Here is a 57,187-nt window from a genome sequence, read left to right as displayed (position 1 = left end):
GCCGGGGACGGTCACCGGTGACCTCGCGATCGCGGCCGGCGAGCGGGCGATGCAGTCCGCCGGCGGCGGCCAGGTCGACCTGGTGGTCCTCGCGACCAGCACCCCCAACCAGCCGATGCCCGCCACCGCGCCCGAGATCGCCCACCGGCTGGGCCTCGGCACCCCGTGGGCCTACGACCTCTCGGCGGCCTGCACCGGCTGGGTCTACGGAATGGCCAACGCCGTCGGCGCGATCTCCTCCGGGCTGATCGACCGGGCGCTGGTGATCGGGGCCGACATCTGGTCCACCCGGCTGAACCACGACGACCGGGCCTCCGCGATCATCTTCGGCGACGGCGCCGGCGCGGCGGTACTGCGGGCCGGCGACCCGGACGAGCCGGGCGCCTTCCAGGGCTTCGACCTCGGCAGCGACGGCGGGCACCACGACCTGGCGCTGCTCGCGGTCGGCGGATCCCGGCAGCGCTCCTACCGGCAGCCGCCGAGCGAGCAGGACAACCTGCTCGCCATGCGCGGCAAGGAGCTGTTCTCGCACGCGGTGGAGCGGATGAGCTCCTCCTCGGCGAAGTTGCTCGACCGGATCGGCTGGACCGTCGACGACGTCGACTGGTTCGCCGGCCACCAGGCCAACTCCCGCATCCTGTACGCCATCTCCGACCTGCTGAAGGTGGAGCGCGAGCGGGTCCTGCTGCACATCGACAGGGTCGGCAACACCTCGGCGGCCTCCATCCCGCTGGCGCTCACCCACGCCGCCGCGGCCGGGACCTTCGGGGTCGGCGACCGCATCCTGTCCACCGCCTTCGGCGTCGGGCTCAACTGGGGCTCCACCGCGCTGACCTGGCCGGACATCAAGGTCGACGGCGTCCTCGGGGGCTGAGGGGTGCCGGCGCTTCCCCGGCGCCCGTCCTCCCGCAACCGAACGACGTACGACGTACCAGGCCGGCCCCGGCAGGGCCGGCCGGCATCGAAAGGCGAGAACGACCCATGAGTAACGCTGTGGCCGACCGGATCGTCGGACTCCTGGTGGAGAAGTTCGCGGTGCAGGGCGAGATCACGCCCACCACCGGCTTCTCCGACATCGACATCGACTCCCTGGTCATGCTCGAACTCTCCGTCATCCTGGAGCGCGAGTACGGCAAGCGCATACCGGAGGACGAGCTGATGGAGGCGGGCAACGCCGACGCCATCGCCGCGCTGCTGGAGCCCGAACACTGAACCGCTGAACCTGCTCGACCCCGCTGTACCTGCCCGGCCCCGCGGGACTTGCTGAGAAACGCGGGACGGCGAACCACCACCGGGCCCCGAACCCCCGGAACCCCCAGACCCCGAAAGGTACTTGCTGCTATGCGCCCGATCAGGCGTCTCGTCCGTGCCGCCGCCGCCCTGGCCCTGGCCTCCGCGATCGTCCCGATCGCGACCGCCCCCGCCCAGGCCGCGGACCTCACCACCAGCACCGTCTTCACCGACAACTTCCAGAACGGCTTCGACACCTCCAGCACCGGAAAGTGGCAGCTCTGGCCCGCGCCCGGCATGCCGAGCGGCGACGGCATCCCCAGCACGGACGCGAACGGCCTGCACGTGATACCCGGCGGCACCGACCCCGCCACCGGGAACCCGGCGTTCGCCTTCACCACCGCCCAGCAGACGGCCGGCGGCGCGGGCGACCGCGACCACACCAAGTGGCTGTCCTTCGCCAACCACAACTCCACGGCGGGCTTCGCCGGTTACGACACCCCGGCCAACGGCCGCTGGACCTGCGACGCCAACCTCTCGGTGACCACCCGCAAGACCGAGGCCAACCCCTTCGGCGCGAACGTCACCGATCCCCAGTCCGACCTCCGCCTCGCCAACGGCGCGATGGTGGTGGCCGACCTGGAGACGGGCGTCCTGATGGACTTCCACGTCACCAACAACACCGTGTACGCCTGGTACGAGCGGCTGCGCTACCCGAACACCACCTACTCGGCCTTCGCCTACGCGGTGCCGGTGGCGACCATCTCCAAGGGTGCGCCTCTCAACTACCAGATCCAGCTGGACAACAGCCGCACCCGCGCGACCTGGAAGATCAACGGCATCCCGGTCTACAGCGTCACCAACCTCGGCGCCCGCCCGACCGACCGCTCCAACCTGGTCACCGACCACGGCGGCACCGACCAGACCGTCGCCCCGCGCCAACTCCTCTGCGGCCTCGGCACCTTCACCATCATGGACGGCGCCGGCCAGGACGGCCGCGGCCTGGTCCAGCTGGACACCACCCCGGGCTACTACTACGCCCCGCTGGCCGGCCAGCCCACGCCGCAGACCTTCGTCGACACCGCCAGCCCGGCGAGCAGCCGGCTCTGGGGCCAGGGTGCGGAGATCTCCTCGTCCCACCTGACCATCACCACCGCGCAGTACCCCCCTGTCCGGGAACACGGCCCGAAACCCTTCCACCGGGCCAGGTGTGTTCCCGGCGTGTCGGCGATCAGCCCTTGCCGAACACCGCCCGCGCGACCTCATCGGGTGCGGCGCGCGTCTCCGCGAGCAGCCGCCCCTCGGTGGACGACCCGGCGGCCACGGCACGACGCGGTGAGCCGGTGTGACGTCGATCGACTCCGACGACTAACGGGCCGCTCGGGGGTGACCGCCGGCCAAGCTCATCGGCCGCCACCTCTCCCGCGGGCGGTGATGACCGACGGCCCCCGATGGCTGACGGCCTCCGCCGTCGGTCATCGGGGGCCGTCGTGGTGGGCCCGCGGGGGAGGGGGTCAGCCGATGCCGAACCAGCCGAGGACGGTCTGGACGAGCAGGATCGTCGACATGACGGCCACCCCGACCACCACGACGGTGGCGGCGATGCGGTACCGGGGGGTGTTGGCCGCGTCGCCGAGGACGGAGCGGCGGTTGGTGAGGACCAGGAGGTAGACCAGGACGATCGGGCTGATCAGGCCCTGCAGGACCTGGGTGCCGATCAGCAGCTGGATGACGTCCACCGGGGTCATCGCGACGACCGCGCCGAGGACGATCTGCGCGGTGAACACCCCGAGGAACAGCGGGGCGTCACGGAAGCTGCGGGAGACGGAGCGCTCGACGCCGGCGGCCTCGCCGATGGCGTAGCTCGCCGAGAGCGGCACCACCGCGCCGGCCAGGGCGGAGGCGCCCAGCAACCCGAAGGCGAACAGCAGCTCGGCGCTTTGCCCGGCGACGGGCTTGAGCGCCTCGGCGGCCTGCGAGGCGGACTCCAGGGGGCCGGTGCCGCCGATCGCGGCGGCGGTGGCGATGATGATGGTCAGGCTGATCACACAGGCGAACACCGCGCCGAGGACGGCGTCGGCCCGGATCAGCTTGTAGTCGGCGGGCTTGGCGCCGCGGTCGACTACGCCGGCGGCGGCGTAGAACTGCATGTACGGGCTGACGGTGGTGCCGATCAGGGCCACGGCCAGCAGGATGAAGTCCTTGCTGGGCTCCAGGTGCGGGATGACCAGGTGCTGGCCGACCTGCCCCCAGTCCGGGTGGCCGAGGATCATGGCGACCGGGTAGGCGAAGAACGCCAGCGACATCACCAGGAAGATCCGCTCGGCCCACTTGTACGAGCCGAACAGCACCAGCGACCAGAGCAGCACGGCGGACGGCGGGACGACCGCCCACTTGGGCACGCCGAGCAGCTCGAACGCGGCGCCGATCCCGGCGAACTCGCTGACCACCAGGCCGGTGTTGGCCAGCAGCAGGCAGAACACCGCGAGGGCGGTGAGGCGCAGGCTGAACTGCTCGCGGATCAGCGCGCCCAGGCCCTTGCCGGTGTGGGCGCCGAGCCGGACGGCCATCTCCTGCACCATGACCAGGGCGACGGTCACCAGCACCATGAAGAACAGCGTCCCGTAGGTGAACTGAGAGCCGGCGCTGGCGTAGGTGGCGATGCCCGCGGCGTCGTTGCCGGCGTTGGCGGCGACCAGTCCGGGGCCGGCCACCATCGCGATCGCGGCCAGCCGGCGCAGGCCCTTGCGGCGGCCGGGGCGCCCGGGGGCGGACGGCGCGGACGCCGCGGCGGCGTCCGGACCGGTGTCGAGGGTGTCGAGGTCGCGGGTCACTTGAGGAGCCTCCGGAAGTGCAGGCGCCCGCGCTCGGGCAGCAGCGAGTCGAGGATGTCGTCGGCCAGGACCCGGCCGAGGGGGCGCTCGGAGTCGTCGACCACGAGCAGGGAGGTGGCCCGGGCCGCGACCAGTTGGTCGGCGGCCTCGGCGAGGCGGGTGTCGGGCCGGACGGTCACCGGCGGGCCGAACTGGTCCAGCCAGGTGACCAGGTCGCCGATCACCGAGGTGTCCTCGGCCACCGCCAGGTCGAACAGCGGGATGTCGGCGATCAGCCGGCCCTGGTCGTCCAGCACGGTGACCGCGTCGATGTCGGTGCGGTGCTCGGCCTGCGCGGCGAGCTCCGCCCGTACCTCGGCGACGGTGTGCGAGGGGCCGGCGGTGACCAGCAGGGTGGTCATCGCGCCGCCGGCGGTTCCCTCCCGGTGGGTGAGCAGGGAGCGCAGCTCGGCTGCCTCGGGCTCGGGCATCCGGGCCAGCAGGGTCTCGCGCTCGCCGGGCGCGAGGTCGCGCAGGGCGTCGGCGGCCTCGTCCGGCTCCATCTCGTCGACGAGCCGGGCGGCGTGCTCGGGCGGCACCTCGCGCAGCAGGTTCTCCAGCTCGGCGGGCTCCATCTCCTCCAGCGCGTCCGCGGCGTGCTCCGGCTCCAACCAGCCGAGCAGCTGCTGGCGTTCATGCCGGCCGAGGTCCTCCAGGATGTCGGCGAGGTCGGCCGGGCGCAGCCGGTGCAGTGCGGAGCGGGAGGCGCGCAGCCGCACCTCGGCCGGCCCGGCGGTGGCCTGCTCGCCGAACGGGGCGACGGACTGCCAGTCCAGGACGCGCTCCGGGGTGGGGCGGATCTGCCAGCGGCGCGGGCCGAGCCGGCGCAGCAGGGTGGGCAGCGAGACGTCGACCCCGACCAGGACGGTACGGGCGGCCAGCGGGGCCAGGTAGAGGTCGGCGGCGCGGGTGACCTGGACGCCGTCGACGTCGACGAGCTGGTGGTCCAGCACGTCCCGGGCGAGCAGCACCTCGCCGGGGCGGCGGTTGAACTCGCGCAGGTCCAGCCGGGCGGTGCGCAGCCGGACCTGCCCCGTCATGACCCGGTCGACGGCGTCGGCGGCGATGAAGGTGCGGCGGCGGCCTATGCGGATGATCAGCCCGGTGACCGGCGGGTACGGCTCCGTGCCGTAGAGGCGCGCGACCACGTCGACGACCCGGCCCACCTCCTCCCCGGCCTGGTTGGCGACCGGCCCGCCGACCAGCCCGGCGACGGAGACCAGCGAGGACCGGACGGTCCGGGTGACGGCGGTACGGCGCTCGGCGGCGACGGTGCGGTCGCGCAGCCGGGCGGTGGCGGAGTTGAGCAGGGTGGTGGCAGCCATGGTGGGGACCCCCTCGCCCCGGCAGGACGGGGCATCGGGCCGCCCGGTGGCGCGCCGCCGCCGACGCTGACCGCTCGAACCGGTTCCAGGCATGCGCCAGGGCCGCCCGCGCCGGGGCGGGCCGGAGGGCGGAGCGAACCGGATCGGTCAGGGAAGGAGGGGGCGCCTCGGACGACGGAAAGACGGCGAGGACGACATCGGAATGGGCCGACTATGGCCAGGACTTCCGTCCATCACGCCTCCTCCCGGTCTCGGCCGCGCATCGAGGTCGCGGCGGCACGGCAGGGGGAGACCGACGTCACCGCCCGTGCACCCCCACTCGTCAGAGCTTTGGCACTCCACGGCGTATCCCTGTCGATCCCGACGGGAAGCCACTTGGGGTCACCCCTTGAGCCGGGGAGACCTGTCCTGATCCGGAGCGTCTCTCGACGGGTGGGATCAGTGGCCTGTGTCCGTGAAGACGCCTCACCGAACGAGGTGTCTGTTCAAATCCGCCCCAGGATAGGACGCCGTAGCCCTTCCAGCGTAATCCTTGACCGGAGCTTGACCCTGACCTGACCAGCGGGGGAGCCGCCCGGCGCACGGTCGGGTGCGCACTGTCGCCCGCCGGTCGGCGGCCTCGGGGGGGGAAGACGGGTTGCCGGCGGGCCCTGGGGGAGGGGGGGTCGGGCAAACGTGCGGGCCCAACTTCCTTCGGCCCGCTCACACCCGGGTGCGAGCGGGCCCGTCCGCGTGTTCCGCCTAGCCGGCCCGTAGCAGGGCGGGCAGCTCGGAGGTGTCGATGATGTGGGCCCGGGAGGGGAGGACCTGCCGGAGCAGGACGTCGTGCGCTTCGGTGTCCGGGTCCGCGACGCCGTCGGACAGGACGTAGAGCCGGTAGTCGCGGTCGGCCGCGTCGATGACCGTGGACAGGACGGCGCCGCTGGTGGTGATGCCGGAGACGACCAGAGTGGTGATGCCGCGTCCGCGCAGCTGCTGGTCGAGGTCGGTGGTGGACATGCCGCCGTGGCGGATCTTGCGCACGACGATGTCGCCGTCCTGGGGAGCCAGGCGCTCGTGGACGAAGGCGGCAGGGTCCTCGTGGTGCATGACGCGGTATTGGGCCAGCGGGGCGAAGGACTTGTTGGCGGCCGGGATCGCGTCCCAGTCGGCCTCGGTGAAGCCGACGCGTACGTAGGCGATGGTGCCGCCGCCGGCGCGGACGTCGGCGATGGCCCCTTCCACGCGGCCGAGCAGGGCCTCGCGCTCTCCTCCTTCGGGTAGCGCGGCCAGGATGATCGCAGGCTGGTAGTCCATGACGAGAAGAGCGGTGTGCGCGGGGTCGAGCGCGGGGGCGGTGCTCACGCGAGTGTTCTCCTTCATGCGGGGTGCGACTTCATGCGGGGGTGCGACTTGTGAGGGGCTACGCGACGGTTCCGGCTCGTGCCGCGAGGTCTGGTTGCGAGGTGTGCTCGCGTCGGGGGAGGAGGAACGGGGTGGCCAGGATGAGCAGCCCCGCGACCGCGAGCGCGGTGCGTGGGCCGGTGACGTCGGCGAGCAGCCCGCCGAAGGCGGTGAGGACGGCGATGGACGCCTGCTGGCCGATCGACCAGGCCGACAGGGTGCGGGCGACGAGGTGCTTGGGCGTGCGTTCGAGCCGGTAGGTGGCGAGCACCGGGGTGTACAGGCTCATGTTGATGATGATCGCCAGCTCGACGGCCATCACGGTGACGAGTCCGACGACGCCGGGACGGACGAAGACCAGGCCGATCAGCCAGACGGCGCGCAGGGTGCCCACGGTCCGGAACACCCGGTCGCGTCCGTAGCGGGCCACCACACGGCGGGCCAGCCGGGAGCCGATGAGTCCGCCGAGACAGGGGGCGGCGAAGGCGAGGCCGTACTGCCAGGGTGAGAACCCGAGCTGGCGGAGCAGGAGCACGGCCAGCAGCGGCTCGGTGGCCATGATCAGACCGCTGACGAGCATGTTGTTGAGGTAGAGCGCCCGCAGACCGGGATCGCCCATGATGTGCCGCCAGCCGTCGAGCACCGCGCCCGCCCGGACCGGGCTCGCGCCGGCGGGTCGCGGTGCTTCCTCCCGGCCGCGGATCGCGGTGATGCCGAGCGCGGAGAGCAGGTAGCTGAGCGCGTCGGCCACCACGGTGGTGACCGGCCCGAACAGCCCGATCGCCGCCCCGCCCAGCGGCGGCCCGACCGCGATGGAACTCCAGTTGGTGGACTCGAAGCGCGCGTTGGCCACCAGTAGGTCGTCCGGCCGGACGAGTGCCTTGAGGTAGGCGCCGCTGGCCGCGTTGAACGCGATCTTGGCGGCGGCGACCACGGCCGAGACCACGAGCAGCTGGACGAAACCGAGCCAGCCGAGGGCGTAGGCGAGCGGGATCGTCGCCATGGCCGCGAACCGGGCCAGATCCATGGTGATCATGACCGGGCGCTTGCGCCGGAACTCCACCCACGGCGCGAGCGGCACCGCGATCAGCGCACCCATTGCGGGCCCCACCGCGGACAGTGCGGACACCTCCGCGGGGCCGGCGTGCAACGTCAGCACGGCGATCAGCGGCAACGCCCCGAACCCCAGCCCGGACCCGTACGCGCTCACCGCGTACGCCGCCCACAGCCAGCCGAACTCCCGGCCCAACGGCCTCCTGCCCACCATGCTCAGCGCGCCCCTCTGTCTCACCCGAACAAACCGACGTTGACCGGTGAGAGCTAACCGAGCGGCACAACCACAGGTCAAACAACCGCACTACCGCCGAGCCACAACCAGACGTTGTGCCCTAAGGTGGATCGGCGTGGACCTCGAAGCCGTACGCACCTTCGCCGCCGTCGCGGAAGCGGGCCAGTTCCAGAAGGCCGCCGCCGACCTCTCGATCACCCAGCAGGCCGTCTCCAAGCGCATCGCCGCGCTGGAGCGCGAGCTCGGTGTGCGACTGTTCGCCCGCACGCCGCGCGGCGCCGAGCTCACCATCGACGGGCAGGCGTTCCTGCCCCACGCGCGCGAGCTGCTGCGCGCCGTCGAGCGCGCGGTCGCGTCCGTGCGCACCGGCCGCCGGCCACTGCGGGTCGACATCCTCGCCTCGCGCGGGGCGGCGTCGGGCCTGATGCGCGGCTTCCACCACGCGCACCCGGAGATCGACCTCGACGTGGTGATGCTGCTCGACATCGAGACGGCCGTCGCGTCCATCCGGTCCGGTGCGATCGACGCGTCCTTCCGCGCCGTCGCCGCGCCCGGCCGGCCCCTTCCCGAGGACATCGAGTCCGTCCGGGTGCTCGACGAGCCGCTCCAGCTCCTCACCGGCCCCGCCCACGCGCTGGCGGGTGCCCGGTCGGTGACCGTCGCCCAGCTCGTCGGCCATCGGATCTGGATGCCCGGCATCGCCCCCGGTACCGAATGGGGCGCCTACTACGACGACCTCGTCGCCGAGTTCGGCCTCACCATCGAGGCGACCGGCCCCAACTTCGGCTCCGACGCGCTCCTGGAGACCGTCGCCGACACTCCGGCCCTGGCCACCTTCATGGGCGAGCACATCCGCCTGGTCTGGCCCGCCCGCTACGGCCTGCGCCGCATCCCGGTGACCGACCCGGCGCCCGTCTACCCGCACTCGCTCCTGTGGCACCGCGACAACCCCCACCCGGCGCTGGCCGCCCTCCGCGCCCACCTCGCCGCCACGGCGACGGGCCTTGACGCCGCCGGGACCTGGCGGCCGGACTGGGTGCTCCCGCGTTGAACGCCGCCGTCCCGTACCCCGAGGGCCCCTGCCGGTCGATCCGGCAGGGGCCCTCGCCGTCGTTCGGCCCCTCGCCGCCCCTCGGTTCGTCCCCAGGCGTCAGCGGCGACCGAACAGCCGGCCGAGCCAGCTCCCGGTGGTCCGCTCCTTCGGCGAGCAGGCGCAGCGCTGGGACTTGGGCACCCCGGCCAGCACCTGGTCGACGTGCATCCCGCACCCGGCGTAGGTCGGCTTCCCGCAGGTGCGGCAGGCGATTCGGCGGCACATACCGCGCTCCCTTCTCGTTGCCCCCCGGCGAATGGACTGACAGGCTCAAATATACCCCCACCGGTATCTGCTCCTGCCCGTCCCGAGGCTGACACCCAGATCCACACCCACATGTGCTACGCCGAGTTCGGCGCGATCATGAAGGCGATCGACGAGTTCGGTGGTGGGACAGCACGAGGCCCCGCCGGTGTCCGGCCCTCCGCGACAGAGGCCAGGACACCGGCGGGGGCACACTCGGTCACACCGCCCGGTGTGTGTGGAACCCCTGTCCGGTCTTGCGGCCGAGCAGGCCCGCCTCGACCATGCGGGAGAGCAGGGGCGGGGGCGCGTAGAGCGGCTCCTTGTACTCGTCGTACATCGACTGCGCGATCGCCTCGACGGTGTCCAGGCCGATGAGGTCGGCGAGTTGGAGCGGACCCATGGGGTGGGCGCAGCCGTGGACCATGCCGGCGTCGATGTCCTCCGGGGTGGCGTGGCCGGCTTCGGCCATCCGGATCGCGGACAGCAGGTAGGGCACGAGGAGGGCGTTGACGACGAAGCCGGCCCGGTCGCGGGAGTGGATGACGCGCTTGCCGAGGAGGTCGCGCGCGAAGGTTTCGGCGCGGGCCAGGACGGGTGGGGAGGTGTGCAGCGAGGAGACCAGCTCCACGAGGGGCATCACCGGGGCCGGGTTGAAGAAGTGCAGCCCGAGGACGTGGGAGGCGCGGCCGGTGGTGATGCCGAGGCGGGTGATCGGGATGGAGGAGGTGTTGGTGGCGAGGACGGCGTCGTCATCGGCGAGGACCTTGTCGAGGGTGGTGAGCACGTTGGTCTTGGCATGTTCGTCCTCGACGACGGCCTCGACGACGAGCTGGCGGTCGGCGAGCGCTTCGAGGTCGTCGGCGAACAGCAGGTGGGCCCAGGTGTCCTCGCGGTCGGTCGGGCTGATGCGGCCGCGGTCGACGGCGCGGTGCAGGGAGCGGTCGATGCGTCCGCGCGCGGCCCGGAGCGCGGCCGGGTCCTTCTCGCAGACGACGGTGTCCAGGCCGGCGCGGGCGAAGACCTCGGCGATGCCGGAGCCCATCTGTCCGGCGCCGACGACGGCGACACGGCGGATCTCGTTCAAGGCTGCCTCCGTACAGGGCGGGCGGGTCAGGCCGCGGCGCGGACGCGGACGAGGTGGCGGGCGTACGCCTCGGTGGTGAGGAAGGCGGGGAGGTCGTCGCCGAGGGCGGTCTCCTCGAGGATCTGTACCGCGTTGTCGAGCAGCTCGGGGTCGATGCCTTCGGCGAGGAGGCCGGCCCGCTCGCGGTCGATCAGCCGGCGCACCAGGTCCGGGGTGGCGAGCGAGCCGCCGGTCAGCCGGGTGCAGTGGTGCTGCCACTGCCAGATCTGGCAGCGGGCGATCTCGGCGGTGGCGACGTCCTCCATCAGGCCGAAGACGGCGACCGCCCCGGCGCCGCCGAGCCAGGCGGTGAGGTACCGCAGGGCGACGGCGACGTCGGAGCGCAGCCCCTGGTCGGTCGGCAGGCCGACGGACAGCCGGTGCACGGCCAGCAGGTCGGCGGCGGTGACCTCGACGTCCTCGCGGGTGCGGTCGAGTTGGTCGGGGCGGTCGCCGAGGACGGCGTCGAAGGCGGTGCGGCAGGTTTCCACCAGACCCGGGTGGGCGACCCAGGAGCCGTCGAAGCCGCCCCCGGCCTCCCGCTCCTTGTCGGCCCGGACCTTGGTCAGGGCGACGGCGTTGGCCTCCGGGTCGCGCCGCGGGACGGCGGCGGCCATGCCGCCGATGGCGTGGGCGCCGCGCCGGTGGCAGGTGCGCACCAGCAGTTCGGTGTAGGCGCGCATGAAGGGCTGGGTCATGGTGAGGGCGGCGCGGTCCGGCAGGACGTACCGCGGGCCGTGGTGGGCGAAGTTCTTGATCAGGCTGAACAGGTAGTCCCAGCGGCCCGCGTTCAGCCCGGCGGCGTGCTCGCGCAGTTCGTAGAGGATCTCGTCCATCTCGAACGCGGCGGTGATGGTCTCGATGAGGACGGTGGCGCGGACGGTGCCGTGCGGGATGTCCAACTCGGCCTGGGCGAAGGTGAAGACGTCGTTCCACAGCCGGGCTTCGAGGTGGTTCTCCAGGTTGGGCAGGTAGAAGTACGGGCCGCTGCCGCGCTCGATCTGCCGCTGGCCGCAGTGGAAGAGGTAGAGGCCGAAGTCGACCAGGGCGCCGACGGCCGGGCGGCCGTCGATCAGCAGGTGCGCCTCGTCGAGGTGCCAGCCGCGTGGGCGGACCACGATGGTGGCGGGGGAGTCCCCGACCCGGTACCGCTTGCCCTCCGGCGCGGTGTCGTCGATCCGGCGCTCGATCGCGTCGAGTAGGTTCAGCTGGCCGCTGATGAGGTTGTGCCAGGTGGGAGAGGTGGCGTCCTCGAAGTCCGCGAGCCACACCTTCGCACCGGAGTTGAGGGCGTTGACGGCCATCCGCCGCTCGGGCGGGCCGGTGATCTCCACCCGGCGGTCGGCGAGGCCGGGGCCGGCGCCGGCCACCCGCCAGCCGGGGTCCTCACGGACGGCGCGGGTCTCCGGGAGGAAGTCCAGGGTCCCGCCGGCTGCCAGCGCGGCGGCGCGGCGCCGACGTTCGGTGAGCAGTTCGGTGCGCCGGGCGGTGAACTCGCCGTGCAGACGGGCGAGGAAGACGAGCGCCTCGGGGGTGAGGACCTCCTCGAAGCGGTCCTCGTGTTCTCCGAGGACCTCGACACGACTGGACTGGCTCATCCGGTTCTCCAGGAAGCAGGTGGGGACGGGTGGGGCCCGGGGCCTCGTCCCTCAACGAGACCCCGGGCGGGTGGGCGGCTCGGAGCTCCCTCACTCCGCCGTGCGAGCCGCCGGGGGTGGCACGGTCCGGCGGGCTCAGGTCGAGCCCGCCGGACGGCCTGGCATCAGTGGAACTGTTCGGCCTCGGTAGAGCCGGTCAGTGCGAGGGTCTCGGCATCGGGGTTGAGCGCCGTGGAGACCTGGTCGAAGTAGCCGGTGCCGACCTCGCGCTGGTGCTTCACGGCGGTGTAACCGTCCGGCACGGTGGCGAACTCGGCCTCCTGCAGGTCGACGTACGCCGTCATCCCGTGTTCGGCGTAGCCGCGGGCGAGCTGGAACATCGAGTGGTTGAGCGCGTGGAACCCGGCCAGGGTGATGAACTGGAAGCGGTAGCCCATCGCGCCCAACTCCCGCTGGAACTTGGCGATCTGGTCGTCATCCAGGGCCGCCTTCCAGTTGAAGGACGGCGAGCAGTTGTAGGCGAGCACCTTGTCCGGGTACTCGGCCTTGACCGCTTCGGCGAACTCGCGGGCCTGCGCGAGGTCCGGGGTGCCGGTCTCCACCCACAGCAGATCGGCGTACGGGGCGAAGGCCAGGCCGCGGGAGATGACCGGGGCCATGCCGGGCTCGACCCGGTAGAAGCCCTCGGCGGTGCGCTCGCCGGTGCAGAACCGGGCGTCGCGCTCGTCCACGTCGGTGGTCAGCAGGTTGGCGGCGAGCGCGTCGGTACGGGCGACGATCAGGGTCGGCACGTCGGCGATGTCGGCCGCGAGGCGGGCCGCGTTGAGGGTGCGGACGTGCTGGGCGGTGGGGACGAGCACCTTGCCGCCGAGGTGGCCGCACTTCTTCTCGGAGGCGAGCTGGTCCTCGTAGTGGATGCCCGCGGCGCCGGCCGCGATCATGCCCTTGGTGAGCTCGAAGGCGTTCAGCGGGCCGCCGAAGCCGGCCTCGGCGTCGGCGACGATCGGCACCAGCCAGTCCGGGCCGTCATTGCCCTCGGCGGCGTCGATCTCGTCGGCCCGCAGCAGCGCGTTGTTGATTCGACGCACGACCTGGGGCACGGAGTTGGCGGGGTAGAGGCTCTGGTCGGGGTAGGTCTGCCCGGCTTGGTTGGCGTCGGCCGCGACCTGCCAGCCGGACAGGTAGATCGCCTGCAGCCCGGCCTTGACCATCTGGACGGCCTGGCCGCCGGTGATCGCGCCGAGCGCGTGGACGTAGTCCTGCTCGTGCAGCTGGCGCCAGAGCCGCTCGGCGCCGCGCCGGGCCAGGGTGTGCTCCTCGCGCACCGTGCCGGACAGGCGCACCACATCGGCCGCCGAGTAGGTGCGCTCGACGCCCGCCCACCGGGGGTCGGAGGCCCACCGGGCGGCGAGCTCCGCCGCGCGCCGCTCCTGCTGCTGCCGTACGGACTGGGTCATGGTGATCCGCTCCCGAGGATGCTTTGCGAAGGATGTGAGGCACCTCTCACCACACTGGTGCGAAGGCGGCCGGGCGGTGCCGGGCAGCGGTGGATCACCGCGGGACGTGGTCGCCCGGACAGCCGCCCACGGCAGTTGACCTGCCGTTTCACTGCCGTCCTGTGCGCCTCCCGGCCGCAGCACCGACTCTGGCACCCGGTGCCGCCGCCGTCACCGGTGGAGCCGTGCCAATTTCTGCGAAGCCGCTGCGGCGAATTTGCGAAGCCTGCGAAGGCTCGTTCGGGGGCATCCCGGCTAGGCTGCGCCCCACCGGGCCGAGCCGTCGGCCGATCACCGGGGTGGGGAGACCAGGACGATGGGAAAGGCCTTCGCCGGTGCGAGGCTCCGCCGGCTCAGGGAGGAACGCGGACTGAGTCAGGCCGCCATGGCACGACTCGTCGACCTCTCGCCCAGCTACCTCAACCAACTGGAGCACGACGCCCGCCCGTTGACCGTCGCCGTCCTGCTGCGCCTCACCGAGACGTTCGGCGTCGAGGCCGGATACTTCGCCCCGCCGGACAGCGCCAGGCTCACCGCCGAACTGCGAGACTCCCTCGGGGACGAGATCGCGGCCGGCCGCATCACCCCGGGCGACCTCGACGAGGTCGCCGCCCGCCTGCCCGCCGTGGCCCGGCTGCTGACGGACCTGGGCCGCGGGCGCCGCGCCATGGCGGAACAGCTCGCCGTACTCGCGGGCGACCGGGGCCCCGGCGCCGACGCCGCCCGTACGCCGCACGAACAGGTCCGCGACTTCTTCTACCGCCGCCAGAACTACGTCCATGAACTCGACACCGCGGCCGAGGAGTTGGCGGGCAAGATCCGACTGAGGCGCGGCGAGGTCAGGGCGGTGCTGGCCGAACGGCTGACCTCCGCGCACGGCGTCCGGATCGCGGCCGGCGGGGACCAACTGCACCAGTACGACCCCGGGCAACGGATCCTGCGCCTGTCGGACCGGCTGCGCCCCGGGCAGCAGGCCTTCCGCCTGGCCACCCAACTGGCGTACCTGGAACACGACGCGCTGCTCACCGAACTCGCCGCCCAGGACGACCCCGAGGGCTCGGCGACCCACTCGCTCACCCGGATCGGCCTGGCCAACTACTTCGCCGCCGCCCTCGTCCTGCCCTACTCCGCCTTCCACGCCGAGGCGGAGTCCGCCCGCTACGACATCGAGCACCTCGCCGACCACTTCGGCGTCGGTTACGAGACGGTCTGCCACCGCCTCAGCACCCTGCAGCGCTCCGGCCTGCGCGGGGTGCCGTTCTCCTTCGTGCGCGTCGACCGCGCCGGGAACGTCTCCAAGCGGCAGTCGGCCACGGCCTTCCACTTCTCGCGCACCGGCGGCACCTGCCCGCTGTGGAACGTCTACGACGCCTTCGCCGCCCCGGGCCGGGTCCACGTCCAGGTCGCCGCCATGCCGGACGGCCGCCGCTACCTGTGGACCGCCCGTGCCGTGACCCGCTCACCCGGCGGCTGGGGCCGCCCCGGCAAGACCTTCGCCATCGGACTGGGCTGCGAGATCCGGCACGCCGGCCGGCTCGTGTACTCCACCGGCCTGGACCTCGGCGACGAAGCGGCCGCCACCCCGATCGGCCTCGGCTGCAAGGTCTGCGAACGTCCCGCCTGTCCACAGCGCTCAGCCCCGGCCATCGGCCGGCCACTGGCCGTCGACGAGCGGGCCAGCACGTTCATCCCCTACTCCGTACGCACCGACCTGGAACGCTAGGACACAGCGGCGCTGATGTTCGGCCCCGGCCGCCCACCGAGCCCTCGGAACCCGAGGCCGCCCGGCCGGTGGGCCCAGGGCCGTTGGGCCCTCGCCGGACACCGCCCACGCGGCGCATGCTCGAATTACCGGCGCTCCCCGCCGGGAGCAGGGAGTGAACCCATCATGATCACCGAGACCGCCCTCACCACCGCCGACCTGCACCTGCTGGCCGAGGCCGGAGGCCTCGCGCCCTCGCTGCACAACAGCCAGCCCTGGCGCTTCCGCCCGACCCCGGACCTGCTGGGCCTGGAGGTCCACGCCGACCTGACCCGGGCCGTCCCGGCCGCCGACCCCGACGGGCGGGCGCTGCACGTCTCGATCGGCGCCGCCCTGTTCAACCTGCGGGCGGCGGCCGCGCACCTCGGCCGCGAGGCCGCCGTCCGGCTCCTCCCCGCCGGGGAAGGCACACAGCCGTGCGCCGTGCTCGACCTCTCCGCACCCGCCCGGACGCCGCGGCCCTTCGGCGCCGACCTCTACCCGGCCCTCGCCCGACGCCACTCCAGCCGGCAGCCGTTCACCAACCGGGACATCCCCGAGGCGCTCGTCGCCGACCTCATCACGGCCGCCCGGGACGAAGGCGTCACCCTGACCATGCTGGAGGAGCACGGCGTACGCCGGGTGCTGGCGCTGACCTCCGAGGCCGAGGCCAGCATCGCCGCCGACGTCACCCGCGAGGCCGAGGCCCGCCGCTGGCTGCGCCTCGAACCCTCCTGCGACGGCATTCCGCTCGCCGCCCTCGGCTCGCACGACCGCGACGCCCGCGTCCCGATGCGCAATTACGCCGGCCACCCGCCGCACCACACCACGCCGGCCGCACGCTTCGAGGCCCTGCCTCAACTCGCGACCCTCACGACCCACTTCGACCGACAGGTCGACTGGCTGCGCACCGGACAGGCGATGGAACGCGTCTGGCTGCTCGCCACCGTCCACGGCCTGCGCGCCTCCGTCCTGCACCAGGCCGTCGAGATCCCCGAGACCCGCTGGCGCCTGCGCGACCCCGCCGAAGGCCCCGCCCACGTCCAGCTCGTCCTGCGCCTCGGCTACGGTCCGCCCGGAACCGCCAGCCCGCGATGCCGGGTGGAGGACGTCCTCGACCCGCCGGAGGGGTAGCGGCCGCTCCGTAGGGTCCCGCCTCAGGAAGACCGGTGTCCGCCGGGCCGGGATCTGCCAGGATCCCGACCCGGAAATCCCTCGTACCGGTCGGCCGGAGGACGTCAGCGCCGCCGGACACCTCTTCGACGTACCGCCCCCGCCGGAGGCGGTCGCGCTCCGCGCGGAGCCATCGGTGTGACCCGCCCACCGGGGCGGGCGCCACGAGGAGGCACGATGACCGTCCTGGTCGGCCACGCGAGCGCGTACGGTCCCACTCGGGAGATCGCCCCACCCGGGTGAGGCACCGGTTCACCCTGTCGCGTGTTTGGGTTCGGGCGGCACGACGACGACGGGGAGGTGGGCGTGGTGGACGACCTCGGTGCTGGTCGAGCCGAGCGCGAGTCGGCCCCAGAGGCCGGCGCCGCGGCTGCCCACCACCAGCAGGGTGGCGTCCTGGCTGGCCTCCAGCAGGACCTGGGCGGGTCGGCCGCGCTCGCAGCGAACCTCGACCTCCACGTAGGGCTCGCCCACCTGCTGCCGCAGCTCTTCGACCGAGTCCGTCACGTCGCGGGCGACGGCATCGTGCAGGTGCGGCGCCGGTTCGCTGACCGCGTTGCGCCAGCCCGTCATGGCTCGGTCCGACGGCTCGGTGCGTCCGCCGCCGTAGGCGCAGACGGCCCTGACACCGACCCCGCGCAGCTGGGCCTCGCGAAGAGCGAAGAGTACAGCCCGGCGGGCGGACTCCGAGCCGTCCGTACCGACCACGATCTGACCGGCGGGACCTGCCGCGGGAGTGGTGTTCACGGTGACCTCCAGGACGTGCGACCTGACTGCGGTCCGACCGGCTCGGCGCTCCGGGGAGGCGCGGTGCGGGCCGGTCTGCTGAACTTCATGATCCTCCGGCAACCGAACGGCGGCACCTCCGTCCTCGTCCCGGCCTGCCGGCACGAGGGGCGGGCGGTCCGGCTGACCAGGTGGCCGTTGCCGACCGCGCACAGCTACCGGTCAGCGGCGCCGCGCCGCTCGCCGCCCGGCTCAGCCACCGGTGCGCGCCGGGCCGCTCAGCGCGCGGGCGAGGAGGCGGCACGACCGGCTGCTCACCCTGCACCACGCCCGCGCCGTGCCGCCGAGGGCCCGGTACCACGCGATGCCGAACGGGAGCGCGATGGCGAACCAGGACGGGGCGCCAGCTCACCGGGCCGCCGGGCACCCCCGCGCGTCCAGCGGCGGCAGCGTTCGACACCCCGGCGGGTCCAGGAGGCGCAGCGGTCGGCGCGCCCGGACCAACGGGCCGAGGCACGCAACAGCCCGGTGTTCCAGTCGCCGCGGCGGTGTGCCACCGCGTGCGCCTCCTCTCGGACGGTCCCGTCAGTGCGCCAGGCGCGCCGCCAGCTGCTCCGGGAGTGCGCCGCGGTTCGCCCGGGTGAGGTGGATGACCTCGACGTCGGCGCGGCGCTTGAGGGCGTCGGTGAACGGGCCGTGCTGCGCCTGCACGGTGGCCACCACGTCGACGTCGGCGGCGAACAGCGCCCGGACGGCCTCCTCGAACGGGCGGTGGGCCAGCTCCATCCGTCCGAGCTCGTCGACGAGCACGAGCGTCCTCGCCGACCATGCCAGGGACGGCAGGGCCAGGCGCTCCATGACCCCCAGGTCGACGCCGTACCGTCCGACCCGGGGCGGCCCGGGAAGGTCGACATGGGCGAGCACGGCCCGCTCGCCCGACAGCGTCTCCAGGGCGAAGCCGACCCGGGCCCCGCCCGTGCGGATCTCCTCCGTGGTGAAGCCGACGGTCTCCCGGGCTCGCAACAGTGCCGCCAGCCGGCGGATCGCGGTGGTCTTGCCGCTGCCAGGGCGTCCCTCCAGCAGGATCCTGGTCGGCATGGCGAACTCCGCATCGGGCGGTCGAGTGGTGAACGGTCCCGTAACCAGCGTGTTCCTCCGCGCGTTCGGGTCGCAACGCCGATCGGCGGGTCGAAGGGCCGATCGGCCCTCCCTCCGTGGACGGCGGGGGCGGAGGCTGGAGGGGTAGCACGGCGACTGCCGAGGAGGCGCCATGTCCACCGTCTACCCGCCGCACACCACCGTCGAGGCCCTGCTGGCCGACGGCACCACCGTCGAACTCCGGCCGCTGGGCCCGGACGACCACCGGGCGGTGGTCCGCCTGCACACCGAGGGGATGTCGGAGGAGAGCCGACGCCTGCGGTTCTTCGGGGTGAGCCGTAACGCGCCGCAGCAGGCCGCCGACCGGCTGTGCGGGTCGCCGCGGACCGGTCTGCTGGCACTCGGCGCCTGGGCGGAGGAGGAGCTGATCGGCGAGGCGGACTGCGAGCTGCTCGACGAGCCACCGGAGACCGCCGAGCTGGCCCTCGCGGTGGCCGACCGCTGGCATCACCGGGGCGTGGCCACCCTGCTGCTGGAGCACCTGGTGCACGCCGCCCGAGCCGCGGAAATCCGCTTCTTCGAGGCCGACACCCTGTTCGGCAACCGGGCCGTCCACCAGGTCTTCGCCCACCTCGGGCTGCCCGTCCAGCGCCGCTACACGCAGGGCGAGGTCAGGATCCGGGTGCCGCTGGAGGAGAGCGACGAGCGCTACCGCTCGGCCGTGGACGAGCGCGGCCGCCGCGCCGACGTCGCGAGCCTGGCGGCGCTGCTGCGCCCGGCCTCGGTCGCGGTGGTCGGGGTGTCCCGGCGGGCGGGCTCGGTCGGGCGGACCGTCCTCGGGAAGATCCGGCGGGGCGGCTTCGCGGGCGAGGTCTGGGCGGTCAACCCGCACGCCCGGGAGATCGACGGCCGGCCCGCCTACCCGTCCGTCCGGGCGCTGCCCGCCGTACCCGACCTCGCCGTACTGGCCGTGCCCGCCGGCGCCGTCCCCGCGGTGGCCGAGGAGTGCGGCGCCGCCGGGGTCCGGGCGCTGGTGGTGCTCACCTCCGGCCTCGGGGCGGAGGAGGCCCGCGGGCTGATGTGGGCCTGCCGCCGGCACAGCATGCGCCTGGTCGGGCCGAACAGCCTCGGCGTGGCCCAGACCGATCCCGCCGTCTGGCTGGACGCCGAGTTCGGCGGGGCCTTCCCGAGGCGCGGCAGTGCCGGGGTGGCCGTGCAGAGCGGCGGTGTGGGGATCGCGCTGCTCCAGCGGCTGGCCTGGCTGGGCATCGGGGTGTCGAGTTTCGTCTCGCTCGGCGACAAGTACGACGTCAGCGGCAACGACCTGCTCCAGTGGTGGGAGGCGGACGGCCACACCGACCTCGCGCTGCTCCACCTGGAGTCCTTCGGCAGCCCGCGGGCCTTCGCCCGTACCGCCCGCCGGGTCACCCGGACGATCCCGGTGCTGACCGTGGACGCCGGGCGTTCCACCGCCGGCCGCCGGGGCGCCGCCTCGCACACCGCGGCCGCCGCCACCCCCACCGTCACCCGGGAGGCGCTGTTCCGGCAGGCCGGCATCACCGCGACCCGCAGCATCGAGGAACTCGTCGAGGCCGCCGCCCTGTTGCACGCCCAGCCGCTGCCGAACCCGCGCGGTGCGGTCGCCGTGGTGTCCAACGCGGGCGGCATCGGCATCCTGGCCGCGGACGCCTGCGTCGAGGCCGGGCTGGTCCTGCCGGAACTCCCGGCGGAACTGGGGAAGTTGCTCCCGCCCGGCGCCTCCGTCCGCAACCCGGTGGACACCACGGCGGCGGTTCGCCCCACCGAACTCGCCCTGTTCCTCCGCGCGTTGGAGCGCGAGGAAGCCGTCGACGCCATCCTGGTCTGCCTGGTGCCGACGGCACTGAGTGACACCCCGGTCCAGGAACCGGTGCGCGCCCTGCTGGAGGGCCCGGCCCGGCGTCGCGTCCCGATCGCGGCCGTACTGCTCGACCAACAGGTGCCCGTCCGCTACCGCACCTGCGCCGACGGCGGCAGCCTCCCGGCCTACTCCGACACCCTCTCGGCCGCCCGCGCCCTCGCCCATGCCCGGGACCGCGCCCGCTGGCTCGCCGAGCCGCCACCCGAGCCCGCCGTCCTCCCAGCGGACGCCCCGCCTTGCGACCGGCGCGTCGCCCGCAGTGTGGTGGACGGCTACCTCACCGCCCACCCCGAGGGCGGCTGGCTCGACCCGCTGTCCACCGCCGATCTACTGGAGGCGTACGGACTGCCGCTGACCACCTCGGTGTGGGCCCGCGACGAGCACATGGCGTCCGTCAGCGCAGGCGGCCTGCGCCGGCTCGGGCACGAGGGGAAGGTGGCTCTGAAGGCGTACTGGCCCGGGCAGGTGCACAAGAGCGCCGCGGGCGCCGTCCGCACCGGCCTGGCCACCGACGCCGAAGTGCGCGCCGTCTACCGGGAGTTCACGCATCGGTTCGGCGCCGGGCTGGCCGGAGCCGTGGTCCAGCCGATGGCCGCACCCGGCGTCGAGCTGCTCGTGGGCGTGGTCCAGGACCAGGTCTTCGGCCCGCTGATCGTCCTCGGCCTGGGCGGCGCCGCCGCCGACGTGCTGGCAGACCGGGTGGCCCGGCTCGCCCCGCTGAGCGAGCGCGACCTGAGCGCGATGATCACCGAACTGCGCAGCGCGCCACTGCTGTTGGGCAACGGCGGAGCGCCTCCCGTCGACCTCGCCGCCGTACGGTCCGTCCTCACCCGGCTGTCCCGGCTCGCCGACGACTTCCCCGAACTCGTCGAGGCCGACCTCAACCCCGTCATCCTCCGCCCCGACGGCGCGGTCTGCGTGGACGCCAGGGTCCGCCTCGAACGCCGGCCGTCCTTCGACCCCTACCTGCGACGGCTGCGGCGCCCGGCGGCCGCCGAGGGGGAGTGAACACCATGAAGCACAGCGTTCTCGACGAACACCGGCCGACACCCTCCCGGCTGTCGAGCCCACGCGCGCGCCCGGCCGGACCGGCCCCGCCGACCACCGCCGTGCCGCCCGAACGGCCCTCGTCGGAGCAACTGCTCGCCGAGCGCCCCGCCCGCGGCGAGATCGAGACCGACGAGTACGGAAGGACCCCGGCCGGCCCTGGCGGCGGGCCCGGCGGCGTCGGAACCTGGAAGGGCGAGCGGAACCGGCCCGGCTCCGCCAGTCCCCGAGGAGTGGTCGCGGCATGAAGGCGCTCACCTACCACGGACCCGGCCGCCGCACCTGGGGCGACGTCCCCGACCCGGCCGTCCGCGACCCGGAGGACGCCGTCGTCCGGGTGAACGCGGTGACCATCTGCGGCACCGACCTGCACATCCTCAAGGGCGACGTCCCCGAGGTCGAGCAGGGCCGCGTCCTGGGCCACGAGGCCGTCGGCACCGTCACCGGGACCGGACCGGGCGTCCGCACGGTCGGCGTCGGCGACCGCGTCCTGGTCTCCTGCATCTCCGCCTGCGGCCGCTGTGCCTACTGCCGCGGCGCGCGCTACGGCCTGTGCACAGGCGGTGGCGGCTGGATCCTCGGCCACCTGATCGACGGCTGCCAGGCCGAGTACGTCCGCACCCCCTTCGCGGACACCTCCCTGTACAAGCTGCCCGAGGGCGTCGGCGACGAGGACGCCCTGCTGCTCGCCGACATCCTGCCCACCTCGTTCGAGGTGGGGGTGCGCAACGGCCGGGTGGGCCCGGGCGACACCGTCGCGATCGTCGGCGCCGGGCCGATCGGGCTCGCCGCGATCCTCACCGCCCGGCTTTACAGCCCCTCCCGGATCATCGCCGTCGACCTCGCGCAGAGCCGCCTCGACGCCGCCAAGCGGTTCGGCGCCGACACGACGCTGACCGTGGCGGAGGCCACCCCGGAGGCCGTCCGCGAGCTGAGCCGGGACGGGCTCGGCGTGGACGTCGCGATCGAGGCGGTCGGTGTGCCCGAGTCCTTCGAACTCTGCACCCGTCTGGTGCGCCCCGGCGGCCGGGTCGCCAACGTGGGCGTGCACGGCGAGCCCGCGGTGCTCCACCTGGAGGACCTCTGGATCCGCGGCGTCACCATCACCACCGGGCTGGTCGACACCGACAGCACCCCGCTGCTGATCGACCTGTTGTCCGCCGGTCGGCTTGACGTCGCCGGGCTGGTCACTCACCGCTTCGGCCTCGACGAGATGCAGGACGCCTACGACGTCTTCGCCGACGCGGCCGACAGCGGAGCCCTCAAGGTCGCGCTCGTCAAGACGTGACCCTGTCCGCAGAGGAGCCGCAACCATGAGCGAACGCCCCGACCCCGTTGCCATCGCCCGCCGGATCGTCCAGCGCCGCGACCAACTCGGCCTGAGCGAAGGGACGCTGGCCTACCGGGCGAACATGACACCGGTCTACCTGCGCCAACTCCTTCAGACCGGGCCCGAGTTCGACCCGCCGGCCTTCGTCCGGATCGCCGCCGCGCTCGGGACGGCCTGGCCGGAGCTGCTGTCCGGCCACCGCCCGGACGCACCACCGGGACAGGCCGACGCCAGCCGGGGCACGCTGCTGCTCCACCTGACCGAGCCGCAGTGCTGGGAGCTGATCGGCACCCACGGCGTCGGCCGGGTCGGCCTGCCTGTCGGGCCGGCGCCCGTGGTGCTTCCGGTGAACTACGTGGTGGACGCCCGAACCGTTGTCTACCGCACGTCCCCCAGGGGTGCCGCCGCACCGGCCGAGGGCTCGCCCGCCTCGTTCCAGGTCGACCACATCGACGACCACCGCAGCCGTGGCTGGAGCGTCCTCATCCTCGGCGAGGCCCACCACGTCGACGACCCGGACGAGCAACAGCGGCTCTCGGCGCTACCGGGCGCCACGCCGTGGGCGGGCGGCGCCCGCCCGCTGTGGGTGCGCATCCGCCCCGCCGAGGTCACCGGCCGCCGGATCGGCACGGGATGAACGGCCGGCGCGTTCGGGTCACTACGGCGCCGACGCGTATCCGCAGGACGAGCGCCGACGCGTGCCCGCAGGGCGAGCGCCGACGCGTGCCCGCAGGGCGAGCGCCGACGCGTGCCCGCAGGGCGAGCGCCGACGCGTGCCCGCAGGACGGGACCGAGGCCTCCTGCCGGCTCGGATACGCAGGTCGCCTACTGCGGCAGCAGCACCGCGACCCCGGTCACCCGGTCCGCGGCGAGGTCAGCGAGCGCCGTGTCCGCCTGCCGTAGCGGGTAGCGGTTGACGCGGACCACCGGGCGGGTCCGGGCGGCCTCCGCGAGGAAGGCGCGGCCGTCGGCCTGGGTGTTGGCGGTGACGCTGCGCAGCGTGCGTTCCTGGAAGAGGTGGCGCTGGTAGTCGAGCGAGGGGATGTCGCTGAGGTGGATGCCGGCGACCGCGAGGGTGCCGCCGCGGTCCAGCGCGGCCAGGGCGACCGGCACGAGTTCGCCGGCCGGGGCGAAGAGGATGGCGGCGTCCAGCGGTTCCGGGGCGGGGTCGTACGAGTCGCCGGCGAACCGGGCGCCGAGTTCCAGTGCCAGTTGCCGGGCCGCCGCACCCCGGGTGAACACGGCTACCCGGGCGCCCCGGGCGAGCGCGATCTGGGCGGTGAGGTGCGCGGACGCGCCGAAGCCGTAGATGCCGAGCAGCCCGCCGGGTGGCAGGTCGGCCCGTTGCAGGGCCCGGTAGCCGATGATCCCGGCGCACAGCAGCGGGGCGAGCTCCTCGGCGGGCGGGCCCTCGGGCAGCCGGTAGGCGAACCGGGCGTCGGCGGTCAGGTGGCCGGCGTAGCCGCCGTGCCGGTCCCAGCCGGTGTAGCGCGAGTCGGGGCAGAGGTTCTCCCGCCCGGTGCGGCAGTAGGCGCAGCTGCCGCAGGTCCGGGCCAGCCAGGCCACGCCGGCCCGGTCGCCGGTCGCGAACCCCTCGACCGCGGAGCCGGCCGCCCGTACCCGTCCGACCACCTCGTGCCCGGGCGTGCACCTCGGCAGTCTCGGGGCGAGGTCCCCCTCCGTGAGGTGCAGGTCGGTGCGGCACACCCCGCACGCCTCCACTTCCACCAGGATCTCGCCGGGCCCCGGCGCGGGGACCGGGCGCCGTTCCCACTCCAACGGCCCCCGGCCCGCCGCGCCCACCGGACCCGGGTGCGCCACCACCCACGCGCCGGTCTCGCCGGCTGCCAGTCGCGTCGTGTCCATTGCCGACTCCCGCCGTCCGCCGGACGCAAGGCTGCTCCTCCCAGCCTGCGCCCGGGGCGGGCGCGGTGCGAGGCCGAGCGCAGGTCCACCGACGTGGTCGTCACGGTCCGGCGGGTCAGAGCAAGTGCAGCTGCTGTGCCCGGCGTACTGCTTCGGCCCTTCGGCTCGCGGAGAGCTTGCGGTAGATGCTCTTCAAGTGCGTCTTGACCGTATTCGCGGATATGTGCAGTTCAGTCGCGATCTCCTCGGTGGACAGCCACTGTGCCGCCTGGAGCAGGACGTCGCGTTCGCGCGCACTCAGCGCCACCCGAGGCGGAGCCTGGTCCACCGGGTCGGCGGTGGTGTCGGCGGCGCAGGCCGGCATGTCGGTCAACCAGCCATGGGCCAGGGCGAGTTCGGGATCATGGCGCAGCGAGCGGCGGACCCAGGGGCCCGCTTCGGCGAAGAGTCTCCTCAGCTGTTCCGGCCGCGCGAGCTCCAGGGCCTGTGCCAGTAGGCGCCGCTCCGCGGCCGTATCGCCGGCTCTGGCCTCGGTCTGTGCTCGCAGCAGGCAGATGTGCGCGCGGCTTCTGGGACCACCGCGCGACGGCATCGGCAGCTCCGCGAGCAGGTCTGCCGCGCGCTGTTCCTGGTCCGTTGCGAGGAGCGCGTGGGCCAGGGCCTCCTGGTGCTCCGGGCGGTTCGAGTCGACTGCGTCGAGCACGGCGACGGCTGCTGCCGCGTCGCCGTGTGCCAGGTCGGCGACGGACTCCGCGATGGCCAACTGGTCAGCGGGCCAGCCGGACGGGCCTGGTGTGTCCGCCGGAGGGCGGCCCGTGTGGAGCACCGTGACCGCGGTCTTCCAGTCCCCTTGGGCCGCTGCGAGCCGGGAGCGGATGACGGCGGCCGCCACCTTCGCGACCAGGTCTTCACACGGCTCCACCGAGGCGGTCGCGAGGTTGCGCTGGGGCTGCGTGACCGTCGGGTCGTTCCGCTCGATGCCGATGGCCGCCACCACCAGGCGTGCCAGTGCGGTTCGGCGGGCGGGCGGTGGGCCGGCGCGCTCCGCGACGGCGAGCGCCCGGTGGGCGCGCTGCTCGGCCCGCCGGAGGTGTCCCCGGTAGAGGTCGATCAGGGCGAGACGGACCAGGGAGTCCGCCTGCGGCTGCTCAGTGCCCGGCCTGCCGCAGACCTCCACGGCCTGGGCGAGAGTGGTCTCGGCGGCATCGAGGTGTCCGGCACTCAGTTGAGCGGAGCCGAGGCTGGTGAGCAGCAGCGCGGGGATCTCCGGATGCTCGCCGAGCAGCTGCGGTGGGACCAGGTCCAGCCGGGAGAGGGCCTCTCGCGCAGCGGTCTGCGCTGCGGCGGCGTCACCGGTCAGCCGGTCGACCAGCAGTTCCAGGAGGACCCGGCTGAACCGCACCAACGGGCCGGTCGCCCCCTCCTGACGGCCCAGGTGCTCGTCGGCGCGTCGCAAACCGTCGCGGCCGCCGGTGACGTCGCCCCGGGCGAGGGCACAGGCCGCGGCGACCAGTGCCTGGGCCGGATCTGGGAGGTCCGACGGCATCGCGGCGAACAGGTCGGCCAGTCGGCCACCGTCCGAGCCCGTGGCCAGGCGGCCGATCTCCAGGTTGTCCACGACCTGCTCGGAGGCGAACCGCCAGTCTCCGGCCGTGGTCGCCTGCGCCAGCGCGTCGACGAGCTCACCGGTCTCGGCGAACCACCGGGCGGCCCGTCGGCGCAGTTGCTGTTCCAGGCCCGGGTGTCGAACCGGCAGTTGGGACCTGAGGACTTCGGCGAACAGGGGATGCAGGTGGTACCAGCCGGCTCCGTCGATTCGCTCCACGAAGGCGTTCGCGTCGTCGAGCTGGGCCAACAGCCGTGCGGCGTCGTCGCGTTCGGTGAGGACGTTCGCCAGGTCGGGGTGGACGCGCTCGCTGACGGCGACACGCAGCAGCAGATCCTGTGTGGCCTCCGGCTGGGTGTCGAGTACCTCGGTGAGGAGGAGGTCCGCGATGGAGGTCCGGTCGGCGGCGAACTCGCGGACGAACGCCGCGGGGTCGGCGGCTCGCTGCATCGCCATCGCGCACAGCCGCAGGCCCGCCGCCCAGCCTTCGGTGCGCCGGTCGAGTGTCCGTAGGTCCGCGGCGGACAGCGCCAGGCTGTGCTGTCGCAGCAGGGACGATGTCTCCGGAAGCGTGAACCTGAGGTCCGCGTCGCGGATCTCGGCGAGCCTTCCGGCCGTGCGGAACCGATGCAGACCCGGCAGTGACTCGTTCCTGCTCGTGGCGATGAGACGCAGGCCCGGAAACGCGTGCCGGAGGACGAACAGGACCCCGGCGGTGATCTCGGGTGAGGAGACCGTGTCGAGCTGGTCCAGCACCAGGACGGCCGGCCGAGGCGATCCGGCGAGCCAGGCCGCCAGCCGGATCAGAAGGGACCGGTCCACCTCTCCGGCTCTCGCAGGCCTGCCGATGTCCCCGGGCGGCGGCATCCCGTGGTACCGGAAAGCCTCCAGGACATAGGCCCAGAAGGTGCCGGGCAGATCATCGGGCTCCGCTGTCAGCCAGACGATCGGGCCGGGCGCCTGGGCCTCGGCCGCCCAGTGGGCCGCCAGCACCGTCTTGCCGGCGCCGGCCGGGCCGTTGAGGAGCGTGATCGGTCCCTTGACGCCTTCGGAAACCCGGTCGAGGAGGGGCTGCCGCCGGATGAGGACCGGCGGGGGAGGCGGGACGGCGAAGCGGGCCACGAGCAGGGGATCGCCGGTCGGTGCAAGGCGCGGCGGAGGTCCCGGCGAGCTGCGGGTGGCAGCCGCGGCCTTGGACGGCGTTGACGCGGGGGCCGCGAGATCGTGCATAGGGATCACCTGGCGTGGCCGGGTACACCAAGGCACTTCCGATGGGGCCGCCGCCCATCGCGAGCGGACCTTGCGCGAGGGCTTCGGCCCCCCTTCGTCCGACAGCTCCATGGTCACCCGCCACGGTCACCCGCGCGAGCTGATGACGAGCTCCGGCGGCAAGGCCGCCGATCACCCCCTGCGGGTGAGGCCGTAGTCCTTCGAGTTCGCTCGAATGGAGCGGCAGGGCACTTGGCCTCCGACGTGGAAGGGGAGCGGTGATGGCGAAGCGTGTCTCAGAGACCGATCGGGCGCGGACGAAGGCGTGGTGGCTGCCGCCACTGGTGTTGTCGGCCCTCGCCCTCGTCTTCATCTTCGAGAACCGGGCGGAGACTTCCATCAGGGTGCTGGTCCCGGTGGTCACGATGCCGTTGTGGGCGGCCCTGCTGGGCATCTGGCTGGTCGGTGTGGTCTCCGGACTTTTCCTCGCCCGTCGACGCAGGCGGTGACCCGCCCGGCCGCTCGCCCACCGCGGGCGGTGCGCGAGTGCTGTGAGCGCCTCGACCGCCCTGCCCGCCGCCTGGAACGGTCCCGGAGCGTGGCGGCCGTCCCCCATCTGGTCAGCTCGCGATGCACCCCGGGGAGTAATGCGCCACAACTGTTGGTAGCGATGCGCCATCGGTTCGTCACGGACGGTTTGAAGGGCAGGGTCTGCGGATGAGGATTGTCGTTGATCTCAACCGGTGCCAGGGCTACGCGCAGTGCGCGTTCCTGGCGCCGGAGGTGTTCGAGATGCATGGCGAGGAGGCGCTCCTGTACGACCCCGCCTTCACCGAGGCGCAGCGCGATCAGGTGCGACGGGCCGCGGCCGCCTGTCCCGTCCAGGCGATCCTGGTCGAGGCGGACCACGCGCGGACCACACGGGTGGGGGCCTGAGATGCCGGCCTCCCTGCGTGAAGCGGTGCAGGAGTTCCGGCGCGGCGGGCGGATCGTCATCGTCGGCGCCTCGCTGGCCGGTCTGCGGGCCGCCGAGGCACTGCGCATGGGCGGGTTCAACGGGTCGCTCACGCTGGTCGGGGACGAGCCTGACCTTCCGTACGACCGGCCACCACTGTCCAAGCAGGTCCTGCTCGGCCGGGCGCGCGCCGACGGCACCACCCTGCCGCAGCGCACCGACATCAACGCGCAGTGGCGGCTCGGCACGGCCGCCACCGGGCTGGATCCGGTGGCGAAGCGGGTACGCCTGGCGGACGGCGAGGAGATCGAGTACGACATCCTGCTGATCACGACCGGCGTCCGCGCCCGGCCCTGGTTCAACCCGGCGGAAGCGGCCCTCGACGGGGTCTTCACGGTGCGCACCAGCGAGGACGCGGCCCGGCTGGAGCGCCGGCTGGCGGCGCGGCCGCGCCGGGTGCTGGTGGTCGGTGCCGGGTTCACCGGCTCCGAGATCGCCTCGGCCTGCCGCGAACAGGGCCTGGACGTCACGGTCGCCGAACGTGCCGCGGCGCCGCTGGTGGGCGCCCTCGGCGGGGTGGTCGGTGCGGTCGCCGCCGACCTGCAGCGCGAGCACGGCGTGGACCTGCGCACGGGCATCATGGTGACGGCGCTGGAGGGCGACTCCGGCGGCCGGCTCCGGCGCGCCCACCTGTCCGACGGGACCTCGCTGGACGTCGAGGTCGCGGTGATCGCACTCGGCGCCACCCGGAACACCGAGTGGCTGGCCGGATCGGGCCTGGCCGCCGGGCCTCGGGGGATCGCCTGTGACGCGGGCTGCCGGGCCTTCGACGTCCAGGGCATCGTCACCGATGACGTGTTCGTCGCGGGAGACGTCGCGCGCTCGCCCCACCCGCTCTTCGACTACCAGTTCCTCTCGCTGGAGCACTGGGGCAACGCGGTCGAGCAGGCCGAAACCGCCGCGCACAACATGATCAGTATCGGCCCGGACCGTCGGGCCCACCTGTGGGTGCCGACCTTCTGGTCCTCCCAGTTCGGCGTCAACATCAAGTCCGTGGGCGTGCCCAACATGGGCGACGAGATCGTCATCACGCAGGGCTCGCTCGCCGAGCGCCGGTTCGTCGCGGTCTACGGCTACCGGGGCCGGATCATCGCCGCGGCCGCCTTCGACCAGGCCAAGTGGCTGGACTTCTACCGGGAGCAGATCGAGGTCCGCGCGCCCTTCCCGCCGGACCACGTCACCGTCGACCGGCAGCCGGGCGGGATGCGGCCGGTCCCCGCCGAGTTCCCGGACCCCTCCCTGCCCAGTCACGGTGCGACCGTGACCCTCACCGGCCACGATCCCAGCGAACGCCGCGTCCAGTTCACCCCCGCACGCGCCTGACCGCCGCCCATCCCTCAGGAGACCGTTCCATGACGCCGGGCACCCTGCTCCAGCAGATCACCGACTACGCCAACCGCGCCGACCCCTACCCGTTCTACGCCGAACTCCGCAAGACACCCGTGGCCCGCCAGGACGACGGGTCGTACCTGGTCGGCGGCTACTACCAGGTCCGCAGCCTGTTGCACGACCCACGGATCAGCTCGGACGCCCGCAACCTGGTCGGGCAGGACGGCAAGGGCCTCCAAGTGGAGGAGGAGGCCGGCGTGCCGCCCTCCATGCTCCGGCTCGACCCGCCCGAGCACGACCGGCTGCGACGCATGGCCATGCGCCCGTTCGGCCCGCCGCACACCCCGAGGCGGGTGCACGAGATGCGGGGAGAGCTGGTCGGGATCGTCTCCGGCATGATCGACGACCTCCAGGGCAAGGACCAGGTCGACCTCGTCGACCACTTCGCCTACCCGTTCCCGGTGACCGTGATCTGCCGGCTGCTGGGCGTCCCCCGCGAGGACGAGTCCCGCTTCCGCGTCTGGGCCGACGCCGTCATCGCCGGCGCCGACCCCACCCCGGGCGACGATCTCCCGGAGCGGCAGCGCACCATGCAGCAGGCCAGGATCGAGCTCGGCCGGTACCTGGCCGGACTCGCCGAGGGCCGTCGCCACAGCCCCGGCGACGACCTGCTCTCCGGGCTCGTCACCGACCACGGCCCGGACGGGCAGATGTCCACGATCGAGCTCATGAGCACCAGCGTCCTGCTCCTGATCGCCGGCCACGAGACCACGGTCAACCTCATCACCAACGGGATGCTCACCCTGCTCCGGTACCCGGAGCACCTCGAACGGCTGGTGAAGGAACCGGAGATCGCCGTCCCGATGGTCGAGGAGCTGCTGCGCTACGAGCCCCCCGTCCACCTGGCGCCCCCGCGCGTCACGCTGGCCGACATCGACATCGCCGGGACCGTCATCCCCAAGAACTCGACCCTCTGGCTCGGCCTGGCGTCGGCGAACCGGGACCCCCGGCGGTTCGACGACCCCGACCGCTTCGACCCCGACCGCCGGGACATCCAGCACCTCGCTTTCGGCAGCGGCATCCACAGCTGCTTCGGAGCCCCCCTCGCCCGCCTGGAGGCCCAGCTCGCGCTGACCGAGCTGGCCCGCAGGCTGACCAATCCCCGGCTCGTCGCAGACCCGCCGCCCTACCGGCCGAACCCGCTGCTGCGCGGGCCTCGCCATCTGGAAGTCGCCTTCGACGGCGTTCAGGGCTGACCGGTTCACCCGGCAGGGGTGATCCCGTAGCCGGGCAGCCTGCTGACCATCGGACGTAGCGGACGGGGCGGCTCGTCCGATGGTCAGCTGCGAGGCGGCGGACCGGTCCTGGCTCGGCAGGCTCGTGACGCGCCGGGTCGCCCCGGGCGACGTGGCCCGGGCGTTCGAACGGACGCCCGGCGACGTCGAAGCGGTCCTCGACTTCGTGCCCTGAGGGAGCTGAGCGACATGGGCGAGACGAGGTACCCGCCGATCTCCGACTACGCCTTCCTGAGTGACTGCCACTCGGTGGCGCTGGTGAGCCGGGACGCGTCCGTGGAGTGGGCGTGTTTCCACCGGTTCGACGGGCGTTCCGTGTTCGCCCGGATCCTGGACCGGGACCGGGGCGGGTACTTCCGCATCGCCCCGGTCGCGGATTTCACCACCACCCGGCGCTACCTGCCGGACACCAATGTGCTGGAGACCCGCTTCGAGACCGCCACCGGTGCCGTCACGGTGACGGACTGCCTGCCGGTACGGGAGGACCTCACCCGCCCCGGCCACCCGGAGCGCCGCCCCCCGGGCAACCTGCTGCTGCGCCGGGTGCGCGGCGAAGCCGGCACCGTCGAGCTCGGCCTGGAGTTCGCGCCGAGGCTCGAGTACGGGATGACCACCCCGTACATGGAGGCGTCCGGTGAGGACCTGGTCGTGGTCACCGGCGGCCCGGACTCGCTCCTGCTGCAGAGCGGGCTGGCGCCGCTGCACCTCACACCGACCGGGGAATGCACGGCCCGGGCGACGGTGACCGAGGGCCAGGTGCGCCATGTCGCACTCACCTACGCGCAGGCCGGAGGGCTGACCGTCCGGCGGTTCTCGGAAACCGAGCTGACCGGACGGCTGGCGGAGACGATCGCCTTCTGGACCCACTGGGCCGCCCGCTGCACCTACCAGGGGCCGTACCGGGAGGCCGTGGTGCGCAGCGCGCTGGTCCTCAAGGGCCTCATCTACGACGAGACCGGTGCGCTGGTCGCCGCGCCCACCACCTCACTGCCCGAGGGGATCGGCGGTGAACGCAACTGGGACTACCGCTACGCCTGGCTGCGCGACTCGGTCGCGATGCTCGCGACCCTCGGCAATATCGGGTACTCGGAGGAGGCCCTGCACTTCGGCGAATGGCTGCTGCGCTCCACCTCCGGCCGGGCCGAGGACCTGCAGATCATGTACGGCATCCACGGGGAGCGGCTGTTGCACGAGGTCACGCTCGACCACCTGGAGGGCTACCGGGGCTCGCGCCCGGTGCGGGTCGGGAACGGAGCCTGGAACCAGGTGCAGCTCGACACCTACGGCGAACTGCTCACGGCGACGTACCTCATCGTGCGGCTGCGCGGCGGAGCGGCGGTCATGTACGAGGGCGCCCCCTTCCTCCGATTCCTGCGCAACGTGGTGGAGCTGAACATCCGGCGCTGGCAGGAACCGGACGAGGGCATCTGGGAGATCCGCGGCGGGCGGCGGCACTTCGTCTTCTCCAAACTCATGGCGTGGGCCGGTGTCGACTGCGGCATCCGCATGCTCGACGTGTTCCCCGACCTGGCTCCGGACGGGGATCTGCGGGAACGCTGGGTGCGTGCTCGCGCGGAGATGCGTACCGCCCTGGAGACGCGCGGGGTGGATCCGAAGACCGGCGCGTTCGTCCAGGCGTTCGACCACCCGGAGCTCGATGCGGCGGCGCTCCAGGTGGGCCTGCGTGGATTCCTGCCCCCCGACGACACCCGCGTCCTCGCCACCATCGACCGGATCGAAGCCGAACTCACGCGCAACGGCCATGTCCACCGCTACCTCGCCGAGGACGGCCTGTCGGGCGAGGAGGGTTCGTTCGTGTTCTGCACGCTCTGGCTGGCCAGCGCCCTCGCCCGAGCCGGACGCACCGAGGCGGCCGAGCAGTACCTCGACCGCGTCCTCGGCTGCGCGAACGACCTCGGGCTGCTGGCCGAGGAGATCGACCCCGCCACCGGCGAGCAACTCGGCAACTTCCCGCAGGGCTTCAGCCACCTCGGCGTGATCGCCGCAGCGCTGAACCTGGCATACGCGAAATCCGGGGGCGAGGTCGGAGAGCTTCTCGCCGCGCTCGCCGGGCAGCCATCGGGGTGATCGTCGGTTGTGCCGTCGTGGCGGACCGCCACCGTCGTCCCACCGCGCCGCAGCATGAGGATCATGCAACCTGACGGACTGCCGGGAGCCGCCCTGCGGACACCCCGCGCCGCCGGAGCGGCGGGCGTCCTCTCCGCCCTGCTGCTGGCCGCGGCCATCCTCCTGGTCCGCATTGCGCTTCCGACCGATGCCGCCGATGCGGCGGCCTGGCTCGGCGACTCCTCCCACCGGGACGCCCTGAAGGCGGCCCTGGACATGCTGCCGTTCGCCGGGATCTTCTTCCTGTGGTTCATGGGGGCGACACGGGACTACATCGGACCGGCCGAGGACAGGTTCTTCGCCACGCTCTTCCTGGGCGGCGGGTTCCTGTTCGTCGGCGTGCTGTTCGTGATCGCCGCGACCGCGTTCGGCATCCTGACCGAGGCGGACAACACCCACCCGGTCGTGCTCCAGCTGTGGGAGCACGACCGCAGCGCCGTCCTCAAACTGCTCTCCGGCTACGCCACGCGGATGGCCGCCGTCTTCACCATGTCGACCACGACGATCGGGCACCACCTCGGCATCTTCCCGCGCTGGCTCGTCTGGCTCGGGTACCTCGTCGCCCTGGGGCTGCTCTTCGTCGTCAGCAGTGCCGCCTGGTTCGTGCTCGCTTTCCCGCTCTGGATCCTGGCCCTCAGCTGCTACATCCTGGCGGTCAACTTCCGTCCGCAACGAGCGGAGACCCACGCATCGTGACACGCGGCAGCTCGGTGGCTGAGCGGCAGCCTGCGGATATCACCGGTTCCCTGTCACCCGTCGGGGGTGATGCGTGACCCGCCGCACCCCCGAAGGGGAACCGGACGCCCCGGTGCCGCCGGAATCGGCTCGGACCAACTATGCCGGCGCCGTCTACGGCTCGCTCCTGGCAGCCTCGGTGGTGGCCGGGGCCGGAACGCTCGGCAGCCCGTTCCCGCGGATCGAGCTCGTGGTGCTGCTGCTCGCCACCGGCGTGGTCTTCTGGGCCACGCACGTCTATGCCCACCTGGTGGGGGAGTCGATGGCCCACCGGGCCCTGACCCGGACGGAGATCTCGCGGGTCTGCGCCGCCGAGCGGCCGATCCTGGTGGCGGCAGTCCCTCCGGCCGCTGCCGTGGCGATCAGTCCGCTTCTCGGGCTGGAGTTCGCGGGCACGGCATGGCTGGCCCTCGGTGTCGCCGTGGCCGAGCAGGTCGGCTGGGCCAGTGCCGTGCTCGTCCGGGCCGGCACCCCGTTGCACCGGGTGGTGGCCGCCGGTGTCGTCAACCTGCTGCTCGGGCTGGTCATCGTGGTGGTCAAGGCCGTGCTCCAGCACTGACAGCCGCCCTGGCCGTACAGCAGGTTCCGGTGCTCGGCCGGGCCGGCCGGGTTGGTCGTCGAACGCGGCGGGTCAGACCAGGGCGGCGCCCCAGGCGCGGGCGCGGTCGAGCTCACCGGCGCGCAGCGGGCCGTCGGTGCCCTCGACGATGAAGCCCTCGGGCCCGGCGACCACGTCGTAGTTGTGGCGGGACAGCCGCTGGGCGATGCCCTTGGCGGCGCCGCCGGATCCGGGTGCTGCGCCCCGGGTGTCGAACGCGGCGGCGTAGGTGCCGGGTTCGGTCTTCGGGAGGCTGTGGAACCAGGAGCGCAGGCCCGGCCCCTCGGCGGTCGCCTGGGCCTCGGCGGTGGCGTCCTCGTGGCCTTCCCTGTGGTTCTCGGCCGCGACGGCCACCAAGCGGCTGAGCCCGGAGGACATACCGTGCATGTGGGTCGGTCCGCCGACCACCAGCAGGTCCGCGGACCGGGTCACGTCGTTGTCGGCCTGGGTCAGCGGGAGGCACTCGACGGACGCGGAGGGGGCCGCCTCGTGGACTCCCTCGGCGATGGCTTCGGCGATCTCGCGGGTGTTGCCGTACATGCTCTCGTACACGATCACGGTGTGCATGGTGTCCGCCTTTCGTCACCACCAGGCTCGCACGACGGGGGTGGCCCGGACGTGGGCCGTTCGGGCCGAGCCGGGCCGGGCCGGGCCTTGTCATGGGCGAGGACCTCCCAGAGGTGGACACCGTCGCCGTGCGCGTCAGAGGTGGAAGCGCCGGGTCTCCGGCTCCACGGTCTGGCCCTCGTAAGACGGCGGGGATCTTCCGCAGGACGTCCGGGTCCAGGTACCGGCGGGAAGGCTTGTGACGGACATCCGTCCAGTACGGCAGACCGCGACGACCGTGCGTCGGCTCCTTGACGAAAGCCTGGCGGCGGCAGGGTCCTTGCTGACGAAACATTGGCGACTGCCGGAAACCCAAGGGTGGTTGAGAGCGGAACAGCAACGATGCGTCGACTGTGCGTCAGGGGTTCGTCAGGGAGGGTGAACGAGCTTGCCCCGGACATCCGGACAGGCTTTGATGAGGGACATGCACCGCTCGACACGCCACCACGACCGCCCGCCGCATAGTCGGCCGCGGATCGTCGCTGTCGCGGTCGCCACTGCCGTCCGGTAGGACCGAGCTCCTTCCCGCCGGTCACCGGCCGTGTGCGCGGGCGCGGCTCCGTTCGTCGTGCCCGCGCTGATCACCGCTCGCCCGTCCCCCGCCCCAACCGGCTCCGAGGGCAGGGGACGGGCGAGAGCTCTCATCGCCTCACACCTTTCTCGCGCCGGCGGCCCCGGAGGTGAGCGGCTTCGCGCCGCGCTGCCTCCGCACCCCGCCGGCGCCTTCCACCCTTGGATGGGTCATGTCCGACGCTGTTCTGTCCGCCCGGACCGCCCTGGTCACCGGCGCCTCCTCCGGCATCGGCTGGGAGACCGCCCGGCTGCTCGCCGGGCACGGTGCCACCGTGCTGGTGCACGCCCGGACCACCGCCGAGGGCGAGGCGGCCGTCGCCCGACTGGTCGACGCGGGTGCCAGGCGGGACCAACTCGTGGAACTGGCAGCCGACTTCACCAAGCTCTCGGAGGTCGCGGTGCTGGCCGGCACGGTGGTCAAGCACTACCCGGCGCTGGACCTGCTGGTGAACAACGCCGCCGTGATGGCGCCCGAGCGCTGCACCCTCACCGACGACGGCAACGAGGTCTCCCTGCAGGTCAACTTCCTGGCCGCGCACCTGCTGGCGAAGCTGCTGCGCGCCCCGCTCTCGGCGGCGGGCGACGCCCGGATCGTCAACGTGTCGTCGTCCCTGCACCGCACCGCCTCGATGAACTGGTCGGATCCGCACCGGGTGAAGAAGTACTCGCGGGTCGCCGCGTACGCCCAGTCGCAGCTGGCGCTGACCATGGCGACCGCCGAGATGGCCCCGGACGGCTCCGGCATCACCGCCGTCAGCCTCAACCCGGGCCTGTGCGACACCGCGCTGCTGCCGCTGTACGGGCGGGTCGGCGCGCCGGCGGCGGAGGGCGCGGCGGCGGTCGTCCGCCTCTGCCTGCCTGAGACGGTCGTCGCCAACGGCGCCTACTTCGACGGTGCCGTCGTCGCGCCGACCGCGGCGGCGGTCCAGGAAGTGCGCTCGGTGAAGCGGCTGGCCAAGCTCGCCGACCAGCTGGTCGGCCAGGCCGTCTGAACCCCACCAACCCGACGATCACGAGAAAGAGCACGATGTCCAAGCGCGCCCGCAAGAAGAAGGCCCGGCGGAAGAAGAAGGCGAACCACGGCCGCAAGGTCGGGCAGAGCTGACCCCGTGGACCCACCACGTGCCACGTGCCACCGGCACCAGGTGCACCCCTCGGCCCCTGAGGCCCGCCGTCCGGCTGTGCGGACGGGTGGGCCTCGGGGGCCGAGGCACGTCCGACGTCGACCGGTGGATGAGGGCCGGGGGCGGTTTCTGCGCGGACCGAGACGTTCGGGGACCCGCCCGGCCGCGCCGACTGATCACCGAGCCCGGGATCGGCTGTCGATTCCAGCCATGCCCCGGCGCCAATACCGCGTCAATACGACCGCCGGGCACGTCAAGGGAGCGTCAGGGCGGACGGATGGATCGTCGACCGAACCTAGTGTGATCTGCGAGGAAACGGTTCGCCGCCCGGGCGTGGGGCCTGACGGCGACCCGTTTGCCGAATCCCGACCCCGGCGGGTTCCTCCGGGGCAGGTTCGGCGGCCAGTGAAACAGGGGGAGGGGGCGCGCGGCGATGCCAGCGGGTACGTCGGGTGGTACGAGTGCCGAAGAGAAGACGGTCGTGTCGGAGAAGGCGCGACCGGAGACAGTCGCACCACTCCCCGCACCGCGCGCCCCCCAACACCGGCCCGCGCGCTCCTGGCGCAGCCGGGCCTGGTGGAACACCCCACATCTGGTGCGCGCGCTCACCGGGGTCTGCCTGGCGGCGCTGCTCGCCGCCGGCGCGGTGACCGGCAGTGTGCTGGGTGGCGCCCGGGACGGCACGGACGTGATCGGACACCAGGCCGCCCCCCAGGTGGTGCGCTCGGCCGACCTCTACTTCGCGCTCAACGACATGGACGCCCAAGCGGCCAACCTGCTGCTGTTCGGCGCCGACCCGGACTACACGGCGCTGCGCAAACAGACCCTGGACACCTACGAGCAGCGCCGCACCCAGGCCGACAACGACCTTCAGCGTGTCGCGGAGGCGGTAGCCGGTGATGCCGCCGGGCAGCGGGCCGTGCAGACCGTCATCGGCGAGCTCGGCCAGTACGAGGCCCAGGTGGCCCGGGCCCAGTTGCTGGAGGAGCAGGCCCACGCTCAGGCCGGCCGGCCCCCGGCGGACGCTCTCGCGGCCTACCGGCAGGCCACCGACCTGCTGCGTCAGCGGCTGCTGCCGGCCGTCGACGAGGTGACCAAGGCCAACGCGTCCGTCGTCGAACACAACTACAGCGACCAGCGCGACGCCCTGGCCGGCGGGTGGTGGACGATCCTGGTCTTCGGGCTGCTCGCGCTGGCCGCGCTCGGGCTGCTGCAGCGACTGCTCGCGGTGCGCTTCCGGCGGCTGGTGAACGTGCCGCTGGCCGCCGCCACCCTTCTCGCCCTCGCCGGGCTGATCACCGCGCTGACGCTGGCCTCCCGGGCGGACCACCACCTGGTGGTCGCGAAGAGCAACTCCTTCGACTCGGTGATCGCCCTCAGCCGGGCCCGCGCCGTGGCCTACGACCTCAACGCCGACGAGAGCCGCTACCTCACCGACCCCGCCCGGGCGGCCGCCTACGAGCAGAGCTACCTCGACAAGACCCAGCTCTTCGCCCGGGTCGACGGCGCCACCCTCGCCACGTACAACGACAGGCTCGCCGCGCTGGCCGACCGGCACCGGGCCGACCACGGCCAGGTGGGCTTCGGCGGCTACCTCGGCGACGAACTGCGCAACATCACCTTCCCCGGCGAACAGGACGCGGCAGAGCGGGTGCTCGCCGCCTTCCAGCAGTACCAGCGCGACGACCGGAAGATCCGCGAGCTGAACGCCCAGGGCAAGCTCAAGGAGGCCGTCACCTTCGACACCGGCCTCACCCCGGGCCAGTCCAACGCCGACTTCGACGCGCTCAGCGCCGCCCTCGACGACACCCAGGCGATCAACCAGCGGGCCTTCGAGACCGCGGTCGCCACCACCGACGACGACCTCGGTGCCACCACGGCAGGCCTCGGTGCGGCAGCCCTGGCGGCGGCGCTGGCCCTGACCGCGCTGGGAGTCCGGTCCCGCCTGCGCGAGTTCGCCTGAGCCGGGCGGCGGCGAGCCGCGGACCGTGGCAGCCCGTGGGCACCGCCGCAGTCGGTGTCCTGGTTGCCGGGTCGTCGGTGGCCTCTGACGACCGGCTCTCGCCGTTCGGCCCGGGTCGTCCCGTCCATCCGTGCACGACACCGCAACGACCCTGCGACGCTGACGCCTCGTCGGCCGGCGCGACTACACCTCGATGTGCGAGCCCATGATCACTGTGCGGTCGCGGGGGAGGCCGAAGTACTCGGCGGCGTCGGCGGTGACGTAAGAGGTGGCGACGAACAGTCGCTTGCGCCAGGGCGCCATGGTCGGCGTCTTCCCGCGCCGGATTTCGATCTTCGACAGGAAGTAGGAGGTCTGGTCGGGCCGGAGTCGGCCCTCGGTCTCGGCCGGGTCGAGCGTTGCCAGCGTGCTGGGCACGTCCGGTGTCTCCATGTAGCCGAATCGGGCGGTGACGTGGATGATCCCGTCCTCGGCGTAACCGAGGTCGTCGACCACGGTCCGCTGGTCCGCCGGGACCCGGGGCACGGGCTCGGTCTCGATGGACAAGATCACCACGTGGTCGTGCCGGACGTGGTTGTGCTCGACGTTGGCACGCATGGCCAGTGGGGTGGTCCGCTTGCCCCGGTTGAGGAAGACGGCGGTGCCGGGGACCCGGATCGCCGGCACCTGCCCGCTGTGGAGCTGGTCGACGAACTCGCGCAGCGGGCCTTCGTGTCGCTCCCGCTCCGCGGTGACGATCTCCCGGCCGCGCTGCCAGGTGGTCATGACGGTGAACACGGTGAGGCCGATCAGCAGCGGCAGCCAAGCGCCGTGCAGGAGCTTGGTCGCGTTGGCCGCCACGAACAGCAGGTCCACCGTGAGCAGCGCGGTCGCTCCGACGGCGATCAGCCACACCGGCGTGTGCCAGCGGGCCCGGGCGACGTAGAAGAACAGCAGGGTGGAGATGGTGATGGTCCCGGTGACCGCCATGCCGAACGCGAAGGCCAGGGCGGTGGAACTGCGGAAGGCGAAGACCAGGGTGAGGACCGAGACCATCAGCAGCCAGTTGATCCAGGGAACGTAGATCTGGCCGATGGTGGACTCGGAGGTGTGGGCGATCCGCATTCGCGGCAGGTAGCCGAGCTGGGCGGCCTGGGAGGTGACGGAGTATGCGCCGGTGATCACCGCCTGGGAGGCGATCACGGTCGCCGCCGTGGCGAGCAGGACCATCGGCCAGCGTCCCCAGGCGGGTGCGAGCAGGAAGAACGGGCTACTGGTGTTGGCTGGATCGGCGAGGATCAGCGCGCCCTGGCCGAGGTAGCTCAGGACGCAGGCGGGGAAGACGAGGAATAGCCAGCCGCGGGTGATCGACCGGCGGCCGAAGTGGCCCATGTCGGCGTAGAGCGCCTCGGCGCCGGTGACCGCGAGGACGACCGCGGCCAGGGCGAAGAAAGCGGTGCCAAAATGGCCGGTCAGAAAGGTCAGGGCGTAGCTCGGCGAGAGCGCCCGGAGGATTTGCGGGTGGTCGGCGATGCCGGATGCGCCGCACGCGCCGATGGCGACGAACCAGGCGATCATCACGGGTCCGAACACCTGGCCTACTGCCGCGGTTCCTCGGCGTTGCACCAGGAACAGCACCACGATGATCGCCGCGGTGAGCGGTACCACGGCGCTCTCCAGGGACGGCTCGACGACCTTGAGCCCCTCGACCGCGGACAGCACCGAGATCGCCGGGGTGATCATGCTGTCGCCGAAGAACAACGAGGCGCCGAAGATGCCGAGCGCGGCCAGTACGGCGGTGGTCCGGCGGCCCCGCTGCGCGCCCGATTGCCGTAGCAGGGTGATCAGCGCCATGATGCCGCCCTCGCCGTCGTTGTCGGCGCGCATCGCCAGCAGCACGTAGGTGACCAGGACGATGATCACCACCGACCAGAACACGAGCGACACCACCCCGTACACGTTCTGCGTGGTGACCGGGACGGGGTGCGGGTCATTCGGGTTGAACACGGTCTGGAGGGTGTAGATCGGGCTGGTTCCGATGTCCCCGAAGACCACGCCGAGAGCCCCGACCGCGAGCGTGAGGCCCGCCGTCCCCTGCGCAACCGGACGGTGTGCCTGCGGCGGTCGCGATGCGGAGCCGTGATCGGCCATGGTGATCCTCCTCCGTGCGGGGCGCCCGGCGCAGTCCTGCGGTGTGCTCCTCGGACGGATCTCGGACGGAGAAGCCGCCCACGTTAGCGGGTCGGCGCGGACCACGCGCCGAGTCGGACGCCCGTGGCCGCGACCTTGACGCATCCTTCCCGTCTCCTTGGCGGGGTATTGACCCCGCGGGTCGGCTCACGCCGACGCGGTGATCGACGCCATGGCCGGGCGGGCGACCCTCCTCACAAGCCGGGTGCGTGGAAGCCGTTCAGGTACCAGAGGGGGGCGGCGTACCAGATCAGGGCGATCGAGGTGACGAGGACACCGCCGGCCAGTGGGAGTGCCCAGCCGGGCCAGCGGCGGTGCCGGACCACGATGACCTTGGCGACGAAGGCCCCGTAGAGGAAGCATCCGGTGAGCGAGTGCAGCGTCACACGGGCGTCGGTGAACTGGACGCCGTAGGCGGTGATGCAGTGCCGGGCGATGGGCAGGGAGAGGAGGAAGGCGATCAGACCGATGAGGCGGTGCGTGGTGTGGACCCGGTGCGGTGCGGCTTTCAGCGCGGGCAGGCGGCCGTAGATCCACAGGGCGAGGAGCAGCTGGACCAGCGCCAGGCCCAGGAGCGCCGATCCCAGTTGGGCTTTCAGTTGTTGTGCGTCGACGCCGCGATTCCCGAAGAGGCTGGTCTCGTAGTCGGGGGTGTGTACCCGGCCGTACCAGAAGAGGCCGGCCACCACCGCTACGGGCAGGAGAAGCCACAGGACGTCATGGAGCCGTCGGCGGCCGGTGGGGGGAGCGAGGCCCTCTCCGGGCTCGGCCGCCGCCGCTCTCGATCTCGCCGCCGCCGCCAGCGAGGGCTGCCAGGCCGCGAGGACCAGCAGGGTGAGGGCCTCGGCGACGAGGCTGAGCGGGGCTTGCGGGGAGGGGTGCAGGCCGTTTTCGGAGAAGCCGAACAATCCGGTGGTGCGGGATGCGGCGAAGGCGATGAGGGTGCAGACGGCGATCGTGGCGGCGGCGATCCGTAGCAGCAGGGGTGCCGTGAGTAGGAGGAGTGCGGCCACCGCGAAGGCGGTGCTGGCCTGTAGCAGGAACAGCGGGCCGATGATGTGGACGAGGCGGTATCCGTCGATGTAGAGCTGGGCGTGGATGTATCCGCTCGCCGCGAGGGTGGCGGCGAGCGCCAGGCGCAGGGCGAGGGCGGGCAGGCTCCGGGTGTTCATGCGAGCTTCTCGTCCTTGACGGCCAGTGTGTGGCTGCCCTGCCAGTAGTTGACGGTGCGGACGCCGATCGCGTCCTTGAGGCGTCCGGCGGGCAGCACCACTGGAAGTGGGGCGGGGCCCTCGCCGGGTTTGGGGAACGGGTAGCAGGTGGGGCGGGCCGAGTGGAAGGTGATGTTGCCCTCGGTCTTGCTGAACAGCTGGTGGACGTGCCCGTTGAGGCACGTGACCGAGGAGAAGCGGCGAAACATCGACAGCAGCTGTACCGCGTCGTCGGTGCCCCAGCCCCACGTCGGATACATCGCGAACAACGGGATGTGACTGAAGATGACGATGGGGGTGTCCGACGACAGATTGGCGATGTCCTTGCGCACGAAGTCGATCTGGTCGTTGCCGAGGTGGCCGAGTTGCTCCAGGTGCAGTGTGTTGACCAGCGCGATGAAGTGCACACCGTGGGTGTCGAAGCTGTACCAGCCGTCGCCGACGGTGTTCTGGCCGAAGGTCTGTCGGTAGGCGCGTGGTCCGTTGTCCCCGATCGAGTCGTGCTCGCCCGGCACGGTGAAGACCCGGTCCGTGTCCAGTTGCGACAGCATCTGCTTGACCTGGTCGAACTGGGCGGGGGTGGAGAGGTGCGTCAGGTCGCCGCTGTGCATGACGAAGTCGGGCCTGAACCCGAGGGAGTTGACCTGGTTGATCGCTGCGGCGAACGTCCCGGTGACGTCCATGTTGGCCGGGCCCTGGAAGCCGATGTGGCTGTCGGAGATCTGCACGAAATGCAGGTCCGCGCTGCTTGCCGGTGCCGCGTTCGCCGATCCGGGGATGTGACTGATCACCTCTCCCGCGACGACTGTCAGGACGACGGCACCACCGAACCAGGCGGAGTGCCGCATGAGCTGGCGGCGGGTCATGCCGTGCTCGCCGCCGCCGTCGGAGTCCTGTGTGTCCTCGGTCATGGTGTCACCTCCACGGTGGCGGTCATGTACGGGTGGATGCTGCAGAAGTAGGGGTAGGTGCCGGGTTGGGTGAACGTGTAGCTGTAGGTGTCGTTGGCGGCCAGGGCTGCCGACTGCAGTGGCCCGCCCGATCCCGCTTTGCTGGTGACGGTGTGGGCGTCAGGGTCGGTGTTGGTCCAGGTCACCTTCGTACCCGCCTTGACCGTCAGCGTGGGCGGGGAGAACGCGAAGTTCTTGATCGTCACGGCGTTGGCAGCCGCTGGAGCGGACGGCTGGCCGCCGGCAGGTGAGGTCGAGGACGTGCTCGGCGGTGCGCTGACAGCGACCGTACCGCCCGTTCCGGAGGCACCGGGAAATCCCGCCAGGGTCTGGCCGGGGCCGGGACTCAGCGCGCTGGAGGGCCCGGGGTGTGGCGATCCGCCGCACGCGCTGAGCAGTCCGAGTGCTCCGGCGACGGCGACAGCGGCCAGACACACCGTACGTGACCGCCGGACCGGCGGAGAGGAGCCCGCATTCATGAGCATCGTTCCTTCTGCGCGTCCCCAGCCGCACGGGCGGGTGCGGTCCAGGACCAGTCCGGGATCGGTCGTCTCAGACGGACGGACGACCGCGTTGCACCCGCCGGGGGATGCTGGAAGGGGTGCGACCCGGTGGGTTACTTTAGGTGATCGGACAGTACGTTCCGTGTAGCGAAACGAAGTCCACACTTCGCGGCGTCCGCCGGCCCCCGTCGGAGACGGGGGCCGGCGGACTCGGGGCGGCTACTTGCACGTCTCGTCGATCTTGTACTGGAGCGCCTTCGGGTAGTCGTGCCGGCTGAGCCGGACGCGGGCCAGGATCGGCGCGTGGTTGATGTCGTTGCCGGGATCGGCGATGTCCAGCAGGAGCGAGTCGAGCTCGGTGTGGCTGGTGAGCTCGTACCCGTGCATCCGGTCCTTCTCCGTGCCGAAGACCTCGGCCAGCTTCTCGTACCGCCACGGGTGCAGCACGTTGTAGAAGTCGGCCCCGTCGGACGGCTTCTCCTTGTAGTAGCAGGGGCTGACCAGCATCTGCTCGATGCCGTAGAAGCCCTCGTTGTCCAGGACGAAGACCACCGGCCTCAGGTGGTGGCGCACCTGGGTGGACAGCTCCTGGCAGATCTCCTGGAACGAGCCGTCCCCGACGAACACCAGCGGACGCTTCATCGGCTGCTGACGGCCCAGTGCCACGCCGGTGGCCGCGCCGACCGAGTAGCCGATGGACAGCCAGCTGTTCTGTGCGAGGAAGCCGGCCCGCTCGGTGATCCGCAGGTTCATCGAGCCGAGCAGCGCGAACGCCGCGTCCGAGACCACCGTGAACGGCGAGGGGGCCTGCGGGTCCCCGCCGGTGGCCCGGTGCTGCAGGAAGTGGTTGATGTGCTGGAAGAAGCTGTCGTACGTCAGCTCCGCCGGGTACTGGGCGGTGCTCAGTGAGTCCAGGAAGGCGGCCGTGCTGGCCGGGACGTCCAGGCCCGCCGCGTGCGCCAGCGCGAAGTGGTCGGCCGGGAAGGTCTGTCCCTCCAGCGCGTCGCGCAACGCCGGGATGAACCGCCCCAGTCGGACCTCGGGGAAGTACTCGGCGCCGACGCTGACGCCGTCGCGGGCCGCCACGATCCAGTCGTCGCCGATCGACTGCTCGCCGCCGAGGTTCTTGGACGTGGACCAGGTCCCCAGGCCGATCCGGCACCCGGCGTTCTTGAAGGTCTTCCGGATCTCCGGCAGGCTCGCCTTGCCGTTGTAGACGCCGGCGAACAGCGGATGCCGCTCGGAGACCACGGACTTCGCGCCGACCGTGGTGCAGAACTGCATCCGGGTGCTCTGGACGAACTCCAGCAGCTCGTCCTCCAGCCGCTGGCGGACCAGTTCCTCGCCGGCCCAGGCGATCGGTGTGCCGAACTTCCCGATCAGCTTGACCGCCGCCGTGACCGCCTTGGCCAGCATCTCCTCGTTCCGTTTGGTGAACGTCCGCTCGTGAGCTCGGAGTTCACCCTGCGGAGGTTCGCACGGCGCGTGCCAGAGGTCCTCCATCACCTCCAGGTAGACCGGCTTGCGCTCGGTCAGGCACGCGGTGATCGCGCTGTCGATCTGCCAGGGCGCGAGCCCCGGGTTGGAGAGCACCTGCGCGTCCACCGTGACCTGCCGGTAGACGTCCAGGTTGCTCTCCCGGCGCGGGCTCATGTGCGAGGTGAGCAGGCCGACCGCCTGCTGGTTGAGCCACTGTTCGTAGGAGGGCGCCGCGTTGATCGCGATCAGCGGCACGTCCTCGACGTACGCGCCGCCGATCGTGTTGAGCAGGCTGAACGCGCCCACTCCGTAGGTCACCGCGACGGCGCCGATGCCGTGCTCGCCCTTGGCCGGGTCGGCGTCGGCGGTCCGCACCCGGGCGTAGGCGTCCGCGGCGTAGCCGCCGCCCATCTCGGTCGGGGTTCCGATCCAGCGCACGCTGGTGGTGGCCTGCATGATCGTCAGGAACGGGCCTAGGAAGTCGCCCGGTACCCCGAACAGGTACCGGATGCCCAACTGCTCCAGCCTGGTGGCCAGGTAACGGGCCACCGTCCATTCGTGGTTGCCGCTCATCTGCTCAGCGCCTCCTGTCGGCGTTCCCGGCGGGCCTGTACCTCGGGCCGGATCTCCGGTTCCGCCGGGGGCGGCGGAGGTGGCGCCTCGTGCACGGCGATGGCCGCCCGGACGGCGGTCTCCACCGCGCCCTCGATCCAGGCGTGCTTGAGCGAGACGTGCTCGCCGGCGAAGTGCACCGGGCCCTCCGGCTTGACCACGTCGAGGTGGAAGCTGGTCATCTGGTGCGGGGTGTACACCGCCGCCTCGCCGAAGGCGTACGGGTCGCGCAGCCAGCTCTGGGTCTGGCCGTAGCCGGTGTAGAACACCTCGATCCGCCGGCCGTGCACCGACTGGAGGTTGCGCAGCGCGTAGACGTACCGCTCGTCGTCCTCCATGGAGTCCCAGCGCACCGCGTCGTCCGACCAGCTGTAGCTGGCCAGCACCACGCCGCCGCCGTCGCCGCCGGGCACCGGGTGCGAGGGGTAGTACATGAAGCGGTTCGGGTTGTCGGTGGTCGAGCCGCCGCCGAAGCAGTTGGTGGCGGGGCGCACGCTCGCCCGGAGCAGCGGGGTGTGCTCGTAGACCTCCCGCTGGGCCTGGCTGATCCGGCGCTCGTCGACGCTCGCGTGCGCGCCGAGCAGTACCTCGGGCAGGTTGGCCGGTGGCCGGTGGCCGTTGTGGGCGGCGGCGACGGCCGCCTCGGCGTCCTCCTCGCCGGCCCGCTGGTAGTACTCGTATAGGCCGGGGGTGATGGAGTCGAGTTCGACCTTCCAGTCCGCCTCGGTGAACTCCCACCAGCGGCGGGAGAACTCCAGCAGCACCTTGGTGGCCTGGTCGTAGTGGGTCTCGATGATCGCCCGGCGCTTCTTGTACGAGAACGCGGGCGTCACCTGGACGAACCGCAGGGCGGAGAACGGGACCGTGACGATCGCGAAGTCGCCCTTCCAGACGTCGGGTTCGGCCTCCGGGTCGTCCTCGGGGACGGTGTGGACCGCGACCTGCGGCCCGTTCGGGCCGACGTTGCGGCCGGCCCCGCCGTCCCGACGCGGGTCCCAGTACTCCATCCGGATCATCCGCTCGCCCATCCGCAGCTCCGCCCGGAGCTCCTCGGCGAGCGCGTGGGGCAGCTTCCAGCTGCCGCCCGCGATCTCCCAGTAGGTGGCTTTCGGGTCGATGTCGCTGCGGCCCAGGAAGGTGTGGAAGAAGGCCAGGTGCAGCCGCGAGGTCATGTTCTCGATGGTGCCGATCGCCTCGACGGCCTCGTCGCTGAAGCCCGCGTACTCGCGCAGGAAGCGGCCCATCGAGTAGCCGTCGAAGTCGCGGATCACCCGGGCCCAGCCGTCCAGCCACTCGGCGAACGGCTTGTTCACCCGCTTGCCGTCCCTGATCACCGAGTAGTAGTCGCGGACCGGCTCCAGGGCCTGGTTGACCATGTCGGCGGCGGTGATCCGCACCTCGTCGCCGGTGAGGTGGAAGCCCTCGTTGACACAGCTGGGGTCGGCGGCGTACTCGCTGCGGCGGGCCTGGATCCGGTTGGTGCGGATCCAGGAGTTGAAGCGCTTGACCGGTTCGCGGAAGTCCGGGCTGTCCGCGCCGTACTTCCAGACCTTGCCGGGTTCGAAGGACTCGTAGACCACCGGCGGGACGGGCGCGTTCTGGTTGCCGGTGTCCGGATCGACGTCGACGTTGAAGAACAGCTGCCGGTTCAGGCCGAGGCTGTCGACCAGTGCCAGGGTGAGCGGGTGGAAGCTGGGCAGCCGCATCGCCCCGGCCTCCGCGTACTGGTCCGGGTCGTAGAACGGTCCGTCGGACTCGTCGCCGGTGGAGCGGAAGGTCTTGATCCGGCCGCCCACCCGGTTGGCGTTGGCCTCCAGGATGGTGACGTTGTGCCCGGCGTCCTTGAGCAGCTTCCCGGCGACCAGGCCCGCGATGCCCGCGCCGACGATCAGCACGTCCTTGGGCCTGTCCGTCTCCGGGATGCCGTCCTTGATCAGGACGTCGAGGTAGCGCAGCCTCAGGTCCTTGTCGTCCGGACCGACCAGCAGCAGCTCGCGCGCCAGCTGCTGACAGGTCCGCCAGCGGGCGCGGTCATTGGCCGTGCCCTCGATGACGGGGTTCTCCATGGTGTCTCCTCAGGGGCGCTCGGCGGTCAGGAGCCGACCGGCTTGTTGGGGAGGTCCTTGCCCTCGGCGAGCAGCCGCAGCGTGCTGATCGAGGGGGTGAAGGCGTAGAGCGCGCCCGTGGTGCGGACGAAGCGCTTCATGTCGACCGTGCCGTGGGTGCCGTCCGCGAGCGCGATCTCGGCCTTGCCGGCGAGGCCGATGACCTTGTCGAAGCCGTTGGCGACCACCTGGCCGGGCTCGCTCTTCCCCGGGGGGAACGTGTCGGAGTTGGACCAGTGCTGCTGGACCAGTTCGAACTGCTCCTCCAGCGAGGTGCCGTAGCAGACGAACATCAGCCCGCGGTCCTTGCCGTCGTCCGGGCCGCCTTTGAACTCAGGGCCGTACGGGATGCCCCGGCGCATCAGGCGGTGGCTCTTCGGCTTGTTGTCGACGATGCCGGCGAAGGCGCGCGGGTTGGTGCGGCGGATGTGGGCGACCCAAGGGGTGTGCTGCCCGATGGGATCGTCCTGGTAGTCGAAGTCGTTGCGGTCAGAGCCCAGCCCGGTCACGGGGTTGGACGCCGGGGCGAGCGGTGTGCCGTCCTTCATGCGGCCGACCAGGCAGCCGCCGAGCCGGTTGGCGTCCATGGTCCCGGTGAAGTTCTTGACGCCGTCCACCACGGCCTTGTTCCAGCCCGCGACGTCCTGGCGCAGTCGGCGCACCACCTGGAGCGAGCCGTTCTTCATCCACTCGGGCGCCTTCCGGTCGCCCGTCTCGCTCTTGTGGCCGAAGACGAACTCGCCGGGCTCGATCAGCTCGGTCCCGGCGTGGTTGTCGCGGAAGCCCTTGCGCTCCTGGCTCTCACGGTGGAAGTCCTTCACGCCGGGCTGGGAGATGCCGTCCTTGTAGCCGAAGTGCTCGTGCCCCTTCAGCGGGCCCGTCAGGGTGCGGCCCTCGTCCACGTGGACGCGCGTGATCTGGTGCGTCTTCTCGACCGCGTCGAGGTTCTTCAGCTTCTCCTTCAGCAACTCCTCGGTGTCCGCGGCGACGATGAGGACGGCGTGCACGACCTTGTCACCGGTCCCGGCGCCGAACAGCCACTGCTTGGGGTCGCTCTCGGCGGTGTCCCCGAGCTGCGCGGCCCGCATGGCGCTGCCTTCGCGCAGGGCGGTGAAGGCCTTCAGGTCGGTCTCGACCTGCTGGGGGTTCTTGGCGACGGTCTTGAGGCCGTCGAAGGTGAGGGAGACTCCGCAGCGGACGGTCGTGATGGCGGGGTCGCGGCCGAAGGCCCGGCGGGCCAGCGAGAACTGCTCGTTGAAGTCCTCGGTCTCGCTGGTCGTCGCGACGGTGTTGAGGATCGCGGAGAGCCAGCCGCGGCCCTTGGTGGCGTCCGGGAAGTGCAGATAGCGGAAGTCCATGAAGTCCTTGTTGAACGCCGCCAGGATGTTGCCCTGGATGTCGGTGTTCGTGCGCAGCTCCGGCTGGGGCAGCTGCTCGATGGACGGTACGGCGGTGGGGCGGGTGGGGGTCGTGGTCATGCTCGGGCTCCTTGCGCGGCGGGATCGGCAGACGTGATCACAACATGTGATTGGACTACTACTTAACGTAGCTTCGTCGTCGAGAGTCCTGTCAACCGGAGGTCGGCCCCTCGGCGGGGTCGCACAGCGTCACCGGATGCGGCGTCCCCGCGCAGATGCGCGCGGGCGAGTGCGAGGTGGAGCGGCGGTATTCTGCCGGGATGCCTTCATCGCACGGTAGGAGCAGCGTGCCGCCCGAACCGGTGGACGATCCGGCGGTCGTGCTGTCGGGTTTCGGTCCCGTGGGCCAGGCCTACGCCGAGCGGCTGCTGTCGCGGGGTGACGAGCTCGCGCGCGACCACGCGGTGCGGCCGAGGCTCGCGGCCGTGCGCGTCGGATCCGCGCAGGCCCTGGTCCGCGGCGGAGAGCCGGTACCGCCGCGATCGGCGTGGGGTCCGCTGGCGCCGCTGGAGCACACCCTCGACCGGACCGGCGCGCAGGTGCTGGTCCAGGCACTTCCCTCGTCGCCGCAGGCACGGGAGCAGGCCGCCGAGGAAGCCGCCTCGGTGCTGCGCCGGGGCGTCCACGTCGTCACCGCGACCAAGAGTCACCTGCTGAGCCACTGGCGCGAACTGGCGGACGCCGCACGGGCGGGCGGCAGCCTGATCAGGATCTCCGGGGCCACCGGGGCGGCCCTCCCGGCGGCCGATCTGGCCCGGACGGGAGTGCGCGGTCTCGGCTGCCGGTCGCTCCGGGCCTGCCCCAACGGGACCGCGACCTTCGTCCTCGACCGCCTGGCGGCGGGCGACTCCCTGGCGGGGGCGGTCCGCGAGGCCCGGCGCCGCGGCATCGCGGAGGCCGACCCGTCGGCCGACCTTTCCGGCGCCGACGCGGCGACGAAGGCCCGACTGCTCGCGGCCCTGCTCTGGGGCTGGGACCCGGCGGCCGTGCGCGTCAGCACGGAACCGGTGGACGAGCGGGCCGGTCGGGAGGCCCTGGCCGCGGCCGCCGACGGGCGCCGCCTGCGCGCCGTGGCGACGGCGAGCGCGGACCACCCGCTGGTGGTCGAGGTCCGGCTGGAGCGGACGGCCCCCGGCGACCCGCTGTACGCGCTGACCGGTCCGGAGAAGGCGGTCGTCTACGGCTGCCCCGATGCCGGGGACATCACCGTGAGTGGCGGCCGTTCCAGCCCGCTCGGCGCGGCGCTCGCGATGCTGCGGGACACCCTCGACGTGCTGGCGCCCCGCGGCTTCGGCTTCGGCTGAGCCGGGGGGCGCCGGGGCGGCGCGGCCCGGGCGGTCCGACGGCTTCCCGGGAACGCGCGGTATCCGGGACCATGTCCGGTGAGGAACGGGGGAGTCGTGTATGTGAGGGATCCGAAGTCCAGGGCGGGCCGGTGGTCTCTCGCGCCGGCCGTGGCGCTGGCGGGGCTCGTCATGCTGTTGGCGGGCGCGGCCCTGACCACCGTCTGCGTGCTCACCATCGGGTACTCTCTGCGACTCGCCGGGCAGCCCGGCCTGTTGACGGTCTCCGGCTGCTCCACCGACGGCGTCGGCAAGCAGGCGCACACCACCTGCTTCGGCAGGTTCACCTCCGACTCGGGCACCGTGGTGGACCGCCCGGTCCCGTACGGCGGCAGTCTGCGGGTCGGCGCCCGGCTGCCCGTGCAGTACGTCGAGTCCGAGGACGACTGTTACCGGGTCGGCGTCGCCTACACCGGCGTCCGGGTCCTCGGCATCGCCGTCGGGCTGTCCGGCGCGTTCGCCGGCCCGGTCGGCATCGCCCAGGCCGTCGCGATCGCCGCACCCCGGCGGGCGGCCCGCTGGCGCGAGGCGCGCCTGCTGCGGACGGTGTGGCGGGTGCTCACGCCCCTGTTCAAGGCGCTTGGCGTGCTCGCGTTGGTCTCGGGGCTGATCAGCCTGGCGACCTATCTGCTGACGGACTGATCGGCGCGGTCCGCAGAGCCTGCCGGGCCGTCAACTCAGCAGCGAGGGCGCGAAGTAGTCGCGCAGCCGGGCGATCCTCCCGTCGCGGGTGCGGAAGATCTGGACCAGCGACACCACGATGTCCTGGTCGTCACCGTCGAAGACCGTGTCGATCTCGGCGATGAACACCTCGGGGTCGGACGTGGTGTGCAGCACGAAACCGGACTTCTGGAGGTTCGGCCTGCGGTCGTCCTTCAGCTGCTGCCCGTAGTGGGCCGCCATCGCGGCGCGGATCGCCTCGCGGCCCACGATCCGCCGGGGGAGGGCACCGCCGGCGGGCATGAGCGGCGCCTCGAAGACGCCGTCCTCGGTGAAGGTCTCGGCCAGGGCGTCGGCGTCGCGGGTCAGCGGACCGGCGTGGACGTAGCTCTGGAAGATCTCCTGCGCGGTTCGGGACACGACGGCCTCCCTGGGTTCGGACAGCGGGAGTCCATCCCATCACATCGGCGGCTTCCGGGGGTTGGGGGAGGCCTGGGGCGTCCGCCGCCCCGCCCCTCCCGTGTCGGAGGCGGGGCGGGGCGGCGGACTTCGATGCGCCCCGGCTCAGACCGCCTCGGGCGGCCACGGGCTGTGCGCCGCGACCTGGGCGCGCAGTTGACGCAGGGCCCGGGCGGAGGCGATGCCGACCGCGCCGGTGACCAGGCCGTCCCGTACGCAGGCGGCGGCGAAGCGGTGTTCGGCGAGGCTGCCGTCGACCACCTCGAACCGCTCGGCGCCGCCGGGCCGGCCGAACACCTGGACGCGCAGCCCGTACTGGTCGGTCCACAGGTACGGGACCGGCTCGTACGCCTGCCGGGCGCCGTCCGGGCCGGCCAGCAGGTTCCGGGCGGCGTGCATCGCCTGCTCGGTGGCGTTGGTGCGCTGTTCGAGGCGGCGGTGGCGGCCGGTGCGCGGGTCGGGCCAGGAGGCGGCGTCGCCGGCCGCCCAGACGCCGGGGCCGGCGGCGCAGTAGGCGTCGCAGACCACGCCGTCGTCCAGCGGGACGCCGCTGTCGGCCAGCCACTCGGTGGCCGGTGCGGAGCCGATGGCCATCAGTACGGCGTCGGCGGCCAGTTCGGAGCCGTCGGTCAGGCGCACCCCGGCGGCTCGGCCGTGCCGTTGGAGCAGTGCCGTGGCCACGCCCCGGTCGATCCGCACCCCGTGCTCGCGGTGCAGGTCCGTCAGCAGCGCGGCCGTCTCGGTACCGAGGACGGCGGCCAGCGGAGTGGCGGTGGAGGCCAGCCAGGTCACCTCGGCGCCGAGTCCGACGGCGGTGGCCGCCGCCTCGGCGCCGAGCAGCCCGCCACCGACCACCAACAGCCGTACGCCCGCGAGCAGTTCCTCGCGCAGCGCGAGGGCGTCGGCGAGGGTGCGCAGCACGTGGGCCCCCGGCAGCGGCGCGTCGGCGCCGGGGAGCCGGCGCGGGCGGACCCCGGTCGCCACGATGACGGCCTCGCAGCGCACCCGGTGGCCGTCGGACAGCAGCACGGTCCGCTCCCGGCGGTCCAGGCGTTCGGCCCGCACCCCCAGGCGCAGGTCGAGCCGGAGCTCCTCCAGCGCCTGGGGGCCGCGCAGGGCCAGCCGGTCGGGCTGCCACTCCCCGCCCAGCAGGTGCTTGGACAACGGCGGTCGGTCGTACGGGGGTTCGTCCTCGGCCCCGATCAGGGTGAGGCGTCCGTCGTAGCCGGCCCGGCGCAGCGCTTCCGCGGCGTGCAGTCCGGCCGCGCCGGCGCCGACGACGGCCACCTCCCGCAATGCGGTCACACCCGCTCCAGGCGGATCGCCGCGGCCGGGCAGACGGCGGCGGCGTCCTCGACGGCCTGGTGGAGTTCGGCGGGCGGCTCGGCGTCGAGCAGGAGGACGATGCCGTCCTCGTCGCGCTGGTCGAAGACGTCGGGGGCGGCGAGTACGCAGTGCCCGGCGCCGCAGCACTTCTCCTCGTCGATGTGGATGAGCATGGTGTTCCCTTCGGGACATGGCCGGTCGGGGCCCTTGCGGGGGCTGACTCCGGTGGATGGTAGGCGCGTTGGAGCGCTCGGTACTCGGTACCCGGTCGCGGCCCGCTGGGGCCGGGTCGCCGGGCGGTCCGTCAGGCCGGGTGGGGCCCGGTCACCGGGCCACTGGTCGCGGCCCGGTGGGGCCGGGTCACCAGGCGATCGGCAGCTCGTGGACGCCGTAGACGAGCATCTCGCCGCGGAAGCTGATCTCCTCGAACGGTACGGCCAGCCGTAGTTCGGGCAGGCGCCGCAGGACGGTGTTCAGCGCGATCTGCAATTCCAGCCGGGCGAGGGGCTGTCCCAGGCACTGGTGGACGCCGAAGCCGAAGGCCAGGTGGCGGCGCGCGTCGCGGGCCAGGTCGAGCTCGTCGCCGTCCGGGAACTCCTGCTCGTCCCGGTTCGCGGTGCTGATCATGCAGACGACGCCCTCGCCGGCGCGGATCCGCGCGCCGCCCAGCTCGACGTCCTCGGTGGCGACCCGGGTCAGGCCGGAGTGCACGATGGTCAGGTAGCGCAGCAACTCCTCGACCGCCCCGGGGACGGACTCGGGGTGCTCGCGCAGGTGGGCGAGCTGGTCGGGGTTGCGCAGCAGGGCGAGGACGGAGAGCGCGGTCATGTTCGCCGTGGTCTCGTGTCCGGCGACCAGCAGCAGCCGGCCCATCGCGCCGATCTCCTCGGTGCTCAGTTCGCCGCGGGCCACCAGGCGGCTGAGGATGCCGTCGTCGGGCTGGGTGCGCTTGGTGTCGGTGAGTTCGATCAGGTAGTCGGCCAGCCGGGCCTGGGCGGCGCTGACGTCCTCGGGGGAGGAGTCGCGGCGCAGCAGGACGCGGCTGCACTCCTGGAAGAAGGCGTGGTCCTGGTAGGGGACGCCGAGCAGCAGGCAGATGACCAGGGACGGCAGGGGCAGGGCGAACTCGCGGACCAGGTCGGCGCTGGTGCGTCCTTCGGTCATGTGGTCCAGCAGGTCGTCGGCGATGCGCTGGATCTCGGGGCGCAGCGCCTCGACCTTCTTGATCACGAATTCGCCGGTGAGCATCCGGCGCAGGCGGGAGTGCTCCGGGTCGTCCATCCGGATGAAGGTGGGCTGACCGGAGTTGAGCTGCCGGGCGCCCGCGCTGATGGAGGGGAAGCCGGGGCGGGTGGCGTCGGCGCTGAAGCGGGAGTCGGCGAGGACCGCCTTGATGTCCTCGTGGCGGGTGATCAGCCAGCTGGTCGAGCCGTCCCACAGGGAGATGCGGCTGATCGGCTCCTCCTGCTGGGCCTGCCGGTAGGCGGGTGGCGGGGCGAACGGGCAGGCGCCGCGGGCGGCGGGGTGGGTGAAGCGTGGGGTATGCGCGGCAGTGGCCATCAGGGGGGCTCCCCTTCTCGGAGCTGGGTGGGGCCGGCGGTGCCGGTGGGGTGGGCCTGCGGGTGTGGTGGGGCAGGTCCCGGGCCATTTACGTGCCAAAAGCAACTAACTGAACGTCACGCTAACTCGCGGTCCGTGGTGAGGAAAGGGCGCATCGGCGGACGGCCTAATCTGTCCGAAATCCGGTCACGGGTGCCCGCCACAGCCGCAGTCCCCGCCGGATCGCTACAGTTCCTCCATGCCGGACGCCGAAGACGAGCGGATCACCGCCGCCGACCTGGAAGCCGTACTGGCCTCGCTGGCCTACCTGCTGACGCGTTCACAGGAGCACGAACGCCGTACCGCCCGGGCCGGCATCACCGCCGCCCGCTCGGACGTCTACCTGCTGCGCGCGCTCGCCGAGGCCGAGGGGGCCAGCCGGGTGAGCGACCTGGCCGACCGACTGATGGTCAAGCCCTCCCACGTCACCCGGCAGATCGACCGCCTCCAGGGCCAGCAACTGGTGGAACGCACCCAGGACGAGCTGGACCGGCGGGCCCGCCAGGTGGCGATCACCGCCGACGGGCGGGAGATGCTCGACCGCCTGAAACAGGCCAACATCGCCGGACTGGCCAGTGCCCTGGACGGCGTCCCGGAGCCGGACGTCGCCGCCACGGTCAGCGTGCTGCGCCATCTGGTCGACCGGTACGTGCACCGGGTGCGCACCACGATGCTGTCCGAGGACGACCCGCTCCCGGCCGGGCCTGCCGCCCACGAGGCCGGTTGAGCCCCGGGCCCGCCGCCCACGAGGCCGGTTGAGCCCAGGGACGATCCGGGTACGTCCTCCGGCATGTCGGACGAGAAGAACCGCGCCGTGGCCGAGGCGATCCTCCCGCTGGTCGGCGGCGGCGCCAACATCCGCTCGGTCGCGCACTGCATGACCCGGCTGCGGTTGGGCCTCGCGGACCGCTCCCTGGTCGACCACGAGGCGCTCAGGGCGCTGCCGGCCGTCCTGGGCACGGTCGAGGACGACACCTACCAGATCGTCCTCGGCCCCGGCGCCGTCGCCGGGGTCACCGCCCAGCTGCGCCGGCTCCTGGACTCCGGCAGCCCGCCCGAAAGCGGGAACGCCCCCACCGCCGAGGGCCTCGCCGGCCGCGGCGTCCGGATCCGGGCGCAGGCCCGGGTGCGCAACGCGACCCCGGTGAAACTGGCACTGCGCCGGATCGCCGACATCTTCGTCCCGCTGATCCCGGCCCTGATCGGCTGCGGCATCGTCGCCGCCCTCTCCGGCGCCCTCGCCAACCTCGGCTGGGCGCCGTGGCTGGTCGCCGCCCTGGGGCCGGTCTCCTCGGGGTTCATGTCCCTGCTCGCCGTCTTCGTCGGCTACAACACCGCGAAGGAGTTCGGCGGCACGCCCGTGCTGGGCGGGGCCGTGGCCAGTGTGATCGTCTACGCGGGCGTCGCCAAGGTGGAGGCGTTCGGCCACCACCTCACCCCCGGGCAGGGCGGGGTGGTCGGGGCGCTGCTCGCCGCGCTGCTGGCGGTCCAGCTCGAACGGTGGACCCGGCGGATCGTGCCCGCCGCCCTGGACGTCCTGGTCACCCCCACGGTCACCGTCCTGTTCGGTGGCCTGGCCGCCCTGTTCGGCCTGATGTTCGTCGCGGGGGAGGTGTCCACCGCCATCGGCCGCGCCGCCACCTGGCTGCTCGCCCACGGCGGCCTGCTCGCCGGGCTCGTGCTCGGCGGCCTCTTCCTGCCGCTGGTCATGCTCGGCCTGCACCAGGCGCTGATCCCGATCCACACCACCCTGATCCAGCAGCAGGGCTCCACCGTCCTGCTGCCGATCCTCGCCATGGCCGGCGCCGGGCAGGTCGGCTGCGCCGCGGCCGTCTACCTGAGGCTGCGCCACAACGCCTCCATCCGGACCGTCATCAGGTCCGCGCTCCCGGCGGGCCTGCTCGGGGTCGGCGAGCCCCTGGTCTACGGGGTCACCCTGCCGCTGGGGCGTCCGTTCGTCACCGCCTGCGTGGGCGGCGCGGCCGGCGGCGCCTTCGTCGGCGTGGCCGGCCAACTCGGCGGTGCGGTCGGCTCGACGGCCATCGGCCCCTCCGGCTGGGCGCTGTTCCCTCTGCTGGCCGGCCCGCACGGGATGGCCGCGAGCGCCGCCGTCTACGCCGGCGGACTGCTGACCGGCTACGTCGTGGGCTTCCTGGCGACGTACTTCTTCGGCTTCACCCGGGAGACGCTCGCCGAGTACAACGCCTCCGCTGCGGACCGCGCTGCCGCGCCCGCCGAGCCCGCCTCAGAGCCCGCCGAGCCCGCGTAGGAACAGCGTCGGAGGGTCGGCAGTCTCTCCTCCAGGCGGCAGAGACGAAGGGCGCACTGCGGACTGTGACGTGGGCCTCAGCCCGGGAAGATCGCCTGCACCCAGAGCGCGGACGGCGAGTCGGCCAGTAACGGACAAAACGGTCAAACACTGACATAAACCGTGATCCCGCTCACACCCGAAACCATCGACGACCGGCGATAGTAGCCGCCCCCAAGGCCCCCGATCGGATATTTGCCCAGTTCAGAGCAGTCGCCGACCGGGCAACCGCCTCGCGAACCGACCCCGCGAACCCCCGGAGTACGACAGCCGATCGTAACAAGAGGGTCTTGTCGGAAACCGATCCCACCTGGCAACAATTGCTGCAC

The 57,187-nt window shown here is 72.5% G+C and carries 47 protein-coding genes, 1 pseudogene and 1 riboswitch; of the genes and pseudogenes, 24 read left to right on the top strand and 24 right to left on the bottom strand.

The window, feature by feature from the left end:
* From ACFQ87_RS30295 to ACFQ87_RS30285, 3 genes and pseudogenes are all read left to right on the top strand, one after another.
* The coding region (locus ACFQ87_RS30295; RefSeq protein WP_380614046.1) for a 3-oxoacyl-ACP synthase III family protein at positions 1–874 on the top strand (874 nt) is incomplete at its 5' end.
* Between the two features lie 107 nt (positions 875–981).
* On the top strand, positions 982–1,212 hold the full coding sequence (locus ACFQ87_RS30290) for an acyl carrier protein (RefSeq protein ID WP_380614045.1): 231 nt from the start codon (positions 982–984) through the stop codon (positions 1,210–1,212).
* A gap of 129 nt (positions 1,213–1,341) precedes the next feature.
* A pseudogene (locus ACFQ87_RS30285) lies at positions 1,342–2,376 on the top strand (DUF6081 family protein); the annotation flags it as partial.
* A 368-nt stretch (positions 2,377–2,744) separates the two neighbouring features.
* On the opposite strand, the gene ACFQ87_RS30280 reads toward ACFQ87_RS30285, so the two are convergent.
* From ACFQ87_RS30280 to ACFQ87_RS30265, 4 genes are all read right to left on the bottom strand, one after another.
* Positions 2,745–4,064, bottom strand: a complete 1,320-nt coding sequence (locus tag ACFQ87_RS30280) for an NRAMP family divalent metal transporter (protein ID WP_380614044.1) — start codon at positions 4,062–4,064, stop codon at positions 2,745–2,747.
* Positions 4,061–5,428: a magnesium transporter MgtE N-terminal domain-containing protein gene (locus tag ACFQ87_RS30275; protein WP_380614043.1), complete on the bottom strand. Its 1,368-nt coding sequence runs from the start codon at positions 5,426–5,428 to the stop codon at positions 4,061–4,063. Before ACFQ87_RS30275 ends, ACFQ87_RS30280 begins: the two co-directional genes overlap by 4 nt.
* A gap of 306 nt (positions 5,429–5,734) precedes the next feature.
* A riboswitch (M-box (ykoK) riboswitch) is annotated at positions 5,735–5,912 on the bottom strand.
* Between the two features lie 257 nt (positions 5,913–6,169).
* The gene (locus ACFQ87_RS30270) at positions 6,170–6,772 is read right to left on the bottom strand and encodes a cysteine hydrolase (protein WP_380614042.1); all 603 of its coding nucleotides are present in this window, start codon (positions 6,770–6,772) and stop codon (positions 6,170–6,172) included.
* Between the two features lie 58 nt (positions 6,773–6,830).
* Positions 6,831–8,078, bottom strand: coding sequence for an MFS transporter (locus tag ACFQ87_RS30265; protein WP_380614041.1), 1,248 nt, complete (start codon positions 8,076–8,078; stop codon positions 6,831–6,833).
* 136 nt (positions 8,079–8,214) lie between these two features.
* Between ACFQ87_RS30265 and ACFQ87_RS30260 the strand changes: the two genes are divergently transcribed.
* Positions 8,215–9,150 carry a LysR family transcriptional regulator gene (locus tag ACFQ87_RS30260; protein WP_380614040.1) on the top strand — a complete coding sequence of 312 codons (936 nt, stop codon included), beginning with the start codon at positions 8,215–8,217 and terminating at the stop codon, positions 9,148–9,150.
* Between the two features lie 99 nt (positions 9,151–9,249).
* On the opposite strand, the gene ACFQ87_RS30255 is transcribed toward ACFQ87_RS30260, so the two are convergent.
* The 4 genes from ACFQ87_RS30255 to aceA form a co-directional block, all read right to left on the bottom strand.
* The gene (locus ACFQ87_RS30255) at positions 9,250–9,417 is read right to left on the bottom strand and encodes a hypothetical protein (protein WP_380614039.1); all 168 of its coding nucleotides are present in this window, start codon (positions 9,415–9,417) and stop codon (positions 9,250–9,252) included.
* 238 nt (positions 9,418–9,655) lie between these two features.
* The gene (locus ACFQ87_RS30250; protein ID WP_380614038.1) at positions 9,656–10,522 is read right to left on the bottom strand and encodes a 3-hydroxybutyryl-CoA dehydrogenase; all 867 of its coding nucleotides are present in this window, start codon (positions 10,520–10,522) and stop codon (positions 9,656–9,658) included.
* A 26-nt stretch (positions 10,523–10,548) separates the two neighbouring features.
* On the bottom strand, positions 10,549–12,159 hold the full coding sequence (gene aceB, locus ACFQ87_RS30245; protein ID WP_380614037.1) for a malate synthase A: 1,611 nt from the start codon (positions 12,157–12,159) through the stop codon (positions 10,549–10,551).
* A 164-nt stretch (positions 12,160–12,323) separates the two neighbouring features.
* Positions 12,324–13,616 (bottom strand): isocitrate lyase, encoded by a 1,293-nt coding sequence (gene aceA, locus ACFQ87_RS30240; RefSeq protein WP_380614036.1) that lies wholly within the window; start codon positions 13,614–13,616, stop codon positions 12,324–12,326.
* Between the two features lie 355 nt (positions 13,617–13,971).
* On the opposite strand from aceA, the gene ACFQ87_RS30235 reads away from it, so the two are divergent.
* Positions 13,972–15,378, top strand: a complete 1,407-nt coding sequence (locus ACFQ87_RS30235; protein ID WP_380614035.1) for a short-chain fatty acyl-CoA regulator family protein — start codon at positions 13,972–13,974, stop codon at positions 15,376–15,378.
* Positions 15,379–15,543: 165 nt separating this feature from the next.
* Positions 15,544–16,530: an Acg family FMN-binding oxidoreductase gene (locus ACFQ87_RS30230; RefSeq protein WP_380614034.1), complete on the top strand. Its 987-nt coding sequence runs from the start codon at positions 15,544–15,546 to the stop codon at positions 16,528–16,530.
* Between the two features lie 291 nt (positions 16,531–16,821).
* Here the strand turns inward: ACFQ87_RS30230 and ACFQ87_RS30225 are convergent, their stop codons facing one another.
* Together ACFQ87_RS30225 and ACFQ87_RS30220 are read right to left on the bottom strand one after the other, a co-directional pair.
* Complete coding sequence (locus tag ACFQ87_RS30225) at positions 16,822–17,316, bottom strand: universal stress protein (protein ID WP_380614033.1); 495 nt, start codon at positions 17,314–17,316, stop codon at positions 16,822–16,824.
* A gap of 564 nt (positions 17,317–17,880) precedes the next feature.
* Positions 17,881–18,393: a nucleoside-triphosphatase gene (locus ACFQ87_RS30220; protein ID WP_380614031.1), complete on the bottom strand. Its 513-nt coding sequence runs from the start codon at positions 18,391–18,393 to the stop codon at positions 17,881–17,883.
* Between the two features lie 172 nt (positions 18,394–18,565).
* Here ACFQ87_RS30220 and ACFQ87_RS30215 point away from each other — a divergent pair, with 172 nt between their 5' ends.
* From ACFQ87_RS30215 to ACFQ87_RS30200, 4 genes are read left to right on the top strand one after another with little or no spacing between them, the layout of a single operon-like run.
* Positions 18,566–21,301 (top strand): GNAT family N-acetyltransferase, encoded by a 2,736-nt coding sequence (locus tag ACFQ87_RS30215; protein WP_380614029.1) that lies wholly within the window; start codon positions 18,566–18,568, stop codon positions 21,299–21,301.
* 5 nt (positions 21,302–21,306) lie between these two features.
* The gene (locus ACFQ87_RS30210; protein WP_380614028.1) at positions 21,307–21,588 is read left to right on the top strand and encodes a hypothetical protein; all 282 of its coding nucleotides are present in this window, start codon (positions 21,307–21,309) and stop codon (positions 21,586–21,588) included.
* Positions 21,585–22,628, top strand: coding sequence for a zinc-dependent alcohol dehydrogenase family protein (locus ACFQ87_RS30205; RefSeq protein WP_380614027.1), 1,044 nt, complete (start codon positions 21,585–21,587; stop codon positions 22,626–22,628). Before ACFQ87_RS30210 ends, ACFQ87_RS30205 begins: the two co-directional genes overlap by 4 nt.
* Before the next feature lie 25 nt (positions 22,629–22,653).
* Complete coding sequence (locus tag ACFQ87_RS30200; protein ID WP_380614026.1) at positions 22,654–23,307, top strand: helix-turn-helix domain-containing protein; 654 nt, start codon at positions 22,654–22,656, stop codon at positions 23,305–23,307.
* Between the two features lie 188 nt (positions 23,308–23,495).
* On the opposite strand, the gene ACFQ87_RS30195 is transcribed toward ACFQ87_RS30200, so the two are convergent.
* On the bottom strand, positions 23,496–24,536 hold the full coding sequence (locus ACFQ87_RS30195; RefSeq protein ID WP_380614025.1) for a zinc-dependent alcohol dehydrogenase family protein: 1,041 nt from the start codon (positions 24,534–24,536) through the stop codon (positions 23,496–23,498).
* 115 nt (positions 24,537–24,651) lie between these two features.
* Positions 24,652–27,264, bottom strand: coding sequence for a LuxR C-terminal-related transcriptional regulator (locus ACFQ87_RS30190; protein ID WP_380614024.1), 2,613 nt, complete (start codon positions 27,262–27,264; stop codon positions 24,652–24,654).
* A gap of 368 nt (positions 27,265–27,632) precedes the next feature.
* Between ACFQ87_RS30190 and ACFQ87_RS30185 the strand changes: the two genes are divergently transcribed.
* The 8 genes from ACFQ87_RS30185 (at position 27,633) to ACFQ87_RS30150 (ending at position 34,411) form a co-directional block, all read left to right on the top strand.
* Positions 27,633–27,860, top strand: a complete 228-nt coding sequence (locus ACFQ87_RS30185; RefSeq protein WP_380614023.1) for a hypothetical protein — start codon at positions 27,633–27,635, stop codon at positions 27,858–27,860.
* 208 nt (positions 27,861–28,068) lie between these two features.
* Positions 28,069–28,287, top strand: coding sequence for a ferredoxin (locus tag ACFQ87_RS30180; protein ID WP_380614022.1), 219 nt, complete (start codon positions 28,069–28,071; stop codon positions 28,285–28,287).
* 1 nt (position 28,288) lies between these two features.
* A complete protein-coding gene (locus ACFQ87_RS30175; protein ID WP_380614021.1) occupies positions 28,289–29,689 on the top strand; it encodes an NAD(P)/FAD-dependent oxidoreductase in 1,401 nt (466 codons plus the stop codon).
* Positions 29,690–29,718: 29 nt separating this feature from the next.
* Positions 29,719–30,951 (top strand): cytochrome P450, encoded by a 1,233-nt coding sequence (locus tag ACFQ87_RS30170; RefSeq protein ID WP_380614020.1) that lies wholly within the window; start codon positions 29,719–29,721, stop codon positions 30,949–30,951.
* Between the two features lie 79 nt (positions 30,952–31,030).
* Positions 31,031–31,165 (top strand): hypothetical protein, encoded by a 135-nt coding sequence (locus ACFQ87_RS30165; RefSeq protein ID WP_380614019.1) that lies wholly within the window; start codon positions 31,031–31,033, stop codon positions 31,163–31,165.
* Between the two features lie 14 nt (positions 31,166–31,179).
* Positions 31,180–33,078, top strand: a complete 1,899-nt coding sequence (locus ACFQ87_RS30160) for a glycoside hydrolase family 15 protein (protein ID WP_380614018.1) — start codon at positions 31,180–31,182, stop codon at positions 33,076–33,078.
* Between the two features lie 63 nt (positions 33,079–33,141).
* Positions 33,142–33,813 (top strand): hypothetical protein, encoded by a 672-nt coding sequence (locus tag ACFQ87_RS30155; RefSeq protein ID WP_380614017.1) that lies wholly within the window; start codon positions 33,142–33,144, stop codon positions 33,811–33,813.
* A 73-nt stretch (positions 33,814–33,886) separates the two neighbouring features.
* On the top strand, positions 33,887–34,411 hold the full coding sequence (locus ACFQ87_RS30150) for a hypothetical protein (protein ID WP_380614016.1): 525 nt from the start codon (positions 33,887–33,889) through the stop codon (positions 34,409–34,411).
* A 72-nt stretch (positions 34,412–34,483) separates the two neighbouring features.
* On the opposite strand, the gene ACFQ87_RS30145 is transcribed toward ACFQ87_RS30150, so the two are convergent.
* Complete coding sequence (locus tag ACFQ87_RS30145; protein WP_380614015.1) at positions 34,484–35,017, bottom strand: flavodoxin family protein; 534 nt, start codon at positions 35,015–35,017, stop codon at positions 34,484–34,486.
* Between the two features lie 782 nt (positions 35,018–35,799).
* On the opposite strand from ACFQ87_RS30145, the gene ACFQ87_RS30140 reads away from it, so the two are divergent.
* The gene (locus tag ACFQ87_RS30140; protein WP_380614014.1) at positions 35,800–36,621 is read left to right on the top strand and encodes an SDR family NAD(P)-dependent oxidoreductase; all 822 of its coding nucleotides are present in this window, start codon (positions 35,800–35,802) and stop codon (positions 36,619–36,621) included.
* Positions 36,622–37,348: 727 nt separating this feature from the next.
* Positions 37,349–38,716, top strand: coding sequence for a hypothetical protein (locus ACFQ87_RS30135; RefSeq protein ID WP_380614013.1), 1,368 nt, complete (start codon positions 37,349–37,351; stop codon positions 38,714–38,716).
* Between the two features lie 183 nt (positions 38,717–38,899).
* Here ACFQ87_RS30135 and ACFQ87_RS30130 read toward each other — a convergent pair whose 3' ends face one another.
* The 7 genes from ACFQ87_RS30130 to ACFQ87_RS30100 form a co-directional block, all read right to left on the bottom strand.
* Positions 38,900–40,846 carry a potassium transporter Kup gene (locus ACFQ87_RS30130; protein WP_380614012.1) on the bottom strand — a complete coding sequence of 649 codons (1,947 nt, stop codon included), beginning with the start codon at positions 40,844–40,846 and terminating at the stop codon, positions 38,900–38,902.
* 233 nt (positions 40,847–41,079) lie between these two features.
* Complete coding sequence (locus tag ACFQ87_RS30125) at positions 41,080–42,057, bottom strand: DUF6529 family protein (RefSeq protein ID WP_380614011.1); 978 nt, start codon at positions 42,055–42,057, stop codon at positions 41,080–41,082.
* Positions 42,054–43,007, bottom strand: coding sequence for a metallophosphoesterase family protein (locus tag ACFQ87_RS30120; RefSeq protein WP_380614010.1), 954 nt, complete (start codon positions 43,005–43,007; stop codon positions 42,054–42,056). Before ACFQ87_RS30120 ends, ACFQ87_RS30125 begins: the two co-directional genes overlap by 4 nt.
* Positions 43,004–43,252, bottom strand: a complete 249-nt coding sequence (locus ACFQ87_RS30115) for a plastocyanin/azurin family copper-binding protein (RefSeq protein ID WP_380614009.1) — start codon at positions 43,250–43,252, stop codon at positions 43,004–43,006. The genes ACFQ87_RS30120 and ACFQ87_RS30115 overlap by 4 nt, the downstream gene beginning before the upstream one ends.
* A gap of 516 nt (positions 43,253–43,768) precedes the next feature.
* On the bottom strand, positions 43,769–45,601 hold the full coding sequence (locus ACFQ87_RS30110) for an alpha-keto acid decarboxylase family protein (RefSeq protein ID WP_380614008.1): 1,833 nt from the start codon (positions 45,599–45,601) through the stop codon (positions 43,769–43,771).
* A complete protein-coding gene (locus tag ACFQ87_RS30105; RefSeq protein ID WP_380614007.1) occupies positions 45,598–47,706 on the bottom strand; it encodes a flavin monoamine oxidase family protein in 2,109 nt (702 codons plus the stop codon). Before ACFQ87_RS30105 ends, ACFQ87_RS30110 begins: the two co-directional genes overlap by 4 nt.
* A 26-nt stretch (positions 47,707–47,732) precedes the next feature.
* Positions 47,733–49,223, bottom strand: a complete 1,491-nt coding sequence (locus tag ACFQ87_RS30100; RefSeq protein WP_380614006.1) for a Dyp-type peroxidase — start codon at positions 49,221–49,223, stop codon at positions 47,733–47,735.
* Between the two features lie 200 nt (positions 49,224–49,423).
* On the opposite strand from ACFQ87_RS30100, the gene ACFQ87_RS30095 reads away from it, so the two are divergent.
* Positions 49,424–50,467 carry a homoserine dehydrogenase gene (locus tag ACFQ87_RS30095; RefSeq protein WP_380614005.1) on the top strand — a complete coding sequence of 348 codons (1,044 nt, stop codon included), beginning with the start codon at positions 49,424–49,426 and terminating at the stop codon, positions 50,465–50,467.
* A gap of 150 nt (positions 50,468–50,617) precedes the next feature.
* Entirely contained in the window at positions 50,618–51,148 is a 531-nt protein-coding gene (locus ACFQ87_RS30090) for a hypothetical protein (protein ID WP_380614004.1), read from the top strand.
* Positions 51,149–51,178: 30 nt separating this feature from the next.
* On the opposite strand, the gene ACFQ87_RS30085 is transcribed toward ACFQ87_RS30090, so the two are convergent.
* The 4 genes from ACFQ87_RS30085 to ACFQ87_RS30070 form a co-directional block, all read right to left on the bottom strand.
* Positions 51,179–51,586 (bottom strand): nuclear transport factor 2 family protein, encoded by a 408-nt coding sequence (locus ACFQ87_RS30085; RefSeq protein WP_380614003.1) that lies wholly within the window; start codon positions 51,584–51,586, stop codon positions 51,179–51,181.
* A gap of 144 nt (positions 51,587–51,730) precedes the next feature.
* On the bottom strand, positions 51,731–52,930 hold the full coding sequence (locus tag ACFQ87_RS30080; protein WP_380614002.1) for an NAD(P)/FAD-dependent oxidoreductase: 1,200 nt from the start codon (positions 52,928–52,930) through the stop codon (positions 51,731–51,733).
* Entirely contained in the window at positions 52,927–53,124 is a 198-nt protein-coding gene (locus ACFQ87_RS30075; protein ID WP_380614001.1) for a ferredoxin, read from the bottom strand. The genes ACFQ87_RS30080 and ACFQ87_RS30075 overlap by 4 nt, the downstream gene beginning before the upstream one ends.
* Before the next feature lie 187 nt (positions 53,125–53,311).
* Positions 53,312–54,511 carry a cytochrome P450 gene (locus ACFQ87_RS30070; RefSeq protein ID WP_380614000.1) on the bottom strand — a complete coding sequence of 400 codons (1,200 nt, stop codon included), beginning with the start codon at positions 54,509–54,511 and terminating at the stop codon, positions 53,312–53,314.
* Between the two features lie 238 nt (positions 54,512–54,749).
* On the opposite strand from ACFQ87_RS30070, the gene ACFQ87_RS30065 reads away from it, so the two are divergent.
* Both ACFQ87_RS30065 and ACFQ87_RS30060 read left to right on the top strand, forming a co-directional pair.
* On the top strand, positions 54,750–55,277 hold the full coding sequence (locus ACFQ87_RS30065) for a MarR family winged helix-turn-helix transcriptional regulator (protein ID WP_380613998.1): 528 nt from the start codon (positions 54,750–54,752) through the stop codon (positions 55,275–55,277).
* A gap of 63 nt (positions 55,278–55,340) precedes the next feature.
* On the top strand, positions 55,341–56,819 hold the full coding sequence (locus ACFQ87_RS30060) for a PTS transporter subunit EIIC (protein ID WP_380613997.1): 1,479 nt from the start codon (positions 55,341–55,343) through the stop codon (positions 56,817–56,819).
* Positions 56,820–57,187 lie beyond the last annotated feature (368 nt).

It is taken from the genome of Kitasatospora sp. NPDC056531 (assembly GCF_042794375.1).
Classification (GTDB): domain Bacteria; phylum Actinomycetota; class Actinomycetes; order Streptomycetales; family Streptomycetaceae; genus Kitasatospora.
Note: the sequence above shows the minus strand (reverse complement) of the source record. Positions and strands in the feature narration are given on the sequence as shown.

Coding starts and splice junctions, on each gene's coding strand:
- aceA (WP_380614036.1), bottom strand. CDS start 13,616: ATGACCCAGTCCGTACGGCAGCAGCAGGAGCGGCGCGCGGCGGAGCTC.
- ACFQ87_RS30160 (WP_380614018.1), top strand. CDS start 31,180: ATGGGCGAGACGAGGTACCCGCCGATCTCCGACTACGCCTTCCTGAGT.
- ACFQ87_RS30235 (WP_380614035.1), top strand. CDS start 13,972: ATGGGAAAGGCCTTCGCCGGTGCGAGGCTCCGCCGGCTCAGGGAGGAA.
- ACFQ87_RS30275 (WP_380614043.1), bottom strand. CDS start 5,428: ATGGCTGCCACCACCCTGCTCAACTCCGCCACCGCCCGGCTGCGCGAC.
- ACFQ87_RS30165 (WP_380614019.1), top strand. CDS start 31,031: ATGGTCAGCTGCGAGGCGGCGGACCGGTCCTGGCTCGGCAGGCTCGTG.
- ACFQ87_RS30175 (WP_380614021.1), top strand. CDS start 28,289: ATGCCGGCCTCCCTGCGTGAAGCGGTGCAGGAGTTCCGGCGCGGCGGG.
- ACFQ87_RS30105 (WP_380614007.1), bottom strand. CDS start 47,706: ATGGAGAACCCCGTCATCGAGGGCACGGCCAATGACCGCGCCCGCTGG.
- ACFQ87_RS30230 (WP_380614034.1), top strand. CDS start 15,544: ATGATCACCGAGACCGCCCTCACCACCGCCGACCTGCACCTGCTGGCC.
- ACFQ87_RS30145 (WP_380614015.1), bottom strand. CDS start 35,017: ATGCACACCGTGATCGTGTACGAGAGCATGTACGGCAACACCCGCGAG.
- ACFQ87_RS30215 (WP_380614029.1), top strand. CDS start 18,566: ATGTCCACCGTCTACCCGCCGCACACCACCGTCGAGGCCCTGCTGGCC.
- ACFQ87_RS30155 (WP_380614017.1), top strand. CDS start 33,142: ATGCAACCTGACGGACTGCCGGGAGCCGCCCTGCGGACACCCCGCGCC.
- ACFQ87_RS30075 (WP_380614001.1), bottom strand. CDS start 53,124: ATGCTCATCCACATCGACGAGGAGAAGTGCTGCGGCGCCGGGCACTGC.
- ACFQ87_RS30140 (WP_380614014.1), top strand. CDS start 35,800: ATGTCCGACGCTGTTCTGTCCGCCCGGACCGCCCTGGTCACCGGCGCC.
- ACFQ87_RS30220 (WP_380614031.1), bottom strand. CDS start 18,393: ATGCCGACCAGGATCCTGCTGGAGGGACGCCCTGGCAGCGGCAAGACC.
- ACFQ87_RS30170 (WP_380614020.1), top strand. CDS start 29,719: ATGACGCCGGGCACCCTGCTCCAGCAGATCACCGACTACGCCAACCGC.
- ACFQ87_RS30060 (WP_380613997.1), top strand. CDS start 55,341: ATGTCGGACGAGAAGAACCGCGCCGTGGCCGAGGCGATCCTCCCGCTG.
- ACFQ87_RS30205 (WP_380614027.1), top strand. CDS start 21,585: ATGAAGGCGCTCACCTACCACGGACCCGGCCGCCGCACCTGGGGCGAC.
- ACFQ87_RS30125 (WP_380614011.1), bottom strand. CDS start 42,057: ATGAACACCCGGAGCCTGCCCGCCCTCGCCCTGCGCCTGGCGCTCGCC.
- ACFQ87_RS30185 (WP_380614023.1), top strand. CDS start 27,633: ATGGCGAAGCGTGTCTCAGAGACCGATCGGGCGCGGACGAAGGCGTGG.
- ACFQ87_RS30120 (WP_380614010.1), bottom strand. CDS start 43,007: ATGACCGAGGACACACAGGACTCCGACGGCGGCGGCGAGCACGGCATG.
- ACFQ87_RS30070 (WP_380614000.1), bottom strand. CDS start 54,511: ATGGCCACTGCCGCGCATACCCCACGCTTCACCCACCCCGCCGCCCGC.
- ACFQ87_RS30065 (WP_380613998.1), top strand. CDS start 54,750: ATGCCGGACGCCGAAGACGAGCGGATCACCGCCGCCGACCTGGAAGCC.
- ACFQ87_RS30100 (WP_380614006.1), bottom strand. CDS start 49,223: ATGACCACGACCCCCACCCGCCCCACCGCCGTACCGTCCATCGAGCAG.
- ACFQ87_RS30210 (WP_380614028.1), top strand. CDS start 21,307: ATGAAGCACAGCGTTCTCGACGAACACCGGCCGACACCCTCCCGGCTG.
- ACFQ87_RS30200 (WP_380614026.1), top strand. CDS start 22,654: ATGAGCGAACGCCCCGACCCCGTTGCCATCGCCCGCCGGATCGTCCAG.
- ACFQ87_RS30290 (WP_380614045.1), top strand. CDS start 982: ATGAGTAACGCTGTGGCCGACCGGATCGTCGGACTCCTGGTGGAGAAG.
- ACFQ87_RS30110 (WP_380614008.1), bottom strand. CDS start 45,601: ATGAGCGGCAACCACGAATGGACGGTGGCCCGTTACCTGGCCACCAGG.
- aceB (WP_380614037.1), bottom strand. CDS start 12,159: ATGAGCCAGTCCAGTCGTGTCGAGGTCCTCGGAGAACACGAGGACCGC.
- ACFQ87_RS30130 (WP_380614012.1), bottom strand. CDS start 40,846: ATGGCCGATCACGGCTCCGCATCGCGACCGCCGCAGGCACACCGTCCG.
- ACFQ87_RS30195 (WP_380614025.1), bottom strand. CDS start 24,536: ATGGACACGACGCGACTGGCAGCCGGCGAGACCGGCGCGTGGGTGGTG.
- ACFQ87_RS30180 (WP_380614022.1), top strand. CDS start 28,069: ATGAGGATTGTCGTTGATCTCAACCGGTGCCAGGGCTACGCGCAGTGC.
- ACFQ87_RS30265 (WP_380614041.1), bottom strand. CDS start 8,078: ATGGTGGGCAGGAGGCCGTTGGGCCGGGAGTTCGGCTGGCTGTGGGCG.
- ACFQ87_RS30095 (WP_380614005.1), top strand. CDS start 49,424: ATGCCTTCATCGCACGGTAGGAGCAGCGTGCCGCCCGAACCGGTGGAC.
- ACFQ87_RS30255 (WP_380614039.1), bottom strand. CDS start 9,417: ATGTGCCGCCGAATCGCCTGCCGCACCTGCGGGAAGCCGACCTACGCC.